The organism is Paenibacillus sp. JGP012 (assembly GCF_014203995.1).
Lineage (GTDB): Bacteria > Bacillota > Bacilli > Paenibacillales > Paenibacillaceae > Paenibacillus > Paenibacillus silvae.
The window spans coordinates 312822-370492 of the sequence record NZ_JACHKG010000004.1; the positions used below are offsets into that span (position 1 = coordinate 312822).

The 57671-nt window shown below is 46.7% G+C and carries 50 protein-coding genes, 1 pseudogene and 1 other annotated feature (1 of these 52 only partly in view); of the genes and pseudogenes, 46 read left to right on the forward strand and 5 right to left on the reverse strand.

Translation table 11 applies throughout. The features are described from left to right. The 4 genes from typA to HNR77_RS07930 all read left to right on the forward strand — a co-directional run. On the forward strand, positions 1 to 1619 hold the 3' portion of the coding sequence (typA, locus tag HNR77_RS07915; protein WP_111271895.1) for a translational GTPase TypA. It extends 229 nt beyond the left edge of the window; the window shows 1619 of its 1848 coding nt (coding positions 230-1848); its start codon lies off the left edge, out of view; its stop codon occupies positions 1617 to 1619. 309 nt (positions 1620 to 1928) lie between these two features. Further along, positions 1929 to 2225 carry a YlaH-like family protein gene (locus tag HNR77_RS07920; RefSeq protein ID WP_110897963.1) on the forward strand — a complete coding sequence of 99 codons (297 nt, stop codon included), beginning with the start codon at positions 1929 to 1931 and terminating at the stop codon, positions 2223 to 2225. Positions 2226 to 2315: 90 nt separating this feature from the next. Continuing rightward, the gene (locus HNR77_RS07925) at positions 2316 to 3377 is read left to right on the forward strand and encodes an LCP family protein (protein WP_184182313.1); all 1062 of its coding nucleotides are present in this window, start codon (positions 2316 to 2318) and stop codon (positions 3375 to 3377) included. A gap of 94 nt (positions 3378 to 3471) precedes the next feature. Beyond that, complete coding sequence (locus tag HNR77_RS07930) at positions 3472 to 3924, forward strand: pyridoxamine 5'-phosphate oxidase family protein (RefSeq protein WP_184182315.1); 453 nt, start codon at positions 3472 to 3474, stop codon at positions 3922 to 3924. A 7-nt stretch (positions 3925 to 3931) separates the two neighbouring features. Here HNR77_RS07930 and HNR77_RS07935 read toward each other — a convergent pair whose 3' ends face one another. Continuing rightward, complete coding sequence (locus HNR77_RS07935) at positions 3932 to 4588, reverse strand: YhcN/YlaJ family sporulation lipoprotein (protein ID WP_184182317.1); 657 nt, start codon at positions 4586 to 4588, stop codon at positions 3932 to 3934. A gap of 226 nt (positions 4589 to 4814) precedes the next feature. On the opposite strand from HNR77_RS07935, the gene HNR77_RS07940 reads away from it, so the two are divergent. Then, complete coding sequence (locus tag HNR77_RS07940) at positions 4815 to 6149, forward strand: PhoH family protein (RefSeq protein ID WP_184182318.1); 1335 nt, start codon at positions 4815 to 4817, stop codon at positions 6147 to 6149. Positions 6150 to 6400: 251 nt separating this feature from the next. Beyond that, the gene (locus tag HNR77_RS07945; protein WP_184182319.1) at positions 6401 to 7675 is read left to right on the forward strand and encodes an extracellular solute-binding protein; all 1275 of its coding nucleotides are present in this window, start codon (positions 6401 to 6403) and stop codon (positions 7673 to 7675) included. On the opposite strand, the gene HNR77_RS07950 is transcribed toward HNR77_RS07945, so the two are convergent. Beyond that, entirely contained in the window at positions 7672 to 8751 is a 1080-nt protein-coding gene (locus HNR77_RS07950; protein WP_184182320.1) for a hypothetical protein, read from the reverse strand. The genes HNR77_RS07945 and HNR77_RS07950 overlap by 4 nt on opposite strands. Before the next feature lie 167 nt (positions 8752 to 8918). After that, the gene (locus tag HNR77_RS07955) at positions 8919 to 9155 is read right to left on the reverse strand and encodes a DUF2626 domain-containing protein (RefSeq protein WP_090923772.1); all 237 of its coding nucleotides are present in this window, start codon (positions 9153 to 9155) and stop codon (positions 8919 to 8921) included. A gap of 314 nt (positions 9156 to 9469) precedes the next feature. Here HNR77_RS07955 and HNR77_RS07960 point away from each other — a divergent pair, with 314 nt between their 5' ends. The 37 genes and pseudogenes from HNR77_RS07960 (at position 9470) to HNR77_RS08135 (ending at position 51752) form a co-directional block, all read left to right on the forward strand. Beyond that, the gene (locus tag HNR77_RS07960) at positions 9470 to 10120 is read left to right on the forward strand and encodes an RsfA family transcriptional regulator (protein ID WP_184182322.1); all 651 of its coding nucleotides are present in this window, start codon (positions 9470 to 9472) and stop codon (positions 10118 to 10120) included. Positions 10121 to 10312: 192 nt separating this feature from the next. After that, entirely contained in the window at positions 10313 to 11287 is a 975-nt protein-coding gene (locus tag HNR77_RS07965; protein WP_184182324.1) for a ketopantoate reductase family protein, read from the forward strand. Further along, a complete protein-coding gene (locus HNR77_RS07970; protein ID WP_110898521.1) occupies positions 11287 to 11661 on the forward strand; it encodes a DUF3397 domain-containing protein in 375 nt (124 codons plus the stop codon). The genes HNR77_RS07965 and HNR77_RS07970 overlap by 1 nt, the downstream gene beginning before the upstream one ends. Positions 11662 to 11811: 150 nt before the next feature. Beyond that, a complete protein-coding gene (locus HNR77_RS07975) occupies positions 11812 to 13512 on the forward strand; it encodes a peptide ABC transporter substrate-binding protein (RefSeq protein WP_184182326.1) in 1701 nt (566 codons plus the stop codon). A gap of 190 nt (positions 13513 to 13702) precedes the next feature. Then, on the forward strand, positions 13703 to 14635 hold the full coding sequence (locus HNR77_RS07980) for an ABC transporter permease (protein WP_145404090.1): 933 nt from the start codon (positions 13703 to 13705) through the stop codon (positions 14633 to 14635). 47 nt (positions 14636 to 14682) lie between these two features. Then, positions 14683 to 15564: an ABC transporter permease gene (locus HNR77_RS07985; RefSeq protein WP_373288430.1), complete on the forward strand. Its 882-nt coding sequence runs from the start codon at positions 14683 to 14685 to the stop codon at positions 15562 to 15564. 17 nt (positions 15565 to 15581) lie between these two features. After that, the gene (locus HNR77_RS30615; protein ID WP_184182328.1) at positions 15582 to 17351 is read left to right on the forward strand and encodes an ABC transporter ATP-binding protein; all 1770 of its coding nucleotides are present in this window, start codon (positions 15582 to 15584) and stop codon (positions 17349 to 17351) included. Between the two features lie 154 nt (positions 17352 to 17505). After that, positions 17506 to 19137, forward strand: a complete 1632-nt coding sequence (gene bshC, locus HNR77_RS07995; protein ID WP_184182330.1) for a bacillithiol biosynthesis cysteine-adding enzyme BshC — start codon at positions 17506 to 17508, stop codon at positions 19135 to 19137. Between the two features lie 85 nt (positions 19138 to 19222). Beyond that, complete coding sequence (locus HNR77_RS08000; protein WP_184182332.1) at positions 19223 to 20488, forward strand: adenosylhomocysteinase; 1266 nt, start codon at positions 19223 to 19225, stop codon at positions 20486 to 20488. Between the two features lie 277 nt (positions 20489 to 20765). After that, entirely contained in the window at positions 20766 to 21203 is a 438-nt protein-coding gene (gene mraZ / locus HNR77_RS08005; RefSeq protein WP_091014054.1) for a division/cell wall cluster transcriptional repressor MraZ, read from the forward strand. Positions 21204 to 21221: 18 nt separating this feature from the next. Beyond that, on the forward strand, positions 21222 to 22172 hold the full coding sequence (gene rsmH, locus HNR77_RS08010; RefSeq protein ID WP_184182334.1) for a 16S rRNA (cytosine(1402)-N(4))-methyltransferase RsmH: 951 nt from the start codon (positions 21222 to 21224) through the stop codon (positions 22170 to 22172). Positions 22173 to 22198: 26 nt separating this feature from the next. Continuing rightward, on the forward strand, positions 22199 to 22627 hold the full coding sequence (locus tag HNR77_RS08015; protein WP_184182336.1) for an FtsB/FtsL family cell division protein: 429 nt from the start codon (positions 22199 to 22201) through the stop codon (positions 22625 to 22627). 12 nt (positions 22628 to 22639) lie between these two features. Continuing rightward, complete coding sequence (locus HNR77_RS08020) at positions 22640 to 24988, forward strand: penicillin-binding transpeptidase domain-containing protein (RefSeq protein WP_184182338.1); 2349 nt, start codon at positions 22640 to 22642, stop codon at positions 24986 to 24988. Positions 24989 to 25080: 92 nt separating this feature from the next. Beyond that, the gene (locus tag HNR77_RS08025; RefSeq protein ID WP_184182340.1) at positions 25081 to 27033 is read left to right on the forward strand and encodes a stage V sporulation protein D; all 1953 of its coding nucleotides are present in this window, start codon (positions 25081 to 25083) and stop codon (positions 27031 to 27033) included. A 70-nt stretch (positions 27034 to 27103) separates the two neighbouring features. After that, the gene (locus tag HNR77_RS08030; RefSeq protein WP_260410396.1) at positions 27104 to 28660 is read left to right on the forward strand and encodes a UDP-N-acetylmuramoyl-L-alanyl-D-glutamate--2,6-diaminopimelate ligase; all 1557 of its coding nucleotides are present in this window, start codon (positions 27104 to 27106) and stop codon (positions 28658 to 28660) included. Beyond that, positions 28660 to 30063, forward strand: coding sequence for a UDP-N-acetylmuramoyl-tripeptide--D-alanyl-D-alanine ligase (locus tag HNR77_RS08035; RefSeq protein ID WP_311768595.1), 1404 nt, complete (start codon positions 28660 to 28662; stop codon positions 30061 to 30063). Before HNR77_RS08030 ends, HNR77_RS08035 begins: the two co-directional genes overlap by 1 nt. 21 nt (positions 30064 to 30084) lie before the next feature. Then, complete coding sequence (gene mraY, locus HNR77_RS08040; RefSeq protein ID WP_123062528.1) at positions 30085 to 31053, forward strand: phospho-N-acetylmuramoyl-pentapeptide-transferase; 969 nt, start codon at positions 30085 to 30087, stop codon at positions 31051 to 31053. 3 nt (positions 31054 to 31056) lie between these two features. After that, positions 31057 to 32478, forward strand: a complete 1422-nt coding sequence (gene murD, locus HNR77_RS08045; RefSeq protein ID WP_184182344.1) for a UDP-N-acetylmuramoyl-L-alanine--D-glutamate ligase — start codon at positions 31057 to 31059, stop codon at positions 32476 to 32478. Between the two features lie 48 nt (positions 32479 to 32526). Continuing rightward, the gene (gene spoVE, locus HNR77_RS08050; protein ID WP_184182346.1) at positions 32527 to 33624 is read left to right on the forward strand and encodes a stage V sporulation protein E; all 1098 of its coding nucleotides are present in this window, start codon (positions 32527 to 32529) and stop codon (positions 33622 to 33624) included. 8 nt (positions 33625 to 33632) lie between these two features. Further along, entirely contained in the window at positions 33633 to 34742 is a 1110-nt protein-coding gene (gene murG / locus HNR77_RS08055) for an undecaprenyldiphospho-muramoylpentapeptide beta-N-acetylglucosaminyltransferase (RefSeq protein ID WP_184182348.1), read from the forward strand. Between the two features lie 155 nt (positions 34743 to 34897). Next, positions 34898 to 34993 (forward strand): annotated as a pseudogene (locus HNR77_RS30750) (UDP-N-acetylmuramate dehydrogenase); the annotation flags it as partial. A gap of 146 nt (positions 34994 to 35139) precedes the next feature. Further along, positions 35140 to 36423, forward strand: a complete 1284-nt coding sequence (gene murA / locus HNR77_RS08060; RefSeq protein WP_184182350.1) for a UDP-N-acetylglucosamine 1-carboxyvinyltransferase — start codon at positions 35140 to 35142, stop codon at positions 36421 to 36423. A 59-nt stretch (positions 36424 to 36482) separates the two neighbouring features. Beyond that, on the forward strand, positions 36483 to 37250 hold the full coding sequence (locus tag HNR77_RS08065) for a cell division protein FtsQ/DivIB (RefSeq protein WP_184182352.1): 768 nt from the start codon (positions 36483 to 36485) through the stop codon (positions 37248 to 37250). A gap of 296 nt (positions 37251 to 37546) precedes the next feature. Next, on the forward strand, positions 37547 to 38824 hold the full coding sequence (gene ftsA / locus HNR77_RS08070; protein WP_184182354.1) for a cell division protein FtsA: 1278 nt from the start codon (positions 37547 to 37549) through the stop codon (positions 38822 to 38824). Between the two features lie 150 nt (positions 38825 to 38974). Next, positions 38975 to 40084, forward strand: a complete 1110-nt coding sequence (ftsZ, locus tag HNR77_RS08075) for a cell division protein FtsZ (RefSeq protein WP_184182356.1) — start codon at positions 38975 to 38977, stop codon at positions 40082 to 40084. Positions 40085 to 40435: 351 nt separating this feature from the next. Then, complete coding sequence (spoIIGA, locus tag HNR77_RS08080) at positions 40436 to 41416, forward strand: sigma-E processing peptidase SpoIIGA (RefSeq protein ID WP_184182440.1); 981 nt, start codon at positions 40436 to 40438, stop codon at positions 41414 to 41416. An 11-nt stretch (positions 41417 to 41427) separates the two neighbouring features. After that, positions 41428 to 42150 (forward strand): RNA polymerase sporulation sigma factor SigE, encoded by a 723-nt coding sequence (gene sigE / locus HNR77_RS08085; RefSeq protein WP_110898502.1) that lies wholly within the window; start codon positions 41428 to 41430, stop codon positions 42148 to 42150. A gap of 111 nt (positions 42151 to 42261) precedes the next feature. Further along, positions 42262 to 43044, forward strand: a complete 783-nt coding sequence (sigG, locus tag HNR77_RS08090; RefSeq protein ID WP_110898501.1) for an RNA polymerase sporulation sigma factor SigG — start codon at positions 42262 to 42264, stop codon at positions 43042 to 43044. 225 nt (positions 43045 to 43269) lie between these two features. Next, the gene (locus HNR77_RS08095; protein ID WP_240636762.1) at positions 43270 to 43662 is read left to right on the forward strand and encodes a YlmC/YmxH family sporulation protein; all 393 of its coding nucleotides are present in this window, start codon (positions 43270 to 43272) and stop codon (positions 43660 to 43662) included. Positions 43663 to 43720: 58 nt separating this feature from the next. Next, complete coding sequence (gene pgeF / locus HNR77_RS08100) at positions 43721 to 44617, forward strand: peptidoglycan editing factor PgeF (RefSeq protein WP_184182358.1); 897 nt, start codon at positions 43721 to 43723, stop codon at positions 44615 to 44617. 5 nt (positions 44618 to 44622) lie between these two features. Further along, positions 44623 to 45324, forward strand: a complete 702-nt coding sequence (locus HNR77_RS08105; protein ID WP_184182360.1) for a YggS family pyridoxal phosphate-dependent enzyme — start codon at positions 44623 to 44625, stop codon at positions 45322 to 45324. Beyond that, a complete protein-coding gene (locus HNR77_RS08110) occupies positions 45315 to 45782 on the forward strand; it encodes a cell division protein SepF (RefSeq protein ID WP_111271924.1) in 468 nt (155 codons plus the stop codon). Before HNR77_RS08105 ends, HNR77_RS08110 begins: the two co-directional genes overlap by 10 nt. A 7-nt stretch (positions 45783 to 45789) precedes the next feature. Further along, positions 45790 to 46059: a YggT family protein gene (locus HNR77_RS08115; protein WP_184182362.1), complete on the forward strand. Its 270-nt coding sequence runs from the start codon at positions 45790 to 45792 to the stop codon at positions 46057 to 46059. A gap of 16 nt (positions 46060 to 46075) precedes the next feature. Continuing rightward, positions 46076 to 46858 (forward strand): YlmH family RNA-binding protein, encoded by a 783-nt coding sequence (locus HNR77_RS08120; protein ID WP_184182364.1) that lies wholly within the window; start codon positions 46076 to 46078, stop codon positions 46856 to 46858. Between the two features lie 249 nt (positions 46859 to 47107). After that, complete coding sequence (locus HNR77_RS08125) at positions 47108 to 47617, forward strand: DivIVA domain-containing protein (RefSeq protein WP_111271926.1); 510 nt, start codon at positions 47108 to 47110, stop codon at positions 47615 to 47617. Between the two features lie 56 nt (positions 47618 to 47673). Continuing rightward, positions 47674 to 47965: a binding site (T-box leader), on the forward strand. Between the two features lie 128 nt (positions 47966 to 48093). Then, positions 48094 to 51192, forward strand: a complete 3099-nt coding sequence (gene ileS / locus HNR77_RS08130; protein WP_184182365.1) for an isoleucine--tRNA ligase — start codon at positions 48094 to 48096, stop codon at positions 51190 to 51192. A 197-nt stretch (positions 51193 to 51389) separates the two neighbouring features. Beyond that, the gene (locus HNR77_RS08135; protein ID WP_184182366.1) at positions 51390 to 51752 is read left to right on the forward strand and encodes a DUF5665 domain-containing protein; all 363 of its coding nucleotides are present in this window, start codon (positions 51390 to 51392) and stop codon (positions 51750 to 51752) included. Here the strand turns inward: HNR77_RS08135 and HNR77_RS08140 are convergent. Continuing rightward, positions 51749 to 52477: a TraR/DksA C4-type zinc finger protein gene (locus tag HNR77_RS08140; RefSeq protein WP_184182367.1), complete on the reverse strand. Its 729-nt coding sequence runs from the start codon at positions 52475 to 52477 to the stop codon at positions 51749 to 51751. The genes HNR77_RS08135 and HNR77_RS08140 overlap by 4 nt on opposite strands. Before the next feature lie 237 nt (positions 52478 to 52714). Here HNR77_RS08140 and lspA point away from each other — a divergent pair, with 237 nt between their 5' ends. The 3 genes from lspA (at position 52715) to HNR77_RS08155 (ending at position 55530) form a co-directional block, all read left to right on the forward strand. Then, the gene (gene lspA / locus HNR77_RS08145; protein WP_090923795.1) at positions 52715 to 53209 is read left to right on the forward strand and encodes a signal peptidase II; all 495 of its coding nucleotides are present in this window, start codon (positions 52715 to 52717) and stop codon (positions 53207 to 53209) included. After that, the gene (locus HNR77_RS08150) at positions 53202 to 54164 is read left to right on the forward strand and encodes an RluA family pseudouridine synthase (protein WP_184182368.1); all 963 of its coding nucleotides are present in this window, start codon (positions 53202 to 53204) and stop codon (positions 54162 to 54164) included. The genes lspA and HNR77_RS08150 overlap by 8 nt, the downstream gene beginning before the upstream one ends. 112 nt (positions 54165 to 54276) lie before the next feature. Next, on the forward strand, positions 54277 to 55530 hold the full coding sequence (locus HNR77_RS08155) for an LL-diaminopimelate aminotransferase (RefSeq protein ID WP_184182369.1): 1254 nt from the start codon (positions 54277 to 54279) through the stop codon (positions 55528 to 55530). Between the two features lie 1576 nt (positions 55531 to 57106). On the opposite strand, the gene HNR77_RS08160 is transcribed toward HNR77_RS08155, so the two are convergent. Beyond that, positions 57107 to 57571 (reverse strand): hypothetical protein, encoded by a 465-nt coding sequence (locus HNR77_RS08160; protein WP_184182370.1) that lies wholly within the window; start codon positions 57569 to 57571, stop codon positions 57107 to 57109. Between the last annotated feature and the right edge of the window lie 100 nt (positions 57572 to 57671).

The window sequence follows — 57671 nt, forward strand, 5'->3', positions numbered from 1 at the left end:
CACCTGGACACGCCGACTTCGGTGGTGAAGTAGAACGTATCATGAAAATGGTTGACGGCGTATTGCTCGTTGTTGATGCTTATGAGGGCTGTATGCCGCAAACGAAGTTCGTACTTCGTAAAGCACTGGAGCACAACCTGACTCCAATCGTAATTGTAAACAAAATTGACCGTCCAGCGGCTCGTCCGGCTGAGGTTATTGATGAAGTACTTGACCTGTTCATCGAACTGGGTGCCAACGATCAACAACTTGAATTCCCTGTCGTATATGCTTCCGCATTAAACGGAACATCCAGCATGGAAGACGATCCTGCCAAACAAGATGACAACATGATGGCGATCTACGATACCATCGTAAGTCATATCCCCCACCCAACAGAGAACGTTGAAGAGCCGCTGCAATTCCTCGTTACTCTGATGGACTACAATGAATACCTCGGACGTATCGCTATCGGTCGTGTGAACCGCGGTGTGATTCGCCAAGGCCAATCCGTTACTGTTATTATGCGTGATGGCAAAAGCAAAACAGCTCGTATCGAGAAACTGTTCGGTTTCCAAGGTCTGAAACGTGTAGAGACAGAGGAAGCTGGCGCAGGTGACATCGTTGCGATCGCAGGTATTAAGGATATCAACATCGGTGAAACGATTGCTGATCCGAATAATCCTGAAGCTTTGCCGGTTCTGAAAATCGATGAGCCAACACTGCAAATGACATTCCTCGTAAACAACAGTCCATTCGCAGGCCGCGAAGGTAAATGGGTAACTTCCCGTAAATTGCGCGAGCGTTTGTTAAAAGAATTGGAAACTGACGTATCCCTTCGTGTTGAAGAAACAGACAGCCCGGATGCATTTATTGTTTCCGGACGTGGTGAGCTTCACCTCGGTATTTTGATTGAAAATATGCGTCGTGAAGGATATGAGCTTCAAGTATCCAAACCAGAAGTTATCATCAAAGAAATTGACGGTAAAAAAATGGAGCCAGTTGAGCGCTTGTTGATTGATATCCCTGAAGAAAGCATGGGTTCCGTCATGGAGAGCCTGGGAGCTCGCAAAGCAGAGATGGTTAACATGATCAACAATGGTAGCGGTCAAGTACGTCTGGAGTTCCTGATTCCTGCACGTGGTTTGATTGGATACAGCACGAACTTCCTGACATTGACTCGTGGTTATGGCGTAATGAACCATGCATTTGACAGCTACGCTCCAGTCGTATCCGGTCAAGTGGGTGGACGTCACCAAGGTGTGCTGATCTCAACTGAAACGGGTACATCTACGTTCTACGGTATGATGGGCGTTGAGGATCGTGGTACGCTCTTCCTTGAGCCGGGAACAGAAATTTACGAAGGCATGATCGTTGGTGAGCATACACGAGACAACGACATCGTTGTCAACATTTGCAAAGAAAAGCAACTGACTAACGTTCGTTCTTCAGGTAAAGATGATACGGTTAAAATTAAAACGCCTATTATCTTCTCGTTGGAACAAGCGCTTGAATATTTGAATGATGATGAATACTGTGAGATTACACCGAAATCTATTCGTCTTCGCAAGAAGATCCTGAACAAATCCGAGCGTGAGCGTGCAGAAAAACAACGCAAAATGGCTCAAAATAACGCGTAATACCCACTACCCTAAGAGGTACAAAAGTCAATGTTTGAGGGGCTATGTTTGCACGGTTGAATGATTCCTGTCTCTCGCCTAAGGTAGTGGAGGGAGAGGAATCGATTCTGAAGAAGCGAAGCGTTCGCCTTTGTCACCGAATTTCAACACTTGATAGAGTGTTCACAGAAATTAGGGGACAACAGCGATCAAAAGAACGATCCGAACCCGGAACGGTCGAACGAGCGACGAAGAATCTCATTGTGCAGAACTGAGTCCCTTAATGAATTGATTTTTGTACAGCATGATCATGAAAGGAGATGCCTTAACATGCAAGCATGGTTTGCATCACACCCGATCATCGCCTATATCGTCATCTTTGTATTGATTACTTACGTGTATAACAAGGTCTTTCGGGTACGTCAGAAATTGCCGATCGGTAAGGAAATTGTGTTATATATATTGATGGCGATGGGCACGTTCATGCTTCTTATTTTTCAGATCGACAAGCTGCCCATCATTCAATGTTTGCTGGTAGCGGTAGGTTTGATGCTGTTAGTGCGCGTGCGTTATTTCGTTGAAGGTCGTCAAAAGAAAAAAGCGGAAGCTGCCGCTCGAAACTCATAATGCTGTCTATGCATAAATACATCCGTTTTCCTTCGGGAAAGCGGTTGTGTTTTATTTAGACCAAACAGATGTGATAAAGGTGTTGAACATATGAACTCAAATTCAAACGGGCTGCCTCCACGGAGACAAGCTTCGAATTCATCAGGCACTTCAGGAAATAGAAACAGTAAAGGGAAGCAGCCGAAGAAGAAGAAACGCATGAACGGGTTTGTAAAATTTTTTCTGAGTATACTGGTCATCGGCATTCTGGTGGGTGGAGGTTATTTGTACTGGATCTATAATCAAGTGGCAAATACAGGTATAGACAAACCTGTTCCTCCTGGCATGTCGGCTACGACAAAGCCCCTTACGATGCTGCTGCTGGGTACGGACAATCGTCCCGAAACAGGTACGTTTTTGTCCGATGTTGTTATGGTTGCTGCACTCAATCCGAATACGAAGACGGCAACGGTGGTATCCTTGCCTCGTGACACACGTATTCAGCTTGATGGGTATAAGTCCAACAAACTTAACGCTTATTATCCAAGATTCAAAGCGCAGGAGAAGACCTCGGGCAAAAAGGCAGAGGATCAAATGAAGGATATGATGGGCCAGTACCTGGGTGTGGATATTAATTACGCTACAGTGATTAACTTCCAAGCCTTTCGTGATGCAGTGAATGCTGTGGGTGGAGTAGATGTCACGGTGGATAAAAATATGTGTTACCGAGACACCGCTGACAATACAGATATTAATCTGAAGGTAGGTCCTCAGCACCTGGATGGGAAAGAGGCGCTCGATTTTGTGCGTTATCGTAAATCCAATTGTAAACCCAAGACAGCAGAATCAAATGACTTTGATCGCAACAAAAGACAGAATCAGGTCATGAACGCAATGCTTGATCAGATGAAATCTCTCGGTGGCATTACCAAGATTGGCAAAGTAATAAGTGCTGTAGATAAAAATATGACCACGGATGTGGAATCCGAGCAGATGAAAAATTTCATCGCTACTTACTGGAATATTTCAACTGCAGATGTACACTTTACTCCAGTTACCGGAGAGTGGAGAAGTCCTTATGTTTATATTAATGAAACGGAACTGGCAAATGCAAAACAGGCGCTTCAAGATACTCTTGCAGGAAAAGTGAAGGCCTCGACATCAGCTCAGTAGACTCAAGCTTTGGGGATTGGAAGCCGGGTTCGCAGTGTGTTATAATAACATCACAAGATAAGAATTGCATAAACAAGGTTAGGGGGCTGGTTGAATGTCCGAAGCCGTCACACAATTAACAGAATCTTTGTTACAGCAATTCAAAGATGAGACCTTTGTGCTTCTGAACACCGTGGATGTGGAATCCGGAGGTCCGACTTCAACAGCAATCTCCTGGATTTATGCCGAGAATGCTTCTACTTTTCGTTTGGCGATTGACCATCGATCCCGTCTTGTGAACAATATGATTCACAATCCGTTGATTACGATTACCGTTTTTGGCGAAGAAATGGTGTATGCGGTGAACGGACGTGCCTCTGTGCGACAAGATCCGTTGCTGGATGTACCCTTTAATATGTGCTGTTTCGACATAACGATTGAAGCGGTGAGAAATGCGCTGTTTTATGGCGCTCAGCTGTCCTCTGTGCCTCAATTTGTCAAAATATATGATCAGCGTGCTGCGGAGAAGCTTGATGAGCAAGTTTTTGCAGCCATGAAAAAAGCCTAGTGAGAGATCACTGGGCTTTTTGTTGTCTTTTTTCAGAGGTGTGCTGCTGCATATACTGATCCTGGGCGGGTTCATCCGGATTTTGACGAACTTTGACATCTTTCGGAAGCTGTGGAATGATGCGTCCAACCATATCAGCCAGCTCTGAAGCAAAACCGGAGATCGGATGTCCCTTGCGAATATGTTCGCCAATCTCTTTGATACGCTCGGTCACATCAGCATCGGCAGTTACGATGGAGTCCACACCTTCCGGATCCTTGCGGAGCGCTTCGGCAACGGAATATTTAATCGTACCGACATGAGCGCGTTCCAGATCACCATCTACATCAATGCCAACAACAGCTGTGTTGCCAAGGATTACACAATTGGCATCTTTCACACCTTCAACTTGTTTGGCTAGTGCTTTGAGATGACTTACTCTTTTTTGATTTGACATACGGCCTGTCTCTGTTTCGTCGGCAGTGTTAAGGTTAGGGGCTTCACCGGTATTTTCGTTTAAACGATCCAGCCGTGAAGGATTCATTTGATCTTCCTGCTGTGTGGTTATGTTTCCTCCGTAGCTTCTCGGATGCATCTCGTGCAGTTCTTGTGAGGCATTGCGTGAAGAAGAGTTACAGCCTGTCAATATAAAGATCAGAAGCAGTGTGCATATCCCCATTTTCATAAATGTTCAATCCTTTCTTGTAGTTTTTCAGAATGGTTGACAATTATTTTGCCCTAGTCGAATACATTTATGTATGGGAGCATGATTGTCCATGCCGCTGCTGAAGATCACACGACCAAGATGAACTCGGGAATGAAGGGAAACGGACGGCTCATAGAGCCAATCATCATTCCCGAGAACACGTTCCAGCCCATGCATTTAACGACGCCGCTTTGGAGGGGATTGAATGAAAAAGATTTTTGTATTGGATACCAATGTGCTTCTGCATGACCCCAATGCCATTTTTGCCTTTGAAGAACATGAGGTAATCATTCCCGCGGTAGTACTGGAGGAGATTGACTCCAAAAAAAGAAATGCCGATGAGATCGGCCGGAACGCCCGCAATGTGTCCAGACTGCTGGATGGACTTAGAGAACTCGGTCATCTGCACAGCGGTGTACCTCTTGCGAATGGAGGCAATCTGAAAGTTGAACTGAATCACCGCAGCTTTGTGAAGGTTCAGGAGATGTTTGGGGAAGTGTCCAATGACAATCGAATCTTGGCCGTCGCGCTGAATTATCAGATTGAAGAAAACGAAAAAGAAGTGGTGGAGCGTCAAGTTGTTCTTGTCAGCAAAGATGTTCTGGTACGAATCAAAGCGGACGTACTTGGATTGTTCACACAAGATTACTTATCGGATCGTACGGCAGGACTTAGTGAGATGTACCCGGGATATACCGCACTGAAGGTTCATCCGTCCGTGATTGATGAGTTTTACACATATCGTTTCTTGCCGATCAAGCCATTGCAGCTCTCCTACTCGCTCTATCCGAATGAGTTTGTGATTCTGAAGGATGAGATGGGTACGAACAAATCCGCTTTGCTTAAAGTGAATACGGAAGGCACCAAGCTGGAACCGCTGTTTCTCAGCAATGATAATGTGTGGGGGATAAGCGCACGTAATGCACAGCAGCGGATGGCACTGGAGCTTCTGCTGAATGATGATATTCCGCTGGTGACTATTACTGGAAAAGCAGGCACAGGTAAAACGCTGTTAGCGCTGGCGGCAGGACTGCTGAAGGTGGAGGATGATCACAAATATAAAAAGCTGCTGATTGCACGGCCGGTCGTACCAATGGGTAAAGATATCGGCTATCTGCCAGGAGAGAAGGAAGAAAAGCTTCGTCCATGGATGCAGCCTATTTACGATAACCTTGAGTTTTTGTTTGATACCAAGAAGGCTGGAGATATCGACAAAATTCTGATGGGTCTTGGTAGCATTCAGGTAGAAGCACTCACTTATATTCGCGGCAGATCGATTCCTGGTCAGTTCATCATCATTGATGAGGCTCAGAATCTGTCGCGTCATGAAGTGAAAACGATCGTATCTCGGGTAGGGGAAGGAAGTAAAATTATTCTGATGGGTGATCCTGAACAGATTGACCATCCTTACCTGGACTCTGCAAGTAATGGCTTAACGTATATCGTGGAGCGTTTTAAACAAGAGGGCATCAGCGGACACATTATGCTCGAAAAAGGAGAACGTTCCAAGCTGGCTCAGCTTGCGGCAGATTTGTTGTAATAAAACGTTTAAACCTATGTCTCCTAGATTTATTTCCCGGAAAATGTTTTGAAGAAAGCCGACTCTAGCAGTCGGCTTTTTTTGCTAAAAAAAGAAAAGCGAGTTGTTATACAGAACTGGATATGCTCGTAATATGCAAAAGAGATGAAAAGTGTTTTTTGGCAGGATAGGACAACAGCACTATATATTTGTTACAATGGTTGTTGCGGGAAAATATCAAAGAAACAGAAATGATCTAAGGAGGAGAGTGAATGAAGCGTAGACATCAAGTAGTTTTATTTGCAGTGCTGCTGCTCTCGCTAACGATCCTTTCCCCTAGCTTTGATTTTAGAGGTTCGCAGCATAATCAGGAACGAAATCAAGAGAACGATACATATCCGGGCACTTTATCCCGAGCTGATGATACAAGAGCACCTTTGAATGTAACGGTATCGATGTCCAAAGAGGAATTTGCTGTTTTTGAGAAGCTGGCCGAAGAAGTGGGGGCTGCTCGTTATGTTGAAATAAAACTTCGGAATGTGGAGCCTGGAGAATATAATGATGTGCTTGATCAGGAGTTTTCTTTGGGGGAGAACGGAGATGTTATTCTGCTCGAAAATGATCAGGTACAGCTATACGCCAAAAAGGGGTATTTGCTTCCGTTAAACGGAACGCAGCTGTCTAAATCTATAGGAGAAACGGTAGCTGAACTTCGCGCCATAACAGAGTGGAACGGGTATCAATGGGGGCTGCCTTTTGATTTTGATCCATATGTAATGGGGGCCAGAACAACATTTTTGAATAAAGCCGGGCTGCAAGCGTTCCCTAACAATAAAGAGCAGTGGTCCAAACTGATTCAGGAAGCACAGGCGGAGGGCACGGCTTTGATCTCGCTGGGCATGGAAGATATTGAAGGAGCAAATGTATGGATGAGCTACTTGCCGCCTGGAATGAGTCCGGATCAAGTGCTCCGATCACAGTCTGTATCCCCTGCGGGTGAGCTTCAACGTGGAGTCAAATTGCTGAGTGACTTGCAGCCATACATTAAAACGATGGCTGCTGTTCCGGTGGTTTCTTCTTCGAATTATAACGTGAAAACGCCGATGTTTGTGACGACATTGTCCCGAATGTTTTACGCAGACGAATCGGCACAGGATGGAGCAACAGTTCGTGCGTCCATTTCCTTGGAACCGCTTCAGGCGGTAAAATCCAGAACCCTGGTCATTACAGCTGGTTCTGTAGAGACAGATGCGGCAAGCCGCTGGATTGAGGGAATGACGTCTGCGGCGACTCAGAATAAATGGTATGTCCAGACAAAGCGTTTATCCGCCAGGCAGCAAGAGCAGAATCAGCAAGCTTCACAGGTACAGTCGCGTTATAACAGGCTGCTGGAACCGTTCTGGTTCTCGAAAGACGACAATCCGATCCGGCTGGCTGAACGTAAAAACATGCTTGTTCGTTTTCAGAAACAGGTGAGGCAGGTGCTTCAAGGAGAAATAAGTGCAGCCCAATATGTGAACAGCATCAGAAATACGGTTACTCCCTAGAACGAAATCGCTAATTTCACTTCCAGAATACCTTTGTCTGTAGAAACATCGGTTGCTTTGACAAAGGAAAGAATTTTTTGCGGGTAAAAACCGAGATCGAATTCTCTCTCCAGCATGCTGCGTGTTGTGTCTGGCAGTTCAAGTTGATTGAACACCAGCTTATCTACATGAAAACGAATGGCGTTTTGCGGCTCGTTTTCAACTGTATAATGCCCTTCAATGCTTAGCTGCAGTTGGTCACGTTGGCCTGACGCTGTAATTTTGTCCTGTTCAAAGGTAAAAGCAAAATCGTTGAAGATTTCATTTTGCGAGCGCAGAAATGTATTTAACTCGTCTTGACCAATGCGAATCGTATACGTTGTTCCTGTGGTGGAGATGGCCCCGTTCTGCTTCTGAATAAAATCAGGAAGATTCTGCATCGCGGATGCCAGTGCCTTGAAGTAACGTTTCACCTCGTATATTCCGATATTTTCCCAGTACAAGGTCAATTCGTTCATTAATTTCTGAATAGCTGCCGCGTCCCCGCTGGCGGTTATTTGCTCATCGACTTCATTTTGCAATGATGCTACTCGTGTACGCTGATTTTGAAGATTTGTTTTCATCTCCGCCAGTTCCACAGAGGTCTGCCGAATTTGATTGGAGGTTTGCTGAAGGCTGTTATACCGGGCTTGGTACTTGTCCAGCGTGGCTTGATCTCTGCCAATAATAATCTGATAGTAGTCAACCAGCACAAACAAATCTTTAAATGATTTGGCTCCAAGCACCGTCATAAGCAGACTGTCCCGCTCTCCCGTATAATAGGACCTCACAACGGCTCCTGCCCGGTCCTGCTGGATATGTATCTCCTGCTCCTGCTGCTGCAGCTGTGCGGATAGTGTCTTATGCTGTGCGGCCAGCTCCTCCTGCTTTTTAGCGATGCGCTCAATTTCATGATCGATTTCTACAATAGATAACGTCTTTTGTAAAATGGCTTGTGTATCTGCGGGTGTAGATTCTCCATAGATATAAGATGATGTGGGCTGCAGGAATAATCCAATCGTTAATATGATGGCTGCTAAGTTATGTCGAAGCTTCACCAGGCATGCTCCTTTCCCTGCGGACTTGATTTATTCTTCCAGACAATATATGAAATCCATACGTAAAATATCCTTACTGGTTACATAACACCACAGCTTTATATGTAAGCTGAAAACAACAAAAAAGCAACCCGACATAGCCGGATCGCTTTGATGCTGCTGGCGGATTAGAGCGGCAGCCCCATTTGAAATACAGTCCAATAGCTGAACCCTGTGAACGTCACGATCATATAACCCCAGAAGAGCAATATGTATGTGCGTTCTGTAAACTTCAAGTATCCCAAAAGGACAAAAAACGCAGTCTGCAGGAAGAAAAGCAAGGCCATTTCGACCAAGTCTCCTGCAAAAGCCATCAGGCCAATCGCAAGCGTGAAGAACCCGAGTACCCGAAACATGCGTGCCACGGTAAATCCTCCTCTCATATGTACGTTCATAGATTGTCTACACAACATTATACCGACAAAGGAAAAAGGTGTAAACAAATTTGGGTATGAAAGCGAATTCTTTTTTTGGCATAACTACTCAAAAGCAAGAGGATTTGTATCAATTACGTATGCGGGGCCATGAATGTGGAAATACATTTTAGTATGAAAATCAATTCTATGAACTCTATGAGAGGCATAAGAATGAGTAAAGCAAGTTTTATACCTAATTCACATAACGGTTTACCTGTTATGCGGACGGTTATTTCAGGATGGTGTTAGGAGGGTATTATAGCATGACTGCAGTGAGACAGGATGCTTGGAGTACAGAGGACGATTTGATTTTGGCAGAGGTTACATTGCGTCATATTCGGGAAGGCAGCACGCAGCTGGCCGCGTTTGAAGAGGTGGGTGAGAAAATAGGAAGGACTTCAGCCGCATGCGGATTTCGCTGGAACAGCTGTGTACGTAAAAAGTATGAATCAGCAATCAGTAATGCCAAAGCGCAAAGACAAAAGCGCAGCTATCTCAGAAAACAGCCGGCTATGCTTGGTCCACAAGTCGCTGCTCTGGCTGCAATGGAAGCTGAAGAGGGGATTTATAAGACAGAGGGTGTGTCTGAAGAGTCTCTCTCCATCGATGCGGTGATTCGCTTCCTGCGGCAGTGGAAGGGCACAGTGCAGGAGAGCAGCCGCCAGCTTAAAATGCTGGAAAAGGAACTTCGTGAGAAGGAAGATGAGCTGCTTGAGCTTCGCTGTGAAAATGACCGGCTTTCCAAGGAGGTCAACGAGGTTCAGACGGATTATCGTGTTGTCAACGATGATTACAAGGCATTAATCCAGATTATGGATCGTGCACGCAGGCTTGCCTTTTTATCGGAAGAAGAAGAGGAAATCAAAACAAGATTTAAGATGGATGCTAACGGAAATTTGGAACGAATTGAGTAGTGTGATTCGATTCGGATGTAACATTGTAATATGAGCCCGCCACACCTCCGTGACATTACGGCAGGTATGACGGGTTTTTAGTGTGTGCATTTTGTTCTATTATAGAAGAGAAGGGTTGAGCCAGGTATAGAATAAGGAAAATGGATTCAGGAAGCCCGAAGGATTCGAGGTCATGAAAGCGGGGATGGTAATATGAATATAGACGTTGTCGGAGCGGGATCGTTAGGTCTCTTATTTGGAGGCAAATTGCAGAAGTCTGGCATCGGTGTAAGGTTCTGGACCAGAACCTTAGAACAGGCGGAGCAGCTTCAACATAACGGGATTGTTATCACGCAGAGAAGCGGAGATATCTATATCAAACCAGAGGCTGTTCAGGCTAAGCCTGTATCGGAACTGGCAGAGATTTGGCGTGAAGCGCCGTCAGACTGGATGCTGCTTACGGTGAAGCAAACCCATGTGCATGATTTTATAGAGCAGCTGAAATCTCTCAAAGAGCTGAAAGACAGGCAGCATGTAAGGATAGCTTGTTTTCAAAATGGTATGGGACATCTGGACAGGCTTCATGCAGCTTTACCAGATTCTTTAATATGCAGTGCAATTACAACAGAGGGCGCAAAGCGTGAAGTATCCCAAGTGCATCGGGCAGGAGAAGGAGAGACACATCTTGGTTTGAGCGTTACTTCAATGAAGATAGGTGGAGATATGGAGCGCGAACAAAGTATATTTACTTTGGCTGAGGTTATACGGCAGGCAGGATTTGACTGTACAGTGTCGAATGAAATCGATAAGCTGATCTTCAGAAAACTGCTGATTAACGCGGTGATTAATCCGCTTACGGCAATATGGAGAATCCCCAACGGTGAACTGCTCCAACGCACGGAACGATTAAATATGATGAGGCAGCTGTATGATGAGGCAATGGCTGTATATAAGGCTATGGGGGTACAAATGGATGAGGACTTGTGGGAACAAGTGATAGGCGTGTGCCGCAGCACGGCTTCCAATACATCCTCCATGCTTGCAGATGTACTGCATAAACGCACAACAGAGGTTGAATCGATTAATGGATCAATTGTAAATATGGCGAAGCAGTTTAATCTGAATGTAGCTGCACATGAAACGCTGCTTCATCTGATCCAAGGCATGCCATCAGAAGGAGTGAGTTAATGGAAATTTTCATCGTATTGAGCATATTGCCCTTTTTTCCTTTTCTTCTAGTGTACTGGGGCATGATTGTTTGGAAGAAAGACAAGTCCATTGCGCTTCGAACAGCTATGGACGTCACTACATTTTTTCTTATTTTCTCTGTTTCAGCGTTATTCAACTTAACATTTGATTCGAATTTTGGATTTTATTTAACGTTAATACTCATACTAATTGCCCTTGGATTTATCGGAGGTGCGCAAAATCGACTAAAAGGGAAGGTCGATGGGGGAAGAATGTTTCGGGCCGTATGGCGCATGTCATTTGTTATTATGAGTTTTGGATATATTTTGTTTACTTTATTTGGATTATTTAGATACATTATGAATCAAATGTGAGGTTACATAACGCGAAATGCCCAAATATTGTGGCGAATTTGTCGAAAACTGAAAAAAACATTACTTTCTGAAAAAGTAATGTAGATTTTTTTGACCGGTGGTTGTATAATCTATAAACATAAACCACATCAATTTAGGGGGAAAAGTTAGATGAAAAGGAAAAGTCTATTAGTCCTTTTGACGCTGATCTTGGCGTTCGGTACCGTACTTGCAGCGTGCGGATCGAAAAATGAAGGCACAGGTACCACAACTGATAACGGTTCTGCAAGCGGAGAAAAGGGTCTTGCCAAAGATCAGGTTCTGAAAATCAACTTGTCAGCTGAACCTCCTACGTTGGACCCGGCTCAAGCAAAAGACAGCCAAACCAACACGGTACTGAAGTTCTTGTATGAAGGTCTTGTTCGCATTGGTGCTGATGGTAAAGAAGCTCCAGGTGTTGCTAAAGACTGGACTATCTCTGAAGATGGTTTGAAATATGTATTCAACCTGAACCCGGATGCTAAATGGAGCAATGGTGATCCTGTAACAGCTGAGGATTTTGTTCGTTCTTGGGAACGTGCATTGAAACCGGAAACAGCTTCTCCTTATGCATACCAATTGTACTACATCAAGGGTGCAGAAGGTTTCAACATGAGCAAAGACAAGGACTTCAAAGGGACTAAAATCACTGATTTCTCCCAAGTGGGTGTGAAAGCTACGGACGAGCACACACTTGAAGTAACGTTGGAAAATCCAACTCCTTACTTCCTGGGTCTGACAGCATTCTACACATACTACCCAGTACACAAGTCTGCTGACACAAATGACAAATTCTTCACAGATTACAAAAACATGATCGTTAACGGACCATTCGTAATGGATCAATACGCTAAAGGTCAAAAAATTGTTGTGAAGAAAAATGAAGGATACCACGCAGCTTCTGATATTAAATTGACTCAAATTGATATGTCCCTGACAAACAGCAGTGCTTCTGAGCTGCAAGCTTACAAATCAGGACAATTGGATTACACAGGTGCACCTAACGGTGAGATTCCTTCTGACCAAATTCCATCTGTAAAAGCTGAATTGCCAAACGAGTTTAAAGCCACTGGTATTGCAAGTACTTACTACTACCAGTTCAACGTAAATGAAGCACCATTCAACAACGCTAAAATCCGTAAAGCATTTGCAATGTCCATCAACCGTCAACTGATCGTTGATAAAGTAACACAAGGCGGTCAAATTCCGGCATTCGGCTTTGTACCTCCAGGTATCCGCGGTGAAAACGGCGAGTTCCGCGATGAGCACAAAGATGATTACTTCAAAGAAGATGTAACTGAAGCTAAAAAGTTGCTTGAAGAAGGTATGAAAGAAGAAGGATACACTACACTTCCAGCTGTTACTTTGATCTACAACACGAGTGATGGTCATGCGAAAATTGCTTTGGCAATCGCTGATATGTGGAAACAAAACCTTGGTGTTGACGTGAAAACAGAAAACCAAGAGTGGGGCGTATTCCTTGAGAACCGTCAAAACCAAAACTTCCAAATCGCTCGTGCGGGCTGGTCTGCTGACTACAACGATCCGTACAACTTCTTGGAAATGTGGACTACTGGCAACACAAACAATGACTCTAAATTCAGCAACGAGCAGTATGACAAAGATGTTAAAGACACTGTAAAAACAGCTGATCCAGCTGCACGTATGGCTGCATTTGCTGACGCTGAGAAAGTTCTGATTCAAGATGAAATGGGCGTATTGCCGATCTACTACTACACTAACGTATCTTTGACTAAGCCTTACCTTAAAGGTGTACAACTTGATTTCAGTGGAGCAATTGACTTCACTCGCGCATATTTGGAAGAGAAGTAAGTTGTTCTGAAGTCGAATATGATTACTTCGGGATATATATGTGGAATTCCATATATATCCCGATTTTTTTGTATGTGCACTGTTTTTCCTTATAATTCTTGAAATTTCCGATAAATGGATTGGACTTTATCTCTGTCTAATTCTACAATCGATTTGTATACAAAATATTGTTTGTGGAGGTGTGCAAGGGTTGGTTAAGTACGTTTTGAAAAAACTGCTATTTATGCTGCTATCGCTTTTCATACTCGCTTCAATGACCTTCTTCCTGATGAAGGCCATTCCTGGTGACCCTTTTACATCGGAGAAAAAAGTATCACCTGAAATCCGTGCGCTTCTGGAAGCCAAATATGGATTGGACAAGCCGATGTATGAACAATATCTGCAATACATGGGTGGAATCATCAAAGGTGACTTTGGAGTTTCAATGAAGTATCTGAACCGTGATGTGTCCGGCATGATTGCGGAAACATTCACTGCTTCATTGAAGCTGGGTATATTTGCGATCATTATCTCAATCATTGTTGGGGTGCTGCTGGGTCTGCTCGCAGCTGTGTATCACCGCAAACTGATTGATGACGTAACCATGGTTCTTGCTGTTATCGGGATCGCTGTACCAAGCTTCTTGCTGGCGTCCCTATTACAATATGTATTTGCATTTAAACTGGGCTGGTTTAACGTTATGGGCTTCGATGGACCACTAGACTATGTGCTTCCTGTTGCTGCCTTGTCGGCATCACCAATTGCCTTTATTGCACGTTTGACGCGTTCAAGCATGCTGGAGGTTTTACATGCAGATTACATCAAAACAGCTAAAGCCAAAGGTTTGAAATGGCCTGCAATCATGTTCAAACATGTTGTTCGTAACGGTATTTTGCCTGTTGTTACGTATGTAGGTCCAATGACAGCCAACATTATTACGGGTTCTGTTGTTATTGAGCAGATCTTTAATATTGGTGGTATTGGTAAAGTGTTTGTTGAAAGTATCACAAACCGTGACTATACAATGATCATGGGGATCACTATTTTCTATGGTATTCTCCTGATGTTGGCACGTTTCCTTACAGATATCGCTTACGTATTGATTGATCCTAGAATTAAGCTGGAAAGCCGGAAGGGGGCATAACGTTGTCTGGCACGAATAATAACAATAATGGAACGGCGAACACTGACCTGAACAGTCAGGCAGCAGTGAAGCCGCAGGAAAGTGTATCCCTTTTTAGAGACGCAATGTACAGATTGGCGACCAACAAAGCTGCGATGATCAGTCTTGGTGTATTGGTTCTCGTTGTACTCTTTGCTTTGATTGGACCAACTTCTTTGTTTACAAAGTACAATTATTATTCTAATGATTTGCTTAATGCGAACAGTGCGCCAAGTGCTGAGCACTGGTTTGGTACAGATGACCTGGGTCGTGATGTATGGGTAAGAACATGGGTCGGAGCACGGGTATCCTTGACAGTAGGTCTTGCTGCAGCGTTGATTGACCTTGTGATCGGGGTAATCTATGGTGCAATCATGGGTTATTATGGTGGACGCGTCGATGGTATCATGAACAAGTTTTCCGAAATTTTATACTCTTTGCCATACATGCTGGTAGTTATCCTGCTGCTGGTTGTTCTGGAGCCAAGTCTTACAACAATTATTATTGCACTTACCATTACAGGCTGGATCAGCATGTCCTGGATTGTACGTGGTGAGATTATGCAGCTGAAAAATAGAGACTTTATCCTTGCCGCACGTTCGATGGGGGCAAGCACTGGACGTCAATTGTTCCGTCACTTGCTGCCAAATGCAGTCGGACCGATTATCGTTACACTGACATTGTCTATTCCAAATGCAATCTTTGCTGAGGCCTTCCTGAGCTTCCTCGGCTTGGGTGTGTCTGCACCAAGATCTTCCCTGGGATCGATGATTAACGACGCACTTACAGGCTGGACACTCTATCCATGGCGGATGTGGTTCCCGGCAGGTCTGATGGTTGTTACGATGCTTGCATTTAATTTGCTCGGTGATGGATTGCGTGACGCACTTGATCCGAAATTACGTAAATAGAAACAGGAGGTGGGATTATGGAGCCGATTTTAACAGTCAAAGACTTGAGTGTATCGTTCTCGACGCGCTCGGGTGAATTTGATGCCGTTAAAAATGTAAGTTTTGAAATTGGCAAAGGAGAAACGCTGGGAATCGTAGGTGAATCAGGTAGTGGTAAGAGTGTTACCGCCCAGACCATCATGAAATTGATTCCCTCCCCGCCTTCAAAGGTTAAGAGCGGAGATATTACGTTTCACGGGCAAGATCTGTTGAAGAAAACAGATAAAGAGATGGAATCCATTCGTGGTAAAGATATCGGTATGATCTTCCAGGATCCGATGACTTCCCTGAACCCTACAATTAAAGTGGGTAAACAGATTACGGAAGTATTACGTAAGCACCAGAATATGTCCAAACAAGCAGCGGACAAAGCTGCGCTTGAGATGCTGGAGCTTGTAGGTATCAAAAATGCTGCAATTCGTATGAATCATTATCCGCACCAATTCTCTGGTGGTATGCGTCAGCGTGCCATGATTGCAATTGCGCTTGCTTGCCGTCCTTCTCTTCTGATCGCGGATGAGCCGACTACAGCGCTTGACGTTACCATTCAGGCTCAAATTCTGGATGTAATGAAAGACATGCAGCAAAAGCTGGGCACCTCCATTATGCTGATTACGCATGACCTTGGTGTCGTTGCGGGTATGTGTGACCGTGTTGTAGTTATGAAGGAAGGCGAAGTGGTTGAAACGGGAACAACGGCTGAAATCTTCAGCAACCCGCAGCATCCATATACAATTAAATTGCTGAATGCACTTCCTCGTCTGGACGAGCCGAAAAAGGAAAAACCGGCACCAGCAGGTATTGTTAAAGGAAGCAACAAACCTTTGGTACAAGTGAAAAACTTGAAGCAATACTTTAACCTTGGTAAAGGCAATATCCTTAAAGCCGTTAATGATGTAAGCTTCGATATTTTCGAAGGAGAAACACTTGGCGTTGTAGGTGAGTCAGGTTGCGGTAAATCTACAACTGGACGTACCATTTTGCGTCTTTACGAGCCAACGGGCGGAAATGTGAACTTCAATGGCACGGACATTTACAAGCTGTCCCCACGCAAAATGAAGGAAATGCGTAAAGATATGCAGATGATTTTCCAAGATCCGTACGCATCGCTTAATCCACGTTTTAACGTTATGGATATTATCGGGGAGTCCCTTGATATTCATGGCTTGGCAACAAGCTCTAAGGAACGTAAGAGACGCGTGGAAGAGTTGCTTGATCTGGTAGGTTTGAATCCAAGTCATGCATTGCGTTACCCGCATGAATTCTCTGGTGGACAGAGACAACGGATCGGTATTGCGCGTGCACTTGCCGTTGACCCTAAATTTATCATCTGTGACGAACCGCTTTCTGCGCTTGACGTATCCATTCAGGCACAGGTTGTTAAATTGCTAGAGGAGCTGCAGCAGCGCCTTGGCTTGACGTATCTCTTCATTGCCCATGACTTGTCTATGGTTAAACATATCAGTGACCGTGTAGCCGTTATGTATATGGGTAAAGTAGTGGAATTAGCAGAGAGTGAAGAATTGTACTCCAACCCGATTCACCCGTATACCAAAACATTGCTTTCTGCGATTCCGGTACCAGACCCGGAAGTGGAAGCAAATAAACGCCGTATTTTGCTGCCAGAAGAACAATCTGGCCCGATTCAAAATGCTGCGGGCGGTCCTGTAAATGATCCATATAACTTGGAGAATGCTCAATTAATTGAGGTTTCCAAAGGACATTGGGTAGCAGAGCCTTACGTATAATAGTCAGCAAAAAGAATATGCTATTATATACATCATAACCGCCGACATGTTCGGCGGTTTTTTTTATATAATTTATGACTTTGCTTTGACGAAGCGCTACTGAATTCGGTACAATCAAGGAAGGCTCTTTGAAGCAGAATAGGAGGCAGACCTCATGAAAGGGATTACTGAGGCGCTCCGCAGCGGATCAAAGCTTGCAGAGGATTATATCTGTACGGCAGATGCTGCGCGAAGCCTGTATGAATATGATATTCGCTGGGAAAATGGCCTCCACGCGCGCGCTGAATGGCTTAAACAATCGGAGCATACACGTGTTGGTCGTCATGAACTGGCGTCATATTTACGTATATATAATAAACGAGTGAACAATCATGATCACGTTCATGCTTCCATTACCCGTCTTGTGGAAGAGAACGCATGGGTCGTTACTGGAGGGCAACAGAGCGGGCTGCTCACTGGACCTTTGTTTGTCATATACAAAGCAGCGAGTGTGGTTGCCGCTGCACGTGAAGCGGAGAAGCATTTAAAACATCCGGTTGTACCTGTTTTCTGGATTGCGGGTGAGGATCATGACTGGGATGAGGTTAACCATACGTATTTGCCTGAACCACAGGGGGATATATGCAAAGTAAAACTGCAGGGACACTTTACGGGAAGAAACTCTGTCAGTCATGTGCAGGTGAAACCGGAACAGTGGGAGCATGTGCTTGAGCAGGTAGAGCACTTGCTGCCGGATACCATTTATAAGCCTGGACTAATAAAGCAGCTTGCAGAAATTCATCGTGCCAGCTCTAATCTGAGCGATGCTTTTGCCCGTATTATATCGGCTTTGTTTGCAAGCAGCGGCCTGATTCTTATGGATGCGGCCGATCCAGAATTGCGTAAACTGGAGCAGCCTGTATTTGCAAGAATGATTCAGCAAAATACGTCATTGCGTACCGCTTATCTACAGGGTGCTTCGTTAGTTGAACAATCGGGTTATGCCATGCCAGCCGAGGTGGCAGAGGATGGTGCCAACCTCTTTTATATTCACGAAGGGGTTCGTTTGTTATTGACGCTCAAGGATAATTTGTATCAGGATCGCAAAGGCCTTGTATCATTTACAGAAGAGTATTTGCTGCAGGAACTGAAGCAGCATCCTGAACGTTTCAGCAACAATGTACTAACTCGTCCATTGATGCAGGATTCTTTACTGCCGGTGGCAGCTGTTATTTTGGGGCACGGCGAGATTGCATACTGGGGTCTGACACGCGAAGCGTTCCGCACATTTGGCTTGCAGATGCCTATACTGCTGCCGCGTCTCTCTTTCACGATTCTGGAGGATGTGCACGATAAACATATGAAACAATATGGACTTTCTTTCCAGGACGTACAGTATCATTTAGAGGAAAAGAAAGAAAAGTGGCTTGCACAGCAGGAAACGTTCCAAGTGGATGAGCAGTTTACACAGGTTCGTGAGCAGTTTATGACCCTGTACCGACCGCTGCTGGAGCAGGTTGCAGAGCTGCATCCTGGACTGAGCCGAATCGGCGAAGCGAATCTGGGCAAAATTCATGAGCAGATTCAATATCTGGAGCGGCAGACTCGCAAGGCTATTGAAGATAAACATGCAGTGAGTTTAAGGCATTGGAACGGTATTCAGCATGCTCTGTTCCCGATGGGGAAACCGCAGGAACGAGTACATAATGCACTCTTTTACCTGAATCGATATGGAACGAACTGGATTGAGGAATTGATTGAAGCATCTGCTGAATTCAATGGGCAGCACCAGGTTATAAAATTGTAAGGATGTTGATAATATCAATCTTTTGTAAGTATGTTGATAGTATGAATGTTTATAATAGAAGAGACACATATGAGGAGGAGATCGAGTGACCACATCTTCACTGCAGAACAGCATCGTTAAAGATATGGGCCTTGCTTCAGAGGGACATTTGAAAATTGATTGGGTTGAGGCCCATATGCCAGTGTTGAACCGAATTCGCCGTCAGTTTGAACAGGATCTTCCATTTAAAGGGCTCAAGGTTGCTATTTGTCTTCATCTGGAAGCAAAAACGGCTTATCTGGCAAAAGTCATTCAGGCTGGTGGGGCTGATGTAACGATTACGCACAGTAATCCGCTCTCCACTCAAGATGATGTTTGTGCAGCTTTGGTTGAAGACGGTGTGACGGTATATGCTAAATATAATCCGGAACCAGCTGAATTCAAGGCATTGCAGCTTCGTGCCCTTGAAGTGAAGCCCGATCTGATCATAGATGATGGCGGAGATTTTGCGACGATTATCGCGTCGGAGCGCCCTGACCTTGCTGCTACGATTCGCGGCGGGGCAGAAGAAACGACAACAGGTATTATTCGACTGAAAGCCTTGGCGAAAGAGGGACAACTGAGATTCCCGATGGTTGCGGTGAATGACGCATATTGCAAATATCTGTTTGATAATCGCTATGGTACGGGACAATCCGCTTTTGACGGGATTATTCGTACAACCAACCTGGTGGTTGCTGGTAAAAATGTTGTCGTTGCTGGCTACGGATGGTGTGGCAAAGGGGTAGCAATGCGTGCCAAAGGCCTGGGGGCCAATGTCATTGTCACTGAAATTGATCCGATTAAAGCGGTCGAAGCTCATATGGACGGTTTCCGGGTGATGACGATGCTGGAGGCGGCGAAGATCGGAGACTTCTTTATCGCAGTGACAGGTAATAAAGATGTTATTACAGGTGAGCATTACGATGTAATGAAAGACGGAGCGATTTTGAGTAATGCGGGTCACTTTGATGTTGAGGTTAACAAACCTGAGCTCGCCAAACGTTCCGAATCCATACGCACCGTTCGCCGCAATATTGAGGAGTATCGCTTCAAGGATGGTCGCAAAATGTATCTTCTTGCAGAAGGACGTTTGGTTAATCTGGGAGCGGCTGACGGGCATCCGGCTGAAATTATGGACACAACCTTTGCGTTGCAAGCGCTTGGCCTGCGGTATGTAAGTGAAAACTACGAGGCTCTAGGCAAAAACGTGGTAAATGTTCCGTATGAGATTGATCAGCAGGTCGCAAGTTACAAGCTGGAAAGTTTGAATATCGCGATTGACACCTTGTCTGCTGAGCAGGAAAAATATTTGGATAGCTGGAAATTTTAAACGATATCCATTAATTACAAGCTGATAACCTGATTCAAAAGATATAGAATGGTGTATTGATGATATGGCTCATATGCGGGTGCACATAATACGATTGCCCGTAACCGGGAAACGTCTTTGATCCTGAATGACAGGATCAGAGACGTTTTTTTTGATGAATTGAAAATAAAAAGCAGGAATGTCAAGAAGGGTTTTGATTTTTTTAACCGAATCTATTATGCTTAGGTGGTGGAAAGTGGGGCAAAGTGGGGGAAATGGGTGAGGAGTGAGTGGACCAATGTTTATGGGAGAGTTTCAGCATAGCATTGATGATAAAGGTCGGGTTATCATTCCGGCTAAATTCCGCGAATCACTCGGATCTTCTTTCGTTGTCACACGAGGTTTGGACCAGTGTCTTTTCGTGTACCCCATGGAGGAGTGGGGGGTCATGGAACAGAAGCTCAAAGCACTGCCACTGATGAAATCTGATGCACGTGCGTTTACCCGGTTTTTTTTCTCAGGTGCAACCGAATGTGAACTGGACAAACAGGGCAGGGTAAATCTGCCGGGCAACTTGAGAGAGTACGCCAAACTGGATAAGGATTGTGTTGTTCTTGGTGTGTCCAACCGGGTGGAGATTTGGAGCAAAGGCATATGGGAGAGTTATTTCAATCAATCCGAGGAAGCATTCAACGACATTGCCGAAAAGCTGGTCGATTTTAATTTTGACTTATAACGTAAGGAGGGGTGCAGGTTGTTTCACCACATCACCGTACTCAAAGAAGAGGCAACCGAGGGACTAAACATCAAGCAGGACGGTATATACGTGGACTGCACTTTAGGAGGCGCGGGACACAGCTCCGTCATTGCATCCAAGTTAGGTCCGGGGGGACGTCTGATCGCACTGGATCAGGATGATTGGGCTTTGGATAATGCACGAGAGAAGCTCGCTGCTTATGAAAACCAGGTTACATTGGTGAAAACCAATTTCAGGGATTTGGAACAGGTTCTCAAGGACCTTGACGTTCCGATGAAAGATGGCATACCGCAAGTGGATGGGATTTTGTATGATCTGGGGGTTTCCTCTCCACAATTTGACGAGGGAGAACGCGGGTTCAGCTACAATCACGATGCACCGCTGGACATGCGTATGGATCAGGATGCTTTTCTGACAGCCAAAGAGATTGTGAATGAGTGGCCGGAAGAAGAGATTGCCCGGATTCTGTATCGTTACGGGGAAGAGAAGTTTTCCAAACGGATCGCTCGTGTCATTGTGGATAAGCGCAGTCAGTCCGAGATCGAAACGACAGGTGAGCTTGTGGAATTGATCAAGGAAGGTATTCCGGCTGCAGCCCGCCGAACCGGTGGACATCCTGCCAAACGAAGTTTTCAGGCGCTGCGTATTGCTGTGAATGATGAACTGGGTGCTTTTGAAGAAGGGCTGCATCAGGCTGTTCGTTGTCTCGCGCCAGGGGGGCGCGTATCTGTAATTACCTTCCATTCTCTTGAGGATCGGATATGTAAGCAGATCTTCAGCAGTTATCTTGAAAAATGCACATGTCCACCTGACTTTCCGTTATGTGTATGCGGCGGCAAAGGGACCCTGCGTCTCGTGAACCGAAAACCGCTGACTCCAACGGAGGCGGAACTTACTGAAAACTCTCGTGCGCGATCAGCCAAGCTGCGTGTAGCTGAGAAATTGTAGAACAAAAATGGAGGAGGAGCCTTCGAATGGCATATACACGTGGCAATCTAGCGGTAAAACCAAAAGCACAAGAGCGTGTAACTCAGCAGAGGTATAAGGAAACCACCAAAGTAGTTACACGTCGAACGGGTCTGCCAGCTCGCGAAAAGTTTCTATATCTGCTCACGCTTATGGCAGTGATTGTTGTGGGGGGAATGCTGATGTCTCGCTACGCACATATTTATGATCTGAACAAGCAGGCCCAGTCAACCATTGCCGACGTCAAGGAAGATCAGAAGGCAATTGCTGATTTGCAAGTGGAGAAAGAAAGACTGAACAATCAGGTAATAGAAAATGCAAAAGCTCTAGGTTACGTTGAAGCTTCCGACAAGGATGTCATTTTTGTACCTCGCACAACAACGACAAACACATCAACGGGTGCTGAATCATCCTCGAATGCAGCTAGCAGCAAATAAAGAGGTGTTTCGATGGTAAAACGAATAAAAATGCGCACGTTGTTAATAGGGGGATTTATTACCCTCTTTTTTCTTGTACTCGTAACGCGTATATTCTTCATTCAGGTAGTCAATGGCGGCGAATGGCAGGAACGGGCAGCAGGTCTGATTGAGAGGGAACAGACGATCAAGGCTGCTCGGGGAACAATTACAGATCGCAACGGCAATGTGCTTGCCACGGATTCACCGGCCTACACGGTTTCAGTGAACCCGCTTTTGATTAATCAATTGGGCATTGAAGACGAAGTGACACAGAAACTGTCCGCTTTGCTGAAAAAAAATGAGAGTGAGATGCGTGCTCTTGTTACAGCGAAGAAGGATGATGGAGAGTTTTTTCAGCAGCGTGAAGTGCGCAGTGAAGGCTACAAAATCAGCCCCGAGCTTGCTGAAAAGGTTAAAGCACTGCGTGAAGAGCTGCAGGATAAGTACAAGGCTGGTAATGCAATTGTCATGACGCAGGAATCCAAGCGTTTTTATCCTGAGCAGACGCTGGCCTCTCATGTGCTCGGTTATATGAGCCGTGACGGTAAAGCAGTCAATGGGCTTGAAGTATCATACAACGATGTTTTGACAGGCACAGACGGCTATTTGAACTATCAGAAGGATGCCAAGGGGATCAAGCTTCCAGATTCACAAGATAGCTACCTGCCGCCTCAAAACGGTAAAAACCTGAAGTTGACAATTGATGATACGATCCAGCTCTATATCGAGGAGGCCATGAAAGAGACGGTTGCCAAGTATAATCCGCTTAGTATGACCGTCATTGCTGCTGATCCCAACACCATGGAAATTCTGGGTATGGCCAATTGGCCAACCTTTAATCCGAATACGTATGCGTCCACGCCCGACCAGAAAAACTTTATCAACCATGCAACGCAGTCCATCTATGAACCGGGTTCCACGTTCAAAATTGTTACGCTTGCGGGCGCCGTGGAAGAGAAATTGTTTGATCCGAATGCAACGTTTGAATCAAAGCCAACGCGTATTGGTGGCTATACCATCAGTGATAATGGGCATTCATATGGACGGATCTCGTATCTTGAAGGTGTGAAGCGCTCCAGTAACATTGCCTTTGTTAACCTTGGTTATAACATGCTTGGAGGAGAGCGGCTGCGCCACTACATAGATCAGTTCGGTTTTGGTAAAAAGACAGGTATTGATCTGCCGAGTGAAGCAGCATCGCCAATCAAACCACTGATTTATAAATCGGAGATTGCTACAGCAGCTTACGGTCACGGTCTCGTTCAAGTAACTCCGATTCAGCAGTTAGCTGCCATCTCGGCCGTTGCCAATGGTGGGAAATTGCTTCAACCTCATCTGGTGAAAGAAATTATTAATCCAAATGACGGTTCAACAGAAGTGATTAAACCTAAAGTTGTTCGTCAGGTGATCTCGAAAGAGTCTGCCAAGCTTGTCAGCGGGTATCTGGAACAGGTCGTAGCTGATCAGACCATCGGTACAGGACGTAATGCCTATATTGAGGGCTACCGCGTTGCAGGCAAGACGGGAACAGCGAGAAAGGTTATTAATGGCCAGTACAGCAAAAGCAAAGATGTCGTTTCGTTTATCGGTTTTGCACCAGTAAACAATCCGAAGATTGCCATGCTGATTGTTATTGACCAGCCAGACGGTACCAACATTGGGGGAGGCACTGCGGCTGCTCCGGTGTTCAAAAAGGTTGTAAGCCAAACGCTGCAATATATGGGCGTTCCGAAAGATACCGCCAAAACGAATGACAAAAAGTCAAAAGAAACGGTTGTATTGCAGGCCAAGGCTCCAGACTTGAGTGGTAAAACAGCGAAGCAGGCCAGAAGTCAGCTTCTGAACTCGGGTATCGCTTATGTAACACTGGGTCAGGGCGAAAATGTCATTCGACAGTATCCGCAGGCCGGGGCTTCGATGAATCCGGGCCAGCGTGTGTATCTGCTCACTGAGGAAAGCAGCAAGATGAAGGTGCCTGATCTGACCGGTGAATCCCTGCGTGATGCTTTAGAAATACTTTCACTCATGAAGGTGGGAGTTACGACCAAGGGTGAGGGATACGTTGTGAAGCAGAAGGAACAGGTGTCAGGCGAACAGCGTACAGTACAGCTGACGTTACAGACAGCGAAGGCCGCCGTAACCGGCATCGCTGATGAAGCGCCAGATTCATCCGATCCGGACGCAGAGAACAAGGATGAGACTGCGAAAACCGATGATAAGGCTGCAACGGAGGAGAAAGGCGAGTCTGGGGGCATCCAGAGTCAAAGCGACTCCCAAACGCAGACGAATCAGGAAGCAACCTCGGATTCATCAGCCGATAAAGGGGCTTCGCTTCCATAAGCTTCATAGACAGCTTGTTCTAACCCCCGGTTGTCCTGAATATTCATGAATGAGACAGTTCATGATTTTGGGACGAGTGGGGGGATCTTTTCGTGAAGGGATCAAGTGTGAATCTGCGGCGCAGGCTGCTGTGGAGTTTATTGATTTTGGTGATATTATTCTCAGCCCTGGTGATCAGGCTTGCTTATGTACAGTTGGGTCAAGGTCCGGAATTATCGGCAAAAGCGGAGGAATCCTGGCGCCGCAACATACCCTATACAGCCAAAAGAGGAGAGATCCTTGATCGAAACGGAACCGCTCTGGCCTATAACGTAACTACTCCGACAATTATGGCGATCCCGGCTCAGGTCAAGGAAGCCGAGACAACGGCTCGCGCGCTTGCACCGTTATTGGGTATGACGGAAGAAAAAGTGCTGGCAACCATCAAGAAAAGAGAGCTAATCGTACGACTACAACCCGGCGGCCGCAAAATTACGATGGAGAAAGCTCAGCGCATCCGTGATTTGAAGCTTCCGGGTATCGTTGTTGCCGAGGATAATAAACGTTTCTATCCGTATGATGATCTGGCTGCCCACATTCTTGGATTTACAGGTATTGACAATCAGGGGCTGACGGGTGTGGAAAAAAGGTATGATGACAAGCTGAACGGTCTGAATGGCAGTGTATCCTACTTGTCCGATGCGGCCGGAAGGCTTATGCCGGGCTCATCCGAGAAGTATGTGGAACCGAAGGACGGGCTTAATCTCAAGCTGACGATTGATAAATCCATTCAGTCGATTATGGAACGTGAGCTCGATCAGGCTATGGTCAAGTTTCAGGCCAATTCCGCTCTGGCAATTGCAATGAATCCCAAGACAGGCGAGATTCTGGGGATGTCGAGCCGCCCGGGCTATGAGCCGGCAGATTATCAGCAGTACCCGTCGGAGATTTATAACCGAAATCTGCCGATCTGGATGACCTATGAACCAGGTTCAACCTTCAAGATCATTACACTCGCTGCTGCGCTGGAAGAAAAAAAGGTGAATCTGCAGCAGGATCAATTTTTTGATCCAGGCTTTGTCGAGGTTGGCGGTGCGCGTCTTCGCTGCTGGAAGAAGGGAGGGCATGGAAGCCAGACCTTCCTTCAGGTGGTAGAGAACTCTTGTAACCCGGGCTTTGTCGCTTTGGGACAAAAGCTTGGCAAAGAGTCCTTGTTTTCCTATATCCGAAATTTCGGTTTTGGTACCAAAACGGGAATCGATCTTAGTGGTGAAGCAAGCGGTATCCTTTTTAAATTATCCAATGTAGGTCCTGTCGAGCTTGCCACAACAGCTTTCGGTCAAGGTGTATCTGTTACGCCTATTCAGCAGGTAGCTGCGGTATCCGCTGCGATCAACGGAGGCAAGCTCTACAAACCTTATGTGACGAAGGCCTGGGTACATCCCGAAACCGGAGAGGTATTGGAGGAAGTGAAGCCCGAACTGGTTCGTCAGGTGATCTCGGAGAATACATCCAAGCAAGTGCGAGAAGCGCTTGAAAGTGTCGTAGCCAAAGGTACAGGACGTCCGGCATTTATTGACGGGTACCGGGTCGGCGGCAAAACGGGTACAGCTCAGAAGGTTATTAATGGACGTTATTCCTCCACCGAGCATATTGTATCTTTTATCGGATTCGCTCCAGCCGATGACCCACAGATCGTTGTATATACTGCAGTGGATAATCCCAAGGGCATTCAATTCGGGGGTGTGGTTGCCGCTCCGATTGTGCAAAATATTCTGGAGGATTCACTGCACTACATGAATGTGCCTGTACGCAAGGATCAGCTTTCCAAAGAGTATAAGTACGGTGAAACCAAAATTGTGACGGTTCCTGATCTTACCGGCGCAACGGTTGCAGATTTGTACGAGGACCTGAATATGAATTTTATGCTGGCAAAGTCCGGCAGTGGCAAATATGTAATTAATCAGGCACCCAAACCTGGGGCGAGGGTGGATCAAGGCTCAACGATACGCATATATATGGGTGACGTGCTGAAGGATGGGCATGACCATAGCAAGGACGAATGAGTGGGCAGGAGCGGGTTTCTGGCATACACCGCAACAAAATTCTTTAAAGTGCGTTTCATTATTTGGTGATATGGCCGATATTAATAATGCAGCGTATCCGTTAATTACAGAAGTCTATTTGAAAAGTGAGGTTATTCATGTGCTTTTAAACCAATTTGAATCCAAGTTGACGACCGCTCGTCTTGTAGGCGACTCCAATATAGAATGCCACAACCTTCAGACAGATTCCCGGCAGGTTCAGCCGGGTGATCTGTTTATCTGTCTTCCGGGGCATACGGTGGACGGTCATGATTATGCTGCAAAAGCAGTGGAAGCAGGAGCGTCAGCTCTTGTGGTGGAGCGTCAGCTGGATCTGCCTGTGCCGCAGCTGATTGTCAAAGACAGTCGTTTTGCAATGGCCGTTCTCTCGGACTTCTTTTTCGACTCGCCAAGCCGCAAAATGAAAATGATTGGTGTAACAGGCACCAACGGCAAAACAACCACTACGTATTTGATCGAGAAAATTATGAGCGATTACGGTCAGAAAACAGGGCTAATCGGTACGATTCAGATGCGCTATGATGGGCGTACCTATCCGATGTCCGGAACAACGCCTGAGGCGCTTGATCTGCAGCGCAGTCTGCATGATATGGTTCAGGCCGGTACGGACTGCTGCGTGATGGAGGTTTCATCTCATGCGCTGGAGCAGGGGCGTGTCAAAGGTACAGATTTCCGCACAGCGGTATTCACCAACCTGACGCAGGATCACCTGGACTACCATCACTCGATGGAGGAGTATCGTGGAGCTAAAGGGCTCTTCTTTGCACGGCTGGGAAACACCTACGCTGATGAAGCTTCCCGTCGCAAATATGCGGTAATCAACGCAGATGATCCGGCAGCGGCATATTTTATTTCAGTAACAGCTGCTGAAGTGATTACATACGGCATGGGAGAAAATGCAGATGTGCATGCTTCGGAAATCTCGATCACAGCTCAGGGAACGTCATTCCATGTAGATACCTTTGCAGGCAGCACTGACATTGGGCTGCGTATGGTAGGCAAATTCAATGTGTACAATGCAATGGCAGCAATCTCTGCAGCACTGGTGGAGGGGGTTCCACTGGAAGAGATCAAGCGCAGTCTGGAAACTGTTCCAGGCGTGGATGGCAGAGTGGAGGCCGTTGATGAAGGGCAGCCTTACGCCGTTATCGTCGATTACGCTCATACACCGGATGGACTCGAGAATGTACTGCGTACCGTCAAAGAGTTTGCAGCAGGACGAGTGATCTGTGTGTTTGGCTGCGGCGGTGACCGTGATCGAACCAAGCGGCCGTTGATGGGGAAAATTGCTGCGAAGTATAGTGATTTTGTGCTGGTAACTTCCGACAATCCGCGGACGGAAAATCCGGATATGATTCTGAAGGACATTGAACAGGGGCTGATTGAAGATGCTGTTCCGGCTGAGCGGTACACTTTGATTGTGGATCGGCGTCTGGCAATCCATGAAGCTATTGAAATGGCAAGCCCAGCCGATGTAGTATTGATTGCGGGCAAGGGTCACGAGACTTATCAGATTATAGGTACGACCAAGACTGATTTTGATGACCGAATCATAGCCAAAGAAGCGATAAGGGGTAAATCCAATTGATAAAACGAACATTGGCGCAAATCGCCGAAATGTGTGGCGGTACAATAAATGACGCTGCCGTCTATAGCGGAGTTATGGCCGAAGGGGTGTTTACCGATTCCCGTAAACCGATAACAGGCAGTCTGTTTATCCCTTTGGTTGGTGAACGTTTTGATGGACATGAATTTGTGCAGGCATGCCTGGAGCAGGGAGCTGCAGGTGCCATGTGGCAAAAGGATCACGGACTTCCCCCGCAGGGCGCTGTTATTATCGTCGAGGATACACTCGCGGCCTTGCAGTCACTTGCTTCAGCCTATTTGACCGAGAGTCAGGCGTCTGTCGTAGGCATCACGGGCAGCAACGGCAAAACAACAACCAAGGATATTGTAGATGCTCTTCTCTCCACGACATTCAAAGTGCATAAAACGCAGGGCAACTTCAATAATCATATTGGTCTACCCTTGACGGTATTGAGTATGCCCGAGGATACAGAGATAATCATTCTTGAAATGGGCATGAGCGGCCGGGGCGAAATTAAAGAGTTGTCTCTTATTGCGCAGCCCGATGCTGCAATCATTACAAACATTGGTGAATCACATCTGCTGCAGCTTGGATCAAGACTCGAGATTGCGAGAGCCAAGGCTGAAATTGCTGCGGGATTGAAAACGAACGGGCTGCTCATCTACAACGGAGACGAGCCTTTGATTGCTCAGGTGCTGGGTGAGTCCGAGACCAGACAGCCAGAGAACATGCAGCGATTTACCTTTGGCTTGCAAGCCGGGAATGATGATTATGCAACAGGGCTGATGAACGCGCAGAATAGCATGGTGTTTACAACGAAGCAGTCCGGGGAGCAAGCATATACGCTTCCGCTGCTGGGCACGCATAATGTGGTCAACTGTCTGGCTGCGATGGCTGTGGCACGTCATTTTGGCGTTACCTCAGAGAATATGGCGGCAGGTTTATCACAGCTGAAGCTGACAGGTATGCGTATTGAGGTGACACAGGCGCTTAGTGGGCTGACTCTCCTGAATGATGCATATAATGCAAGCCCGACTTCGATGAAGGCGGCCATTGATGTGTTGGAAGGTCTGAAAGGATATCGGATGAAGGTTGCCGTGCTCGGAGATATGCTTGAATTAGGTCCTCAGGAGGAGCAGCTTCATCATGAGATAGGCATGTATATTACCCCTGCCAAAGTGGATAGAGTGCTGGTATACGGACCGTTATCCCTGCATATTGCCGAGGGAGCGAGGAAGCATATGGAGGCAGATGCTGTGCATGCCTTTGACAGTAAAGAAGCGTTGAGCCGTTATTTGCTGGAGCATCTTCATGCCAGAGACGTTGTTCTGTTCAAGGCCTCCCGAGGCATGAAGCTGGAGGATGTGGTTCAGGCACTGCAGACAGCACCATTACACAATTGAGTAGACTAGAGGGGTGAACCCATGGATTTCCAAGTGTTACTGTTAACAATCGGCGTTTCATTTATTCTGGCGGTGATTGCCGCACCGCTTCTCATTCCGCTGCTGCGCCGAATGAAATTCGGGCAGCAGGTCAGAGAGGATGGACCTCAGAGCCATCTGAAAAAAAGCGGAACACCAACGATGGGCGGAGTCGTGATTTTACTTGCCTTCACGTTGGCTTTTCTTAAATTCTCGGCGGTCAAGAACACCGATTTTTATGTGCTGCTTGTCGCAACGCTGGGATTTGGACTCATTGGATTTCTGGATGACTATATCAAAATTGTATTCAAGCGTTCGCTTGGACTTACAGCCAGACAAAAAATGCTGGGACAGCTGCTCTTCAGTGCCCTGATGTGTTATTTGCTTATTCAAAATGGACACAGCACCGCGATTTCCATTCCCGGAACCTCGGTTTCATTTGACTGGACAGGGTGGTTTTATTATCCGTTTGTTGTATTTATGATGCTTGCCATTACGAATGCGGTGAACTTCACGGACGGACTTGATGGTTTGCTTTCTGGAGTCAGTGCGATTGCGTTTGGAGCCTTTGCTATTGTAGCGATGCAGGCAACGTCAATGCCAGCCGCCGTGTGTGCAGCTGCGATGATTGGGGCTGTTCTTGGTTTCCTGGTCTACAATGCACATCCAGCCAAGGTATTTATGGGCGATACGGGCTCACTCGGAATCGGGGGGGCAATCGGCGCGATTGCTATCGTTACGAAGACAGAGCTTCTCTTCCTCGTCATTGGAGGTATTTTTGTCATCGAGGTTCTCTCTGTCGTGATCCAGGTCGTATCTTTCAAGACCCGTGGCAAACGTGTATTCAAAATGAGTCCCATTCATCATCATTTTGAGCTGAGTGGCTGGTCAGAATGGCGGGTTGTCATTACCTTTTGGGCGGTAGGTGCGATTTTGGCCGCTCTTGGACTTTATCTCAACAAGGGGTTGTAAACTATGAACCATCCAGAAACCTATCGCGGACAGCAAGTGGTTGTGCTTGGACTTGCGAAGAGCGGTGTACAAGTTGCCAAAGTGCTGCATCGTGCCGGGGCAATCGTTACGGTAAATGACAAAAAAGAAAGAGAACAGTGTCCCGAAGCTTCTGAACTGGAGGCTTTGGGAATTTCTGTTGTATGCGGTGGACACCCGACTGACCTCATTCATGATCAGGTGAAGCTGGTTGTGAAAAACCCGGGCATTCCTTACCGTGCCGCTCCAGTGCAGCAAGCGCTGGAATTAGGAATTGAAGTGGTGACAGAGGTAGAAGTGGCGTACCACCTCTGTGCAGCACCTATGATTGGCATTACAGGCTCTAACGGAAAAACAACAACAACAACCTGGGTAGGTAATATGCTGGAGCAAGCAGGTCTGAAGCCTATTGTTGCCGGCAATATTGGCACTCCACTCTGTGAGGCGGCTGAGCAGGCTGTGTCCGATAACTGGATGGTGGTGGAACTGAGCAGCTTCCAGCTGAAAGGCACCGTTGAGTTTCGTCCGCGCATTGCTGCGCTGCTTAACGTGGCAGAGACTCATCTCGATTACCATGGAGATATGGAAGATTATATCGCTTCCAAAGCAAAGCTCTTTGCAAACCAGCAAGCAGATGATGTTGCTGTTTTGAATTGGGATGATGCGGTCTGTCGCGGGCTGGTTCCTTATATCAAAAGCAAACTGATTCCGTTCTCGCTGACTGAACGACTTGAGACAGGAGTATATGCTGACCCGCCATATGTGGATGACCTGGAGGATGATGTGAAACGTCAGGTGGTCTACGCAGATGACCAGGGCAAGAAGCTTGTCATCATGGACATAGGGAACATTGGCCTTCCCGGCCGCTTTAATGTGGGCAACGCACTTGCTGCTGTAGCGATCGCCGTTGCGGCTGGTGCTGATCCTGCACAGCTGGCTGCACCGCTTGCCGAGTTCAAAGGCGTTGAGCATCGACTTGAGTATGTGCTGGAGCACAATGGCTCGGCGTATTATAACAATTCCAAAGCAACCAATTCCAAAGCAACGGTAATGGCATTGAATTCCTTTAAGAAACCGGTTGTGCTCATTGCGGGCGGCCTGGATCGTGGCTCGGATATGATGGAGCTGTTGCCAGTGTTTGAAGATCGTGTCAAAGCGGTCGTGCTGCTGGGTGAAAATCGGGCCAAAATTGCCAAAGTCGCAGAGCTTGCCGGACTAAAGCAAATTAAGGTCGTCGATAATGAGGAGGACGCTGCCCGTACATTAACGGCTGCCGTTCAAGAGGCAGCAAGGCTTGCTGCACCGGGTGATGTTGTTTTGCTGTCACCTGCATGTGCGAGTTGGGACATGTTTGCTTCCTATGAAGAACGGGGACGCATTTTTAAACAGGCGGCGCATAACTTGTAAGTAGGGGGGTGGAAAAGCCCCTACTTCCATGCAAGGGGTGGCCTCCTGATGAAACAGACGCGACCGGCGCCGGACATTTGGCTCCTGATTTGTATTTTGGCTTTGCTTGCCATCGGCATCATCATGGTATACAGTGCAGGTTCGGTGCTTGCTTTTCGCAACTATGGCGATTCATTTTATTTTGTGAAAAGACAGATTTTGTTCGCAGTACTGGGACTGGCAGCGATGTTTGTAACAACGAATGTGGATTACAGGGTGTGGAGGAAATATGCCAAGCCCATTTTAATTGTTTGTTTTATTATGCTCATTGCCGTGTTAATCCCGGGGATTGGTGTCGTTCGTGGAGGTGCACGGAGCTGGCTGGGCATCGGATCCTTCGGTATTCAGCCCTCCGAGTTTATGAAGCTGGGCATGATCCTGTTTCTTGCCCACTGGCTGAGCAAAGATCCTGGCAAGATTCAGACCTTTACAACGGGGCTGCTGCCTCCCTTGGGGCTGATGGGGGTCGCCTTTGGCATCATTATGCTGCAGCCGGATTTAGGTACAGGCACTGTAATGATGGGAGCTTCCATGCTTATCATTTTTACAACGGGTGCACGCATGAAACATCTGGCTTTGCTTGCATTAGGGGGAGTGGCAGGCTTTGCGGCATTGATCGCGGCTGCGCCTTACCGTTTGCAGCGAATTACTGCATTTCTGGACCCGTGGTCCGATCCGCTTGGGGCAGGGTATCAGATCATTCAGTCGCTCTACGCCATCGGTCCGGGTGGACTGGCAGGTCTCGGTCTGGGCATGAGCCGGCAAAAGTACAGTTATGTGCCTGAGCCGCAGACGGACTTTATTTTTAGCATTTTGACAGAAGAGCTTGGTTTCATTGGTGGAATAATCGTTTTATTATTGTTTCTGGTACTGGTGTGGAGAGGCATGCGTGTAGCGATGACCGTTCCAGATGCCTTTGGCAGTCTGCTGGGCGTGGGCATTATCGGCATGGTTGCTGTGCAGGTCATTATTAATATCGGTGTCGTGATTGGCCTGATGCCTGTTACGGGCATTACACTGCCGCTGATTAGCTATGGTGGATCATCCTTAACGCTTATGCTCACGGCACTAGGTATATTATTGAATTTATCCCGTTATGCGAGGTGACTTATACGATGCGAGTCGTTCTTAGCGGCGGCGGTACGGGGGGACATATCTATCCGGCCGTTGCCATAGCAAGACAATGCGAGGCGGAGAACCCGGACTCGACATTTCTATACATTGGCGGGACGCGCGGGCTGGAGAGCAAACTTGTTCCGCAGGAGGAAATTCCGTTTAAGTCTATTGATATTACTGGCTTTCGCCGTAAGTTATCTCTTGAAAATGTGAAAACCATTATGCGTTTCGTTCAAGGGGTACGCAAGTCCAAAAAAATGCTGAAGGAATTCAAGCCGGATGTTGTCATTGGTACAGGCGGATATGTTTGCGGACCTGTAGTGTATGCGGCAGCGAAGCTTGGAATTCCATCTGTAATTCATGAACAAAATGCAATTCCAGGTTTGACCAACAAGTTCTTGATGCGTTATGTGGACACCGTTGCGGTCAGCTTTGAAGGCTCTGAAAAATCATTCTCGGGTGCTAAAAAAGTTATCTATACCGGCAACCCGCGAGCAACAACGGTCGCTCAGGCCAGTCGGGATCGAGGCTTCGCTACACTTGGCGTGCCGATGGACAGCAGGGTTGTGCTTGTTGTTGGTGGAAGCCGGGGAGCCAAAGCCATTAATCAGGCGATGATCGAGATGGCGCCTCTGCTCGAACAGTTGCATGATGTACATGTGGTTTACGTTACAGGAGAGACCTATTTCGATGAAACCCGTGAAGCGATTCGCAGTTCACTTGGAACGATGCCTAATCATCTGCATGTGCTTCCTTATGTGCATAACATGCCAGAAGTGCTGGCCTGCACTTCGCTGATTGTCAATCGGGCGGGAGCTTCATTCCTGGCAGAAATTACGTCACTGGGCATTCCGTCCATTCTGATTCCTTCGCCAAACGTGACGAACAACCATCAGGAAGCTAATGCGCGTACCCTTGAAAAGGGCGGGGCATCAGTCACTATGCTGGAGAGAGACCTTACAGGCCAAGGGTTGTATGAAGCGATCGCGGGTATTATGAACGATGAATCGGGGCGTAAACAGATGGCAGCGGCCTCACGAAAATTAGGTAAACCGGATGCCGCTGAAGTGCTTGTGAGCGAGATCAAACGTCTTGCTTCACGGCGGTAATGTGCGTTAGTGGGCGATTGTCACACACCAGACGGGACTGACATAAGATACCGTATAAATCGTGACAATCGTTCCATGATACCGCAGCACAGCATTCAAGCCGCAGAAAACGCATGTTGAGGTGAAGAGTTTGGAGCCCGGCCTCAAGGTGTGATATTCCGGTATTGTTCGGTGGAGCTGTAGGATGGATTGCAGGTGCTCATGGATCGGATGTGTCACGGATATTTCAATTCGCTGGGATTGTACTGGAGATGATCCAGGCCAAGCGACAGCAGAGGACGTCTTCACCCTTATGCAGCCTATTCAGAGCAAAATATCATCTCATAACGGTATGAAGGTATATTCTTGGTACCGTATGTCTTCGCAGTGGGTGAGCGTAAACCCCGGAGGTGATACATTGGACAAATTGGTGATTGAAGGCGGGAGACCCCTATCAGGAACCATACGCATCCATGGAGCAAAAAATGCCGCTTTACCGATTATGGCCGCAAGTTTGCTCGCAGACGGTGAAATTACGCTGCACAACGTTCCACACTTGCTGGACATCGAAGTAATGCTGTATATCCTGGAACGGCTTGGATGCACGTGTCGGCATGAACAGGGAACCGTGACGATTAATACGTCGCAGATTCGGTCACATGATGTGCCAGAAGATCTCATGAAACAGATGCGCTCCTCCATTTTTCTAATGGGGCCATTGCTGGCAAGATTCCGGAAGGTTTCCGTATATCAGCCTGGTGGCTGCGCGATTGGAGAACGGAAAATTGATCTTCACCTTCGTGGTCTGGAAGCTCTCGGAGCACGGATTGAAGAGCAGGATCAGCAAATCATCTGTCATGGAGCTCATCTGACAGGTGCGGATATTCATCTCGATTTTCCAAGTGTAGGAGCAACCGAGAATATTATGATGGCGGCTGTGCTGGCTGAGGGGACAACGACGATATTCAATGCGGCGAGAGAGCCAGAGATTCAGGATTTACAGCACTTTCTGAATGCAATGGGTGCACGTATTATGGGTGCAGGGACCGACACAATTACGATCAGTGGTGTTAAGAAGCTGCAGCCATGCACCTATGGGATCATTCCTGATCGTATTGTGGCCGGCACGGTTATGATCGCTGCTGCTGCAACCCGAGGTAATGTTACGCTCACACAGTGCAACCCGTCACACCTTACTTCACTTATACATGTGTTGAAGCGCACTGGTGTTCAAATCACAGTCTGCAATGATATAATGACTGTGAGTTGCATGACTCGCCCGAAATCGGTGGATCGTATTGTGACTTCTCCATACCCTTCATTCCCCACCGATCTGCAATCACAGATTATGGTGCTGCTCAGTTTGGCAGACGGGTTTAGCGTGATGAAAGAAACGGTATTTGAAGGCCGGTTCAAACATGTGGATGAATTGAATGTCATGGGAGCCGATATTTCGGTGGATCTGAATGCAGCATTTATCCGTGGAGTTCCAAGGCTGTATGGCGCTACTGTGGAAGCAACAGACCTCCGTGCAGGTGCTGCTTTGGTTATTGCAGGACTGGCGGCTCAAGGTAAGACGGTTGTGGAGCAAGTGCACCACATTGACAGGGGATATGATCGGATCGAAAATTTATTTCAGAGTCTTGGAGCCTCGGTGGAGAGACAGTCAACTGTTTCGAAACAGTTGGATTTTGCCAATTAACGTCCTTGGCGTCCCCTTCTTGAAAGGGAGGGGGACCTGAGGCTTTGTGGAGCGTTATTATGCCTAAAAGTCAAATTCCGGTTCTCAAGGAGAATCGCCCAAAAAGAAACACAAGCCGAAAAGTTGTAATTATCCTGTTATTATTATTTATTGTATTACTGGCCGTATTATTCTTTCGTTCTTCGATGAGCCGTATATCAGCCATCGAAATTACGGGTAATGTATACACGGCGACTTCGGAGCTACTGGATAAAAGCGGTTTGAAAGAAGGCGACCAGTTTTTTGGAACAACCGCTTCTGAAATCATCGACCGTCTCAAAACGATTAAAGCTGTTTCAACCGTTACGGTGGACAAGCAGTTTCCCGGAACGATTCACATCAAGGTTCAGGAATATCCCACTGTCGCTTATGAACTTGACTCCAGCGGCGCATTGAAAGCAATCCTGTCCAGTGGGACAAGCCTGAATGTTCCACCAACGATTGGCGTTGCAGTAGAGAAGCCGATTCTGACGCAATGGAAGCCGAATGATCCGCTCAAAGCAAAACTGAGTCAGGCGCTGGCTCAAATTCCGAACGAGCTGACTACAGACATTTCTGAGATTATTCCGAACCCGACACCTTCATTTCCGGATCAGATTCGCATGTACACCAAATCACAGTTTGAAGTGATTACAACGATATCGTTGTTAACGGATAAAGTGGAGTATTTGAATCAGGTGATTGAAACAGAGCGGCCGGGCAAAATTACGATGCTTGAGGCAGATACGTATGTGCCGTTTATCCCCGATGATGAAGAGAATGACGCAGAACCAGGAACAAAGCCCTGAACATTCGCTTGTCTTGCTTTATGCAATACGCAAAAGTGTAGGCGGGGTAAGGCTTTGGGCCCGGCTGATGTGTGAAACTTGTTCTTTCTGAAAATAAGAAAAAATGGTACACTTGAGCTTATGGCACTTGAAATGCCTCCTTCTTTTTTCTTCAAGGTTTTATGTTTCGCAACCAGAACTTGGCACCCAAAAAAATTGTAGAAAAAAGAGGGAAAGTCTAAAGTGTGTTGAATATGTTTTAATGAGTGTTTGAACCCGAACGTAATTTATTATTGAAGTCAGGAGGTGCCACAGACTTGAGCAACAATGACATCATTGTTAGTTTGGACATCGGTACATCCAAAATTCGCGCTATTATTGGGGAAATTAATAATGGAACCTTTAATATTATTGGAGTTGGATCTGCCGACTCGGAAGGAATTCGCAAAGGTGTAATCGTAGATATCGATCAGACGGTGCAGTCGATCCGCAATGCAGTGGATCATGCCGAGCGTATGGTAGGTATTCAAATATCCGAAGTATATGTTGGAATCTCAGGGAATCACATCGGACTGATGAGCAGTCACGGTGTGGTGGCAGTATCGAACGAGGATCGTGAGATCGGAGAAGAAGACATGGAACGGGTGTTAAAAGCAGCCGAGGTCATTGCGGTTCCGCCGGAACGGGAAATTATCGATGTTGTCGCCAAGCAGTATGTTGTAGACGGCTTGGAAGGCATACAGGACCCGCGGGGTATGATTGGTGTTCGTCTCGAGGTTGAAGCGACCATCATTACGGGTGCAAAAACCGCGATACATAATCTTTTGCGCTGCGTGGAAAAAGCGGGATTAAAAGTGAGTGATCTCGTTCTCATGTCACTTGGAGCGGGCCAACTGGCTTTGTCCAAGGATGAGAAAACGATGGGATCGGTACTCGTGGATATCGGAGCCGGGGCAACAACCATCGCGATCTTTGAAGAGAACAGCATGGTTGCAACTTCGACTTTGCCAATTGGTGGGGAATTTGTAACGAATGATATTGCTTATGGTTTGCGTACTCTGACGGATCAGGCGGAGAAAGTAAAGTTGAAATACGGCTGCGCCTGGCTTGATGATGCTGCTGCAGATGTGATGTTTAAAGTTACCCGCATTGGCAGCAATGTAGACAAGGAGTTTTCACAAGAGGATCTGGCGGCCATTATTGAACCAAGGGTTCAGGAAATATTTCAGATGATCGGTCAGGAAGTGAAACGCCTTGGTTACAACGAGCTGCCTGGAGGTTATATACTTACGGGTGGTACGGTCTCCATGCCGGGTGTACTGCAAGTAGCACAGCATGAGCTTGCTGCATCGGTGCGGGTTGCCGTTCCGGATTACATTGGAGTGCGTGATCCTGGATATACCAGCGGTGTTGGGATTTTGCACAATGTTATTCGCGGTTTGCGCATCAGGCCCTCGAGTAGCGGCGGCGGTAACAACAATAACACCAATAACAAAAAACCGACGAACCGTCCGAAGCCGAATACGGCACAGGAATCGGAACAAAAACCCGGTCTGTTCGAACGACTGAAGAATATGTTCAGTGAATTTATATAACAGGTTGGATCCATTTCATACATTCTTGAAGCCGTCTGAATGCGCTGGTACTAAAATAAACGCTTTCGTTCGTCGATATATGAAATTGATTCGGTTCAAATCAAAAATTGGACGGGCCATCCATGCACATTGAGGGGGAGATGGAATAATATGTTGGAATTTGATTTTGAGATGGAGAGCTTGGCTCAGATTAAGGTCATCGGGGTAGGCGGCGGCGGAAGCAACGCGGTTAACCGAATGATTGAAGGTGGAGTACAAGGTGTTGAATTTATTACAGTGAATACGGATGCTCAGGCTTTACACCTGGCAAAATCCGAGCATAAACTGCAAATCGGTGATAAATTAACCCGTGGTCTTGGTGCTGGTGCCAACCCGGATGTAGGTAAAAAAGCAGCGGAAGAGTCTCGAGAGCTGATCATGAACACTCTTAAAGGGGCGGACATGGTATTTGTTACAGCAGGTATGGGCGGCGGTACAGGTACTGGAGCAGCTCCAGTCATCGCTGAAATTGCCAAGGAGTGCGGTGCACTTACTGTCGGTGTCGTAACACGTCCCTTCACTTTTGAAGGCCGCAAGCGTTCCACCCATGCAGAACAAGGGATTGAAGCTCTCAAGGAGAAAGTGGACACGCTGATTGTCATTCCTAATGATCGTTTGCTTGAGATTGTTGACAAAAAGACGCCGATGCTGGAAGCATTCCGTCAAGCGGATAATGTACTGCGTCAAGCCGTACAAGGTATCTCTGATCTTATCAAAGTGCCGGGTCTGATCAACCTTGACTTTGCAGACGTCAAAACGATCATGCATGAGCGCGGCTCAGCCCTGATGGGGATTGGTGAGGCAACTGGTGAGAATCGTGCAGCTGAAGCGGCACGCAAAGCTATTATGAGTCCGTTGCTGGAGACGTCCATTGAAGGCGCGCGCGGTGTCATTATGAACATTACAGGCGGCATTAACCTGTCTCTGTATGAAGTCAATGAAGCAGCTGAGATCGTCACTTCGGCTTCCGATCCGGAAGTGAATATGATCTTTGGTGCGATTATTGACGAAGATTTGAAAGAGGAGATCAAGGTTACGGTCATCGCTACCGGATTCGAAGATAAACCTGCGGCTCCGCCAGTGCGTAAACCTGCTGCGGCAGCAGAAACAGGAGAGACCCGCTCGCCGAATCTTCGTCCATTCGGAAATCAGCCGAGCAGTGATCAGCTGGACATTCCGACATTTTTACGTAATCGTTCCCGCAACAACAATAACGAATAAATGATTGATCTTTACCTGGAAACCCGGTACTGCTTCTGAAGCAGCCGGGTTTTTCTGTTTTTTTATATAGCGTAACATACAGGAATGAACAAATTCTGAACAAGTCGCCTGCGCATTCCGACAAAAAAAGTTGGAAACAAGCTCCCACATTTAGACAGACTTTGAACAGGAGGCTCCGTATACTTGAGAATATGCTCATGAAATATCGAGATGATTAAGCAGCTGAGTTGCTACAGATCGGATGTAGCTGAGTTCGTCTAATGGGTTGCATCTGCAGTCATTACAATCTGATGCATCTATGATCGTTGCAATCCTTCGTTTCGGTAGGTTCGATGCAGGCAGGTGAAGAGCGTGGTTGTGTATGTCGATCTGATTTTTTTGACCAATCTGATTATTGATGGAGCGCTCATTGGACTGACCGCCTGGATGCGCCAAACGAAGCTGGTCTGGTGGAGATGGCTGTTATCGGCCATTGTTGGCGCGTTATATGTGGTGATGATGTTTGTACCGCAGTTTGATTTTATGTTCACGTTTCTGATCAAGTTTGGTTTTTCTCTCGTTATGTTAAGTATTGCGTTTGGATATAAAGGGCTGCAGGCATTTACACGAACACTGGGCACATTCTACGTCATCAACTTTGTCGCGGCTGGAGGTATTCTGGGTGTGCATTACATGCTGCAGAGCTCGGGAGAGCTGTTCAATGGCATCTGGTTTACAGCCTCGGGCGGCATGTCATTTGATCTGAAGATTGCGTTCTGGTTCACATTCATTGTATTCTTCGCGGTCCTTTTATTATTCAAAATTGTGCAGAGTGCCAAACGAAAATCGGATCGGTTTTCCACCTACCTGGGTAAGGTCGAGGTCTGCATTGATGAGATAGTTGTGTCTTGTACAGGCCTTCTGGATACGGGCAATCAGCTTACCGATCCTTTGTCGCGCATGCCGGTGATGGTGATGGAGGTTGCATTGTGGCAGGAGTGGGTACCTGATTCCTGGAAGCACAGACTAAAGCAGGAATCACCGGATAAGCTCATTATGGAGCTGGATCAGGAGCAGTTTAAGTGGCAGGACCGCCTGCGGCTGGTTCCCTACCGGGGGATTAACAAAGGAACAGCCTTTATGCTGGCTATCAAACCGGACCGCGTAAGAGTGACGATGGAGGAAATGGCTTATGAGACAACCAAGGTTTTGATTGGACTGGATGGGGGCGTTTTATCGTCCGATGGAAAATATCAGGCCGTGATTCATCCTGAACTTGTGCAAGAAGCTGCTTCTGCGCAGTCTACGGCTCAATCCGCGGAAGCTACAGAAAAGCCGCTGAATGTGGTATAGGAGGAACCGACATGCTTGTGAAATGGAAACTGGCTGCTCAACTGAATTATTACCGCTTGTTATTCCTGTTTGGGCTGAAAAGTGAAGAGATTTATTACATCGGGGGAAGTGAAGCACTCCCGCCTCCACTGACACGGGAAGAAGAGGAGTATCTGCTGCAGAAGTTATCGTCTGGAGATGCGGCTATTCGTGCGATGCTGATCGAGCGTAATCTGCGTCTGGTGGTGTACATTGCACGCAAGTTCGAAAATACAGGCATTAACATCGAGGACCTGGTATCGATTGGTGCGATTGGCTTGATCAAGGCCGTAAATACATTTGATCCCGAAAAGAAAATCAAGCTCGCTACTTATGCTTCACGCTGTATCGAAAACGAAATATTGATGTACTTGCGGCGTAACAGTAAAATTCGTACCGAAGTTTCTTTTGACGAACCGCTGAATATTGATTGGGATGGAAACGAGCTTTTATTATCCGATGTGCTCGGTACCGAGAACGATACAATCTATCGAAATATTGAAGAACAGGTAGATCGCAAGCTGCTGCACAAGGCACTGGAGAAGCTGACGGATCGCGAGCGAATGATTATGGAGCTTCGTTTTGGCCTGACCGATGGCGAGGAGAAGACACAGAAAGATGTGGCCGATCTGCTTGGAATCTCCCAATCCTATATCTCTCGTTTGGAAAAAAGAATCATTAAAAGGCTTCGCAAAGAGTTTAACAAAATGGTCTAATCCGGTTAAAAAGCAAGAATGGGTATTACTGGCAAGGGTGCCAACTACGAATAAAAAAGCCTGCCCCGGAGATAATGTACATTAATGTTTCTCCTTGGGAGGTAAATCACGATGACCCGAAACAAAGTCGAGATTTGTGGGGTGGACACCGCAAAATTGCCTGTTCTCACCAATATTGAAATGCGGGAATTATTTCATTCCCTTCAACAGCACCATGATCGCTCAGCAAGAGAGAAATTGGTGAATGGTAACCTGCGTCTGGTACTCAGTGTCATTCAACGTTTTAACAATCGGGGGGAGTTTGTCGATGATCTGTTCCAGGTCGGCTGCATCGGCCTGATGAAAGCCATTGATAATTTTGATTTATCCCAGAATGTCAAATTTTCAACCTATGCGGTACCGATGATTATCGGTGAAATTCGCAGATATCTGCGTGACAATAACCCGATTCGAGTATCCCGTTCTTTGCGGGACATTGCCTATAAGGCACTTCAGGTTCGGGACAGCCTGACCAATAAAAATTCACGCGAACCGACGATATTTGAAATTTCCGAGGCGCTGAACGTGCCGAAAGAAGATGTTGTTTTTGCACTCGATGCAATTCAGGACCCGGTATCCCTGTTTGAACCGATCTACCACGACGGTGGGGACCCGATCTATGTGATGGATCAGATCAGTGATGACAAAAACAAAGATGTGTCCTGGATCGAGGAGATTGCTTTGCGCGAAGCGATGCACCGACTCGGCCAGCGGGAAAAGATGATTTTGTCGATGCGCTTCTTTGAAGGAAAAACGCAAATGGAAGTTGCAGATGAAATCGGGATATCACAGGCGCAGGTTTCAAGACTTGAAAAGTCAGCCATACAACAGATGCAGAAACATGTGAAGTCGTAGTGTGATCGTGTGAAATAGGTAAAAGGGCGATTGATCGGATAACAACTCCATTGATCGTCCTTTTTTTTTGTGCACAGCCACAGCAAAATTTGCAGCTGAAGCCACTGTCTCGTTTATGCTTTTGGAGCATGCAAGCGAAAAAACAGGACATTTTTCACCCAAAGGACATATATTAAATATAGATGGATGCAGAACGGGAGACGAGTGTTAAAGGGGGCGGAAGGAATGAGAGTGAATACGAATGAGCCGGCTTCGCGCGGTATGAAAATTTCCGATTTTCAGACGAAGGATGTTATTAATATCACGGATGGCAAACGACTTGGACAGATTAGCGATCTGGAACTGGACCTGCAGCAGGGCAGAATCGAGGCCATCGTTGTACCGGGGTATAGTCGTTTTATGGGGTTGTTTGGCGGGGGAACGGATCTCATCATTCCTTGGAGAAATATTGTGAAAATTGGTTCGGACGTCATTCTTGTGAAAATGGATGAGGTCAAAGAACAGACCTATGACGAGCGTGAGCGGGAAGCCCGGCTTTACGATGAGCAGCAGCAGAGCCGCACCGACCGTGCAGAACGGCTGGAACGCCTGAATCGGAGTCAGCGCAGAACGATATAAATCATAAGTGAGACAGAACTCTGCTCATTTGGTAAACTGGAAGTTGTGAGGTGAGAGAATGGAACCATTTGTATTGGACAAAAATGTATTGAAGGAAATAGCTGAGCAAACGTATCGTAATGATCAAGATCCACTTTTGTTATACATTCAACCTTGGCAATCGTTCGAACGGTTGACGGCCGGATTTACAACCAGACATGGTGGCGTTGGTGAAGCGCCTTACGCTTCGCTGAATTGTGCGTATCATGTCGGGGACGATGCTGAAACTGTATTGAGCAATCGTCGTCTTGTTACGGATAAACTGGCTTTTCCACTGGAGGCCTGGACTTGCGGAGAGCAGGTGCATGGCAAGCAAGTAGCTGTTATTACCGCTACAGAGCGCGGCAGAGGGCTGCTGGATCGTCAATCGGCCTTACAGGATACAGATGGCCTGGTGACCAATGTGCCAGGTGTGCTGCTGACTTCATTTTACGCTGACTGTGTTCCTCTGTATTTCTATGACCCTGTGAAACAGGCTGTAGGCCTTGCACATGCGGGATGGAAGGGCACGGTAGCAGGCATTGCTGTCTCTATGGTGGAAACGATGGAACGCGAGTATGGAAGCCGGAGAGAAGATATCCGGGCGGCTATCGGTCCATCGATCGGGGAATGCTGCTATGAAGTAGATGAGGCTGTGATGCAGCATGTCCGGGTTTGGCTCGATGAACCTCAGGGTAATGATGAATATGAGCGCTCTGTATCCAGAAGCGTATATACCCCTGCTGCAGACGGTAAAACGATGTTAAACTTGAAAGAATGTAATCGACACATTATGATGAAAGCAGGAATATTGCCGGATCATATCGAATGTACAACATGGTGTACAAGTTGTCATCCTGAGCTTTTTTTCTCTTATCGTAAGGAAAACGGGACTACAGGAAGAATGGCAAGCTGGATTGGGCTGGAAGAGAGGTGACCTCTGTGTCATTGGAGGAGCGTATACAACAAGTTAATCAGAAGATTGAAGATGCGTGCAAGCGCAGCAACCGTCAGCGTGAGCATGTGAATGTGATTGCGGTCACGAAATATGTCTCATTGCAAACGACAGGGTCTGTGCTTGAACATGGTCTTGAGCATATTGGAGAGAATCGCTGGCAGGATGCACAGGCAAAATGGGAAGCTTTCGGGCAGAAGGGCACCTGGCATTTTATCGGTCATCTGCAGACAAACAAAGTGAAGGACGTCATTGGCAAGTTTGCATACATACATTCACTGGATCGTTTGTCACTGGCCAAGGAACTGGATAAAAAAGCCGGCTTGCTCGGCCTGAAGGTAAACTCATTCATGCAGGTGAATATTTCGGGTGAAGAGAGCAAGTATGGCTTGCAGCCTGAACAGGCAAGTTCATTTTTGAAAGAAATTCAATCGTTGAACAACCTCAATGTCATCGGTCTGATGACGATGGCACCTCATGAGGAAGATCCAGAGATGACGCGTCCTGTATTTCGAGGGCTGCGTGAGCTGAGAGATGATCTGAATGGACAAGCGTTGACAGCACAGCCGCTGACGGAATTGTCAATGGGCATGTCCAACGATTTCGAAGTAGCCATTGAAGAAGGGGCAACCTGGGTGCGGCTTGGATCAATACTCGTAGGAAAAGAGGAGGGAACACGATGGGCGTAATGAATAAATTTATGAATTTCCTTGGACTTCAGGAAGAGGAAGAGATTGTGGAGCGTGAACGGCTTGCTGCACAGGAGGAACAAGAGCCAGAGCAGCAAGAAAATGAAACCTCTGCGTTAGATAAACGTAGAAACCAAAGGGGTAATAATGTGGTCAGCATTCATTCCCAGAAAAATGTTAAAGTTGTCCTGTATGAACCTCGTTCTTATGACGAAGCACAGGAGATCGCCGACCATCTTCGCTCGCATCGTACTGTTGTGGTCAATCTGCAGCGAATCCGTCAGGATCAGGCTTTGCGTGTCATTGATTTTCTGAGCGGCACGGTATACGCATTAGGTGGCGGTATATCTAAAATTGGCGGCAACATTTTTCTCTGTACGCCAGATACGGTTGAAATTCAGGGAACCATTACGGAAATACTGGCTGACAGCGAGCAAGATTATAACAGAATGAGGTGAGCCGCTTTTGTATCAAGTTGAAGTTATATTGTCAACGCTATATCAGATTTATTTTTACATGGTCATTGTCTACATATTGATGTCATGGCTTCCTAACGCGCGGGAAAGCTTCATCGGTGAATTGTTAGGCAAATTCGTGGAGCCGTATTTAAGTCCTTTCCGCCGGTTTATTCCGCCTTTGTTCGGCGTGCTGGATATTTCCCCGATCGTTGCGCTGCTTGTTCTTCGACTTGCGCTTGTAGGGTTAATTTCGGTACTTCGGTATTTTGTATACTAGGCTAATGGTGACATAGATGAGTAATGAAATTTACGAACATTTTAGCCATGATGAACGGGATTTTGTAGATAAAGCCTCCGACTGGATTGAGCGGGCGAGCAAGTATCATGATATGAAGCTCACCGACTTTCTTGATCCAAGACAGGTCTTTATTTTGCAATCCTTGGTTAATCGCAGTCAGGACGTTCAGGTTCGTCTGGATGGCGGATATGAGGCGGCTGAACGCAAACGAGCATTAATTGCACCGGATTATCGTTATCTCGATGAGGAAGATATGGGAATGCAGGTGCTCAGCATCACGTCAGATGACGCGAAGATTTCGGAACTGGAGCATGGGGACTACATGGGTTCCCTGCTCGGACTCGGGATGAAGCGTGGCAAGATCGGAGACATTCAAGTGCTGGAGGAAGGTTGCCACACAGTCGTGGCAGCGGAAACCGGCGCTTTTTTATCGCTTCAACTGAATCAGGTCCACCGGTTACATGTGTTCACAGAGCTGCTGCCGCTGGATCAGATGAAATGGTCTGAGACAAAATTGGACACCATAGATATTACCGTTGCTTCCTTGCGGCTTGATGGCATCTGTTCGGATGTGTATCGATTGAGCCGCAGCAAGGTGCTGGTTCCCATCAAGGCAGGGCGCTGCAAGGTGAACTGGAAAGTGGTGGAAGATCCTTCGAAACCGCTTAAGGCAGGAGATATCGTATCCATTCAAGGGTTTGGTCGTTTTAAGGTGCTGGAGCAGGAAGGAATGACCAAAAAGGGACGCTGCAGGGTGAAAATCGGGAAATTTGCTTGATCATGTTGCAGGAAAATCTGAATTCTTGTCGAAATGTTAAACGTAAAGGGTAAAAGGGTAAAAAAATACTTGGTGTTTCCGATATACATTAAAGTACATGTTGTCAATGGACCTCTGATAAGTCGAGGCAGGTCCTTCATTCCGTACCAGATGCCAGCTACAGGTGTCTTGCTACGGCTTCTTGGGTGGAACCCATGTGCTGCAAACCTTCTCTGGATTGGGAAGGAATTTTTACAGGAGGTGGACAGCATGCCATTAACGCCGCTGGACATACATAACAAGGAATTCTCCCGACGCTTGCGCGGGTATGACGAGGATGAAGTCAATGAATTTCTGGATCAAGTCATCAAAGACTACGAAGGCGTCATTCGCGAGAACAAGGAGCTGAGCAATCAGTTGCTGTCCGTTCAGGAAAAGCTGGATCATTTTGCTACGATTGAGGAAACGCTCAGCAAAACAATCATCATTGCACAGGAAGCTGCTGATGATGTGAAAAACAATGCGAAGAAAGAAGCGCAGCTCATCGTGAAGGAAGCAGAGAAAAATGCTGACCGAATCGTGAACGAAGCGCTTGGCAAGTCCCGCAAGATTGCTTTGGAAGTGGAAGAATTGAAAAAGCAGGCTTCGATCTATCGCGCACGTTTCCGCACGCTTGTAGAAGCTCAGCTTGAATTGCTGACTCAAGATGGCTGGGAAGCGCTGGAGAGCCGGGAACAGGAAGTAAAGGACCGTGAGCGGGAGATGAAAGAGATTTATTAGTCTGCCGCCCGGTTGACTTTTGCGGGCAAAGAAGCTATAACTATATCATATTGAATAGTGATTCCATGACGGGCTCAGTACGTTATGATTTCATCCCTCAGAGAGTTGGTGTCTGGTGCAAACCAACGGATGAGTTATAGCCGAATATCTTCCCGGAGAAGTGACGCTGAAGCGGTGTAAGCATGACCGTGTGTAAGCCGAACCGTAAGCCGTACGTTATAACGGTACCCTGCAGCATTATAGCGGGGCTTAAGCGCTGTTGATGACAGAGCATACTCAGAGGGATCTGAATGTGGTTTGTGATGAACAGAATTAGGGTGGTAACGCGAGCAGAACCTCGTCCCTTTCCAGGGATGAGGTTTTTTTGTGTTCTCAAACGGCGGTTGGAGCGGAAGGCAGGGAAAACCTGAAGAGGTTGAAGTGCTCATCGCGAGCAATCCAATATTGATTTAATAAGAGAAAGGAAGTTGAGCAGCATGCAGCGAGTTGACGTCAAAGAGAAAGCACGTGCGAGAGAATTACGCATGTTAAATAAATGGAAGACAGAGAACACCTTTAAACGTTCCATTGAAAATCGGGAGGGCAAGCCAAACTTTGTCTTCTATGAAGGCCCGCCTACAGCGAACGGTAAACCTCATATCGGGCACGTGCTCGGACGTGTAATCAAGGACTTTGTTGGTCGTTACAATACGATGAAGGGATACCGTGTCGTTCGTAAAGCTGGATGGGATACCCATGGTTTGCCGGTAGAGCTCGGAGTACAGAAAAAATTGGGTATCTCTCACAAGTGGGAGATCGAAGATTACGGTGTGGAGAAATTCATCAACGAATGTAAAGCGAGCGTATTTGAATACGAGCAGCAATGGCGCGACTTGACGGAAGGCATCGGTTACTGGACGGACATGGATAATCCATACATCACGCTCGATAACAACTACATCGAAAGTGTATGGAACATCCTTGCGACAATTCACGAAAAAGGGCTACTGTATCGCGGTCATCGCGTTAGTCCGTACTGTCCTTCCTGCCAGACAACGTTGAGCTCGCATGAAGTTGCACAAGGCTATAAGGATGTCAAAGACCTGAGTGCTACAGCCAAGTTCAAACTGCATGATAGCGGTGAGTTCGTGCTGGCCTGGACGACAACACCTTGGACACTGCCTTCTCACGTGGCACTTGCGGTCAACCCGGAGATGGATTATTCCCGTGTACGTCAAAACGATGAAGTATACATCATGGCAACCAATCTTGTAGAGAAGGTCATGAAGGACAGCAAAGGTGAATATGAGATCATTGGCACACTGAAGGGCGCCGATCTGGTTGGCAAAACCTACAGTCCGCCATTTAATTATGTTCAGGCAGAGAAAACAAATATCGTATTAGGTGCCTCCTTTGTAACGGATGCAAGCGGTACGGGTATCGTTCACATGGCTCCTGCACACGGTGAAGATGACTATCGTGTATGCCGCGAGAATGGCATCAGCTTTGTCAATATGGTTGATCTGGAAGGCAAATTTGTTCCACAAGTGACGGATTTTGCTGGCCGATTTGTGAAGGACTGCGACATCGACATCGTCAGATACTTGTCCGAAAATGGTCGCCTGTTCAGCAAGGAAAAATACGAGCACAGCTACCCATTCTGCTGGCGTTGTGATACACCGCTTCTGTACTATGCAATGGACAGCTGGTTTATCCAGACAACAGCGATCAAGGATCAGCTTATCGCCAATAACAGCGAAGTGGAATGGTATCCAGGGCATGTGCGTGAAGGCCGCTTCGGGAAGTTTCTGGAGGACCTCGTGGACTGGAACATCAGCCGTGACCGTTACTGGGGTACGCCGCTAAACATCTGGGTATGTGAAGAGACAGGGGAACAGTTTGCACCCCACAGCATTGCTGAGCTTCGCGCCCGTGCGATCGGAGAGGTGCCTGAAAATCTCGAGCTGCACAAGCCGTATGTGGATGAAGTGAAGGTGCTCAGCTCATGTGGCAAATATGAAATGAAACGTACGCCGGAAGTAATTGATGTCTGGTTCGACAGCGGCTCGATGCCGTTTGCACAGCAGCACTATCCTTTTGAAAATAAAGAAGTATTTGAACAGCAGTATCCGGCGGATATGATCTGTGAAGGCATCGACCAGACGCGCGGCTGGTTCTACAGCCTTCTCGCGGTGTCCACCCTTTTGACAGGCAAAGCACCTTACAAAGCCGTTATGGCAACAGGGCACGTACTGGACGAGAACGGCCAGAAGATGTCCAAATCCAAAGGCAACGTCATTGACCCATGGGAGGTTATCGAGGAATACGGTACGGATGCGTTCCGCTGGGCATTGCTGTCTGACAGCGCACCATGGAACAGCAAACGTTTCTCCAAAGGCATCGTTGGGGAAGCCAAATCCAAAATGGTCGATACATTGGTGAACACCCATGCATTCCTGACGCTGTATGCAACGATCGATGGATTCAATCCGCAGGAGCATCCGTTCCAGTTGTCTGCACACAAGCTGGACCGCTGGATTCTGTCGAGACTTAACAGTCTGATCCTTGTTGTGGAAAAAGCACTGGCTGTGAATGATTACCTGAATTCCTCCAAAGCTATTGAAGCGTTTGTAGATGAGCTGAGCAACTGGTACATTCGTCGTTCCCGTGACCGTTTCTGGGGAAGTGGTCTGACAGAGGATAAGCTGGATGCGTATCGTACCCTGACCGAAGTGCTGGTGACTACAGCGAAGCTGGTAGCGCCATTTACACCTATGCTGGCTGAAGATATCTATCTGAACTTGACGACGGGTGAGAGCGTGCATATGGACGATTACCCGACAGCTAATGAAGCCTTGATCGATGCAGCGCTGGAGCAGGATATGGAAACGGCTCGCCGCGTGGTAGAGCTGGCTCGTAACGTTCGTAATGAAACGGGCATTAAAACACGTCAGCCATTGTCCGAACTGATCGTTTCTTTGGATAAAGGCTTTGATCTGGCAAGTTATGAAGAGATCATCAAGGAAGAGATCAATGTCAAAGGAATCCGTACCGAGCATAATGATGCGGAATTCGTAGACTTTACACTCAAGCTGAACCTGAAGGTTGCGGGTAAAAAATACGGCAAAAACGTAGGTTTCCTGCAAAACCTGTTCAAAGGCATGACTGCGGATGAGACACGGAAAGTGGTAGCGGAAGGTGTATTTAATGTCGTTTCTCCAGAAGGAGAGGAGCTGCAGGTGACGAACGAGGAACTGCTGGTTGAGAAGCAGGCGAAGTCCGGGTTTGCATCGGCGTCAGGTTATGGTCTTACTGTTGCACTGAACACAGAAATCACGGAAGCACTTGAACAGGAAGGCTGGGTGCGTGAAGTCGTTCGAGCTGTTCAGGATACACGGAAACGACTCGATCTGCCGATTGAGAAAAGAGTACGTTTGACGCTGGATGTCGATGCGGATCTTCAAGCAGCGATTCAAGCATTTGACGAAGTTCTGCGCGAGAACGTACTTGTAACAGACGTGACCTTTGGTACGGCTGATGACATGGAACGTGTAGATGCCGGAGGCAAAGCGATCGGAATCTACATTGAAGCGTAGCCTGTAGAGTAGTTTATTAAGATTAGGATAACCTAGTTAAATCGTGAACCAACATAAATGAGCCGCAGCCAGGGAAGCGATTCCTGAAGCTGGGCTCGTTTGTTTTTTGCGTGAAAAGGAAATGATTAAATTGTGAACCTGGATCAAATGATTAAATAGTGAACTTGCATCAATATTATAAACGATTGGAGCGAAATATGAGCAAACAGGACCAGCCAGCCGCATCCACTCCAGCCGTCCCTAATTCGGAATCTGTGGATACGTCTCAAGACAAAATTGAAGAATTACATACATTAACGAGCCGGATCGCGAATGAACTGGAGCGTTCACGCATTGCACAGTATACAGAGCTGCTGAACCGACCATGGAAGCTCATCTGGTTAAATCTGTTGTCTGGAACGGCGAGAGGTGTTGGGATCGCCATTGGATTTACTTTTTTTGCAGCAACGATTATCTATGTGTTACAGGTTCTGGGTGCTTTAAACCTTCCAATTGTCGGAGATTACATCGCTGATATTGTGCGTATCGTGCAGCGTCAGCTGGATATGAATACGTATTAATTCTCCTCGGAGCCCGGTTCGAGCAGTCCTGACCCTTCACCATTTTCAAGGTACTTCCGATACTGCCGATTACGAACAATGGATACATCATGACCATAAATATCTGTTGCCACAAAGCTCTCGTATGCTTCAACAAAACCGTCCAGCTCTTCTGCAGCTTCAATAGCCATCACATCGTAACTGTCGATATCACCGCTTTCTGCCATTGCAGGAGTATTGGAGGTTCCCCAGCTCTCTACAATCTGCCAGGCATCTTCACCGTCGAAGCCGTTCTGATCCTCTCGTTCGTCCAGACTGGTACGTCCAAACGCCGGGGCAAGAAATTGTTCTTCCACAGGGCGGTTCTCGGAAACGACCGTTTCGGGTTGATGCTTTTTGCAGTATTTGGTGTACGGGACAGCTTCCATACGCTCATAAGGAATCGGCTGCTGGCAGACTGCACAGGTTCCGTAGTGACCTTCTTCCATCGCATGCAGGGCAGAATCAATGCGTTCAAGTTGAAACTCATCATGCTCAAGCAGGGAAATATCCTTCTCTCGTTCATATACCTCTGTAGCTAAATCGCCAGGATGATTATCGATTGGTGACAGTTCTCCGGTCTGAAGCTTTAGAGAATCCCCCAAGCCATAGTGTTCATTCTCGGACAATCGGTGTTCAATATCACGTTTATTGCTCATTAGCTGGGAACGCAGTGATTGCAGTTGCTTGGCTGTAAAATGTGACATGGCTTTCCCCTTTCTGGTTCGTTCGGAATCCGGTTGATGTCTCCAATCTAGGATGTGCCTTTTCAGGCGGGATTACAGAAGGCAAATGTTATCGCTATTTCCAAGGCTTTCTCCAAGGAATCTGAGGACCGGAGCGTTTGCCCGTCATGGACGATTTCTAAATAGCTGTGCTACAATAAATAAGTCTGGCGAATGCGTGTTATCGCTGGAAAAGACAAGAACGGAGTGACAACAAACGTGGTGTATTATATCCTAGCTTTTATCGTATTTTTAGTCGATCAGGGAACAAAGTACCTGATTGCTACCCGGATGGAGCTTAGAGAAGAGATTCCGGTCATTGGCAATTTTTTTGTCATCACTTCCCATCGTAATTCAGGTGCGGCGTTTGGCATTTTGCAGGACCAGCGCTGGTTCTTTATTGTGGTTACAATTATTGTGGTTGTCGCTTTGATCTGGTATTTGCAAAAGGTAAAAGATACACCGCACAAATTGCTGCCAGTAGCTCTTAGCCTGGTGCTTGGTGGAGCGATCGGCAACTTCCTTGACCGGGCTTTGACAGGGGAAGTTGTAGATTTTGTACAGCTTAATTTCGGAAGTTACACGTTTCCCATCTTCAACATTGCTGACTCGGCGATCTGTATCGGAGTAGCATTAATCATTGTGGAGACATTATTGGAAGGACGCCGTGAGAAAGCGGCTGCAAAGATTGAAGGGAATGAGCATCATGAGTAATGTGAATGAAGAACAGATTCATAACGAAGAAGAATTTAACGGTGAGGAACGTATGGAATGGACCGTTGCCGCTGAACATAAGAAAGAACGCGTGGACAAATACATTACCGATGCTTTAGAGGACGTATCCCGTTCACAGGTCCAGCTATGGATCGGAGACGGTGCGGTTACAGTAAACGGTGCTATTGTGAAAGCCAACGCCAAGCTGTCTGAAGGCGATCAGATTGTTCTGCAGATTCCTGAGCCGGCAGCTGTGGAGATTATTGCAGAGGATATCCCGCTCGAAGTGGTTTATGAAGACAGTGACCTCATTGTCATTAACAAACAGCGCGGACTTGTTGTGCACCCGGCACCAGGTCATACGTCAGGCACGCTTGTGAACGCTTTGATGTATCATTGCAAGGATCTGTCCGGCATTAACGGGGAGCTGCGTCCGGGAATTGTGCACCGGATTGACAAGGACACGTCAGGTTTGATTATGGCAGCCAAAAATGATCGTGCCCACGCTTCTCTGGCTGCACAGTTGAAAGAACATAGCGTAAACCGACGTTATATTGCGCTGGTGCATGGTCATCTGAGCCATGATCAAGGTACGATTGATGCACCAATTGGCCGTGACACGAATGATCGTAAAATGTATACCGTGACCGAGCGCAACAGCAAACATGCGGTGACTCATTTTACAGTGACGGAGCGCATTAACGATTACACTTTGCTGGAGTTAAAGCTCGAAACAGGACGTACCCACCAGATTCGGGTGCATATGAAATTTATCGGGCATCCGCTCGTGGGTGATCCGACATACGGACGCAACAAAGGGATCAAAATGAATGGACAGGCCTTGCATGCTGCAACGCTTGGCTTCGTACATCCTTCTACAGGGGAATACATGGAATTCAGCGCGCCGATCCCGCAGGATATGGAGGATGTACTGGCTTCGCTCAGAAGCCGCTGACGTTTGTAGAAAGTACAAATGTTCGGATATTTTGTCCATGGTGTTGTTTGCTCAAATCCTTCATATTAAGACATGAGAAATTTGCGTCACAATGAGGAGATGAATCGCATTTATGAGTATTGAACAATATCAAGAAACGTACATCCAAACTAATTTTGCCGACCGTATCGGCGGCTCCAACTATGGTAAAGACACTAACATCTATAAATTCGAGAAAATCAAACGTGCCAAAGCTTCTGCCAAAAAAGACTTCCCCGATGTCGAGCTGATCGACCTTGGGGTAGGTGAACCGGATGAAATGGCAGATGCAGGCATCGTTGCTGCACTTGCTGCAGAAGCGGCCAAGCCGGAGAACCGCGGATATGCCGATAACGGTATCCCTGAGTTCAAGGCAGCGGCAGCAGCCTACCTGAAAAACGTATTTAACGTGGATGGAATTGATGCGGATACGGAGATTGTTCACTCCATCGGCTCCAAGCCCGCTTTGGCGATGCTGCCTTCCTGCTTCATCAACCCGGGAGACGTAACCATTATGACGGTTCCTGGTTACCCGGTAATGGGTACGCATACCAAATATCTCGGTGGAGAAGTGTTTAACGTTCAATTGACGAAAGAAAACAACTTCTTGCCTGACCTGACAGCTATTCCCGAAGATATTGCTAAACGTGCAAAATTGCTTTATTTGAACTATCCAAATAACCCGACGGGTGCAAGTGCAACAGTGGAATTCTTCACAGAGGTAGTTGAATGGGCGAAAAAATACAATGTTGTTGTTGTGCACGATGCTCCATATGCAGCATTGACGTATGATGGCAAAAAGCCATTCAGCTTCCTTTCTGTACCGGGTGCCAAGGATGTAGGGGTGGAATTGCACTCCCTCTCCAAATCGTACAACATGACAGGCTGGAGAATTGGCTTCGTAGCAGGTAACCCTCTCGTTGTCAAAGCATTCAGTGATGTGAAGGACAACAACGATTCCGGTCAATTTATCGCGATCCAGAAGGCAGCGGCTTACGGATTGAATCATCCGGAAATTACGGAGAAAATTGCAGAGAAGTATTCCCGTCGTCACGATATGCTGGTTGCAGCACTCAACGAGCTAGGGTTTCAGGCGGAAAAACCAAAAGGTTCTTTCTTCCTTTATGTTGAAGCACCAAAAGGTGTTGTCGGTGGACGTCGCTTCGAGTCAGGAGAAGACTTCTCCCAATTCCTGATTCGTGAGAAGCTGATTTCATCTGTACCTTGGGATGATGCAGGTAACTTTGTTCGTTTCTCCGTGACGTTCATTGCGAGTGGCGAAGAAGAAGAGAAACGTGTTATTGCAGAAATCAAACGTCGTCTGAGTGACGTGCAATTCGAATTTTAATTCGAGCGTTCATGTCTACCTATATTCACAAATACAGAGGTTCTCCAGCGGCTAATGTCATTAAGTTTAGCTCAAAGACAAGAGCGGAAATAAAAATGGAATCCGAAACGGCACAGGAAAAGCCCTGTGCCGTTTGTTTTATTGGTCCAAGCAAGGAAAAAGTGTACAGCAAACAAAGAGAGGGGAGATCCGCTAAAAAAATATTCATGTGAAACGAATTAAGCTACTCTGTAGACGAAGCTAACAACTGATTTTCAGCGCAGCGGATTTTGTTGTGTTCTTCAGCCCTGGACCAATTAGCAAAATGTTTTTGTGAATCAGTGCTTTAATATCGGGAGGGGGCATCATTTCTTAAGCGCAGGAAATGCCTAAACACGTAAACGACAACCGTGAAGATGAGAGATCTGTAATGACGGTTTCATAAGAGCCGTTAGAAACCCGAGGGTAAAACAACTTCTCATACAAATCCCAAAAAAAAAATGATGTTAAAGAGGATAATTTGTGAATTTATGTATTATTCTTGATCTCTTTGGTTTGTTTTTAGTGAGTGTCAGATAAACGTCACGATCAAACGCTCCGTTAGAGGGAAAATGAAAGCCCGAAAGAATACCATTCGATTTCAAATCCTTACACGTATGAAATAGTTCTATCCTTTGCGCTTGATATGCGCGAAATTGTTGTAGCTTTCATACCCTCAATTGGCAATAACAATGGTTTTGCTCTTGGTCGGGGAACGATCGACCATCGTAGCCAGTGTCCTACCCTCGTTGCACAACCTTCCTGGCTGAACTAGGGCATTCACGTGCACAAGTCATAGGCTGCGTTCAAATGCAGAAGGTAATAGTCTTTCGTGTTCGGTTGACTATGAAAATTCGCAAAGTACGTTGCGATATGCAAATCCGAACCGTCAACGGCAAGTAATTGATACCCTCCGTAATTCTTGATATCTTTATAGGACTCTGTAAATGCAGACGGCAGTATTGTATTCTCCTGTCCAACAAAAATAGAAGTGGTTGCGTGTTCACGTCATATCCTTGTAATTCCAAGGTTCGTTATACAGGCTGTTGCCCGCATTGAATCAGGAGTGGCATACCCTTTCAAAGGGCAGCTTTTTTCGGGTAAAATCTTTTTCTGGTTTATTCACATAAGGTGGTGCGGCAGCCATTTCTAGTATGAAATGCTAGCGTTTCTTTTAGCGAATTTGCATACTCATTCATTGGCGTAACATCCTCGTTATTTCAAGTGCCTTCCCCACACACTTCCATCTACTTGTCGAGTCCTTTTTTCGTACTAGAACAAGAGCGGGCTATTTTTTCGATAGCCTGCTCTTGTTCTTGATTTTACACTGCATCTTATCTTTATGACATTATGCAACGGAAGCCTCTTTTTGAGGTGTGAACATGTGACCCTACCAAAAATAGCTGAGAAAGAAGGATCTGGTTCAATCGATGTCCAAACACGGAAAATGCCCGAAGGAGACCTCCTTTGGGCATTTAAAAGACAATTGAACCATCCTAATTCAAAATATCCTCACATGAGGGTCAGATTAGATCAGCAAGGGTTCTTTAAATCCTTATTAAAGCTCATCCTTCGTGGTTGCCATTTTAACAGACAGCAATCCTGACATGGTCCCACCGTTTTTAGTGCTGATGCTTACATAATGATCACCAGTAGCCCAAGGCTTTTCTGCATATCTAGTCTCAAATTTACCTGGAGCAACAGTAAATAACATTTTTTCCGTTCCAGTTAGTGTACTCTGCGTAACTCGGACAGTCAGCGTTTCGGTTGATGTATTTTCAACCCAAACTTTCACCCATCCGTAATTCGCTTTGATATTGAATTTTTTGTTAAAGCTAGTTCCGGAAATTGGAGCGTTTGCAATTGAGTTTTCGTTATCAATCGCGTAAGGAGTAACGATGTCCAGGTTCGGATTAGTGCTTCGAGCTGCCTGAGCTTCGTTTAAAGCTAACAAAGGCGATACGCTCAGGATTGTTACGGTAGCCAGAGTCGCTGTCATTAAAAATTTCATTTTACGGTTCACTTGTTTTCCTCCTAGAATGAATATTAGAAATATGTTATTCGGGCTTACAACTAGTAATATACAACCAACTAAGACACAAGTCAACTAGTATTTTCCAATT

Coding starts and splice junctions, on each gene's coding strand:
- HNR77_RS08030 (WP_260410396.1), top strand. CDS start 27,104: ATGGCCGATATTAATAATGCAGCGTATCCGTTAATTACAGAAGTCTAT.
- HNR77_RS07930 (WP_184182315.1), top strand. CDS start 3,472: ATGTCCGAAGCCGTCACACAATTAACAGAATCTTTGTTACAGCAATTC.
- sigE (WP_110898502.1), top strand. CDS start 41,428: ATGCTTGTGAAATGGAAACTGGCTGCTCAACTGAATTATTACCGCTTG.
- mraZ (WP_091014054.1), top strand. CDS start 20,766: ATGTTTATGGGAGAGTTTCAGCATAGCATTGATGATAAAGGTCGGGTT.
- HNR77_RS08065 (WP_184182352.1), top strand. CDS start 36,483: ATGCCTAAAAGTCAAATTCCGGTTCTCAAGGAGAATCGCCCAAAAAGA.
- HNR77_RS30615 (WP_184182328.1), top strand. CDS start 15,582: ATGGAGCCGATTTTAACAGTCAAAGACTTGAGTGTATCGTTCTCGACG.
- sigG (WP_110898501.1), top strand. CDS start 42,262: ATGACCCGAAACAAAGTCGAGATTTGTGGGGTGGACACCGCAAAATTG.
- HNR77_RS07935 (WP_184182317.1), bottom strand. CDS start 4,588: ATGAAAATGGGGATATGCACACTGCTTCTGATCTTTATATTGACAGGC.
- murG (WP_184182348.1), top strand. CDS start 33,633: ATGCGAGTCGTTCTTAGCGGCGGCGGTACGGGGGGACATATCTATCCG.
- spoVE (WP_184182346.1), top strand. CDS start 32,527: ATGAAACAGACGCGACCGGCGCCGGACATTTGGCTCCTGATTTGTATT.
- HNR77_RS08155 (WP_184182369.1), top strand. CDS start 54,277: ATGAGTATTGAACAATATCAAGAAACGTACATCCAAACTAATTTTGCC.
- HNR77_RS08110 (WP_111271924.1), top strand. CDS start 45,315: ATGGGCGTAATGAATAAATTTATGAATTTCCTTGGACTTCAGGAAGAG.
- HNR77_RS08095 (WP_240636762.1), top strand. CDS start 43,270: ATGAGAGTGAATACGAATGAGCCGGCTTCGCGCGGTATGAAAATTTCC.
- mraY (WP_123062528.1), top strand. CDS start 30,085: ATGGATTTCCAAGTGTTACTGTTAACAATCGGCGTTTCATTTATTCTG.
- HNR77_RS08125 (WP_111271926.1), top strand. CDS start 47,108: ATGCCATTAACGCCGCTGGACATACATAACAAGGAATTCTCCCGACGC.
- HNR77_RS08015 (WP_184182336.1), top strand. CDS start 22,199: ATGGCATATACACGTGGCAATCTAGCGGTAAAACCAAAAGCACAAGAG.
- pgeF (WP_184182358.1), top strand. CDS start 43,721: ATGGAACCATTTGTATTGGACAAAAATGTATTGAAGGAAATAGCTGAG.
- bshC (WP_184182330.1), top strand. CDS start 17,506: ATGAAAGGGATTACTGAGGCGCTCCGCAGCGGATCAAAGCTTGCAGAG.
- HNR77_RS07925 (WP_184182313.1), top strand. CDS start 2,316: ATGAACTCAAATTCAAACGGGCTGCCTCCACGGAGACAAGCTTCGAAT.
- HNR77_RS07975 (WP_184182326.1), top strand. CDS start 11,812: ATGAAAAGGAAAAGTCTATTAGTCCTTTTGACGCTGATCTTGGCGTTC.
- HNR77_RS08140 (WP_184182367.1), bottom strand. CDS start 52,477: ATGTCACATTTTACAGCCAAGCAACTGCAATCACTGCGTTCCCAGCTA.
- ileS (WP_184182365.1), top strand. CDS start 48,094: ATGCAGCGAGTTGACGTCAAAGAGAAAGCACGTGCGAGAGAATTACGC.
- HNR77_RS07965 (WP_184182324.1), top strand. CDS start 10,313: ATGAATATAGACGTTGTCGGAGCGGGATCGTTAGGTCTCTTATTTGGA.
- HNR77_RS08135 (WP_184182366.1), top strand. CDS start 51,390: ATGAGCAAACAGGACCAGCCAGCCGCATCCACTCCAGCCGTCCCTAAT.
- murD (WP_184182344.1), top strand. CDS start 31,057: ATGAACCATCCAGAAACCTATCGCGGACAGCAAGTGGTTGTGCTTGGA.
- HNR77_RS07945 (WP_184182319.1), top strand. CDS start 6,401: ATGAAGCGTAGACATCAAGTAGTTTTATTTGCAGTGCTGCTGCTCTCG.
- HNR77_RS07970 (WP_110898521.1), top strand. CDS start 11,287: ATGGAAATTTTCATCGTATTGAGCATATTGCCCTTTTTTCCTTTTCTT.
- HNR77_RS07940 (WP_184182318.1), top strand. CDS start 4,815: ATGAAAAAGATTTTTGTATTGGATACCAATGTGCTTCTGCATGACCCC.
- HNR77_RS08020 (WP_184182338.1), top strand. CDS start 22,640: ATGGTAAAACGAATAAAAATGCGCACGTTGTTAATAGGGGGATTTATT.
- ftsZ (WP_184182356.1), top strand. CDS start 38,975: ATGTTGGAATTTGATTTTGAGATGGAGAGCTTGGCTCAGATTAAGGTC.
- HNR77_RS08150 (WP_184182368.1), top strand. CDS start 53,202: ATGAGTAATGTGAATGAAGAACAGATTCATAACGAAGAAGAATTTAAC.
- HNR77_RS07960 (WP_184182322.1), top strand. CDS start 9,470: ATGACTGCAGTGAGACAGGATGCTTGGAGTACAGAGGACGATTTGATT.
- HNR77_RS07920 (WP_110897963.1), top strand. CDS start 1,929: ATGCAAGCATGGTTTGCATCACACCCGATCATCGCCTATATCGTCATC.
- HNR77_RS08120 (WP_184182364.1), top strand. CDS start 46,076: ATGAGTAATGAAATTTACGAACATTTTAGCCATGATGAACGGGATTTT.